Consider the following 56,456-nt stretch of genomic DNA (forward strand, 5'->3'; position numbering starts at 1 on the left):
TACCGCCGAAACTGAAATCCGCGGCACCGCAATTCACACTGGACACCACGGTGTTCCCGGTGACCGTCACCGACCGGGCATCGGGATTGAACTGGCTTATCCCCCAACGCAACAGCGGGGCCGGGGTGGCGGCGAACGCGCGCTCAGAGGCCCGCATTGCGGGGTGAGCGGCCCGCTCCCGCCGTGCCGCCAGCTCGGCGCCGATAGCGTCGCGCCGCTGGGTCACCGGGAGCGACGGATGCAGGCCAACGCCGACCGTGCCGAAATGGTTGTACGCCTGGCGTGGACCGGATTTCGCCATGGTCACTTCCGCCCCGAGATCGGCCGGATCTGCCCCGAGCGCACGGAGCTGACCGGCCAGCGCTTCGGAGATCCCGGCCAGGGCACTCACCGTCACGGTGGCACCCGAGAGCTGCGCCCGATCGCGGACAATCGTGCGCATGCTGCGTACACCCGTCGGACGGTCGTTGGTCCTGAGGGGAGGGCGCGGCATCGCGGCCGGCGGCACCCGCCCGGCCTCGGTGTCGGCCACCAGCTGCCGGTGCGCGCGGGCAGCCTCAAACCCTCGCCACGGCAACATCGCGGGATGCCCATACACCGGCGTCACGGGCGCCACCGCTCCCTGGCGGCCGAACATCACTGCCGCCGGGCCACAGGTGCGCCCGCCACCGCCGAGGGCGTGGGTGATCTGCAATACCGCGACTGTGCCCACGCCGGCGACGCCGGTCGCCCCCTCGACTCCGGGGAAGACATGCAGCCGCCACGGTGCCAGCTGCGCATCGAGTTGAGCATCCACCAGCTCACTCACCGCGGCCAGACAACCCAGCCAGGTCGGCTGATCGAGATCGTGCACCACGAAACGGGATTCGTCGACCCTCGACGGTACCCAGGCCGGGTAGTGCAGCCGTTCGCTGTCGTCAATCCGTTGCGAGAGGTCCGGGCTGGTGCCGGCGTTGGCAGCGAGCTCGCCGAGTGCTCCCTTCAGATCGGTGGGCACCCCGTCGAATCCGTACAGCAGGAAGGTGTCGTTGGGCATCCTGGACGACATCCAGAACATCTGCGCATCGACCGCAGTGAGTCGGCTAGCCCGCACGTCCGACGAAGTCCAGGATGCGGGCGGCGGTGACGTCCGGCTGATCGAGCTGCAGGAAGTGGCCGCCGGATTCGACGCCATGGGCATCGCTGCCCGCGGGCAGCACCTCGCGTACCCACCGGATGTAATCCGGTGCGGCACAGCCGTCATCGGTGCCGTGCAGGTACAACGACGGCAACACTGGCGGGAGCAGCCAGTGCTTGTGCAGCTCGGCGTACTGTGGCGGCGGTTTGCTCATGCGGATCGTGGCCCGGTAGTAGCCCAGGGCAGCCCGCCACCGGTCGGGCGCACCGATCGCGGCGTCGACGTGGCGCAGGTCGTCGGCGGCGTCGTATCCCGGTGACCACGTCTTCCACAGCCGAGGTAACACCCAGGACGCGGAACGTTCCGGAAGCCACGGCAATTGGAAATACATCATGTACCAGCTGCGCAACGCCTGACGCGGCAACTGGGCCAAGAGCTTGCCGGCATCGGGCACCCGGCCCAACGGCTGAAACGACGCCATTGGCGGCACCGACATGATCACGGCCTTCTCGAACGGATTGTCCGGCAGCGCGGCCACACCCGACGCCGCCATGGCACCCCAGTCGTGGCCGATGATCACATCGCGTCCGGACGGTCCGACGGCCTGCAGCAGGCGCAACGCATCGTCCATCAGTGCACCGACGTGATAGCTGCCGTCGGTGGGAATCGACGAGGGCAGGTAGCCGCGCATGAACGGCGCCACTACTTTCCAGCCCGCCTCCGCCAGCACCGGGGCCACCTTGCGCCAGCCGTAGGCGGTGTCAGGAAAACCGTGTAGGCACAAAGCAACCGGGCCGTCATCGGGCCCCCACACCAGCGCCCGCAGTTGCACCGCGGGGGTGGCGACATCGATCCAGCGCGGCTCGGTCACAGCGGCACCGGTTCGTACTTGGACATCAGCCAGTGGTCACCGTCTTTGACCATCGTGGCCCGTGCCACCGACGGGGTCTTCTGCGGCATGTGGTCTCCGACCTGGACGCTCTGGTTGACGAACAGCACCACCTCGACGCTGTCCGGTTTCGCGGTGACCGTCCCTATCCGCAGCACGTCGGCGACGGCAGCGATCCGCTGAGCGTGCGCGGCCGGGATCACCTCGTTGATCATCGCGGTGTAGGTGCCCAGGAACTCCCCGGTCATCCGGTCACGGGCCGCAGTGAGCTGTTGGTCGACCGTCTCGGTCTCGTACGACAGCATCTCGACGGTGATCTCTTTGGCCGCCTGAACGGATTCGGCTCGGGCCGTGTCGCTTTCGTCCTGCGACACGGTCAGCCACCGCAGCACCCCGGAGGACACTGCCAACAGCAACGCGATGGCCGCCAGGACGATTGCCACGCTGACCCGCGAGCGGTCGCGGGACGGCTTGGGTTCGGCCGGCTCGTTCACTGCCTCGGCTTCTACGGCTTCGTCCGCTTCGCCAGCGGGCTCGTCCGCCTCGGTGGCGACGGTTTCCTCGGGCGCCGGCTCCTCGGGCGCCTCGCCCTCGACGGCGTCTGGCTCAGGGCTTACCTTCTCGAGGTTTACCTGTTCAGTGCCTACCTGTTCAATGCCTGCCGGCTCAATGCCGGCCGGCTCGGTGCTCTCTGCAGAATCCGCTGTGGCCTTACGACGCCCCGACGGCGGCATCTTGTGCCGGCCGCTCACTGGATGAACTCCACGTTGGAAACCTTCGCCTTGCCATCAATATCCTGCACCGTCAACACCATTCGCCACACCTGAGGAGCCTGCTCCGGCACACCCGCATTCGTGGACCGAACGGTCACGGACATGAGCACGTCCGCCTTGTCATCCGAGTAAGACTCCAAACCCGATGCGGTCACAGTGCCCACCGACTTCGACTTGATCTGCTTGACCACGTCGAGGAACGACTTCGAGCGTCTCTCGAAGTCGTCGTAGAACCGTCCGGTCGATGAGTCGAGGACTCGCTGAATGTCGTCTTCGGCGTGCTCCCAGTCGATGCTCGTCAGATTTGTCGCACCCTGCCGCGCAGTTTCCATGAACATGTCACGCCGCTGCTGTTCATGGTGGACGTGGTAAAAGCCGTAGCCCAGCCAACCGGTCAGCGCCGCCAGCGCGACGACGAGCGCCACTCCGACAAGCGCTACAGATGGCGTGCGCAGGGAGCCCCGCCGCTTCGTTGTCGCATCTTCAGCTTCGTCAGACTCGTCCTCAGCAGCCTCGTCGTCAGTCTCTTCGACACCCTCGGCTTCAGGGGCGGACTGACTCGACTCCTCGGTCTCGGTCGGCTCGACCGGCTCGACGTCGGCGCTGTCGTCTGCCATTCATCTGCTCCTCGGTGGCACTGCAATGGCGCGTGCGATGGCACGCGTGCGGTCCAACGTACGTGGCACCGGTCACATCGTCATCAGCGGTACCGGCAGTCCCGGATAGGCCCGCGCACGCGACTACCCCTCCGTCCCGCCGGGCTCCCTGCTCGTGATGTGCGCCCCGACCGCACGCAGCGCAAAGTCCACCGCCGCGGCACACGCGCACTCCCAATCTCCGTCGGCACTCAGCCGGGACAACTCATGGCTGACCACGGCTCGGATGGCCGCGGCGTCCCGCTCCGGCCTGGTCAGCGGAAGGGATCCGTCGTCCCGGCCGCGGCGCAGGAGGGCCGCCAGCGACCGTTCGCGGTCGAGGCGCCACTGTTCCTGCACGGACTGGTAACCCTTGGCCGAGCGGACCTCCTCCAGATCCAGGACCATCGCACGTCCGCGCGACCGCGCATCACGTATCACGTCGAACGACACCCTGATCCAGTGCGCCAGCTGATCCGCCGGTGCACCGTCGGTGTCGTCGGCGATCTGGTCGAGCCGGCAGCCCAGCGCCCTGCCCGAACTCTCCTGCATGGCCAGGAACAACGCGTCCTTGGATTCGAAGTGCCGATAGAACGCCCGGGTGGACAGCCCGGCCCGGGCCAGCACCGCAGCGATCGGCACCGCGCCGGCGTGGGGCTCGGCCAGGCAGCTGAAGGCGGCCTTGATGATCGCGCGGCGCTCATCGATCACCGCTTCACCCGATTCGACACCTGGCTCGCACTGCACGGTTGACGATTCTAGAAACGGCACGCTTGTCCGGGTGGCAGATGCGCTGAAAACCCGCCTGGGTAACGTGACTTCCGGGGCCGGCCGAGAGGAATGTCCGTGAGTACCGGGAAAACCGAGCACAGCGAATCACACATCGTCACGTTCCGGGGTGTCGATGACCTGAATCTGGTCGGCGACGAATGGAACCGGGACGCCGCGTCTGCTGCTGACCGACCAACGATTCTGCTGCTGCACGGTGGCGGACAGAACCGGTATTCCTGGAAGAACACCGGACAGATCCTGGCCGACGATGGCTCGCACGTGATCGCGCTCGACGCGCGTGGTCACGGCGACAGCGACCGCTCACCCAGCGCAAACTATTCGGTGGAGGCACTGAGCGCCGACGTACAGCACGTGCTGTACCAAGTCGGCCGCCCGGTGGTGCTGATCGGGGCCAGTATGGGTGGGCTGACCAGCATCCTGGCCGCTCATGAGGCGGGTCCGGAGTTGGTCACCAAGCTTCTGCTGGTCGATGTGGTGCCCCGGTTCGAGAAGAGCGGCAGCGCGCGTATCCGCGACTTCATGTTCAACAACGTCGACGGCTTCGACTCCCTGGAGCAGGCGGCCGAGGCCGTCGCTGCCTACCTGCCCTACCGCACCAAGCCGCGCAGCCCGGAGGGCCTGAAGAAGAACCTGCGCCTGCGCGACGGGCGCTGGTACTGGCACTGGGATCCGGCCTTCCTCACCAAACCCGAGGACGATCCGTTCGCCCGGGTCGACAAGCTGGAAACTGCCGCGATGAACCTGTCCATCCCGATCCTGCTGATCCGCGGCAAGCTCTCCGATGTGGTCAGTCCCGAGGGTGTACAGGACTTTCTGGAGAAAGTGCCCGCCGCCGAGTTCGTCGAGTTGTCCGATGCGGGGCACACCGCGGCCGGGGATGACAACGACGCGTTCTCCGAGGTTGTCGTGGAGTTCGTCGGGCGGTGACCGCCGACCGCGGTGGCCGACCGGGTCAGCCGCGCCTTGGCCGGCTTCCACCACCACAAGGCTGATGAGCGAGGCTGCCCGCCAAGCCTCGAAGTTGTCGACGTGAGGTAACCCCGAGCTTGACGAACACTTTTCGCAGGTGCCACTCGACGGTGTGGGTGCTGATGAACAGCTGCTCTCCGATCGCCACGTTGGTCAGCCCGTCTGCGGCCAGCCGCGCGATCTGTGCCTCCTGAGCCGTCAGGGCATCGCCGCCGGCAAAGGGCTGTCGGCCCGCCCTCTCCCCCTTCGCGATCAACTCTCGCCCGGCACGATCAGCGAAAGCCTGGGCACCAAAAGCACAGAACATGTTGTGGGCGATGGTGAGGTGTTCCTTGGCTGCTGACCGGCGCCTTCGACGGCGCAGCCATTCCCCGTAGCGCAGATGGGCGCGGGCCAGGTGAACCCTGATGCGAGTACGCCCCAGCCGGGCGATCGCCTCACGGTAGTGAGCCTCGGCATCTCCATCGTCGGCCACCAAAGCCTGCGCACCCGCCAAAGTTCCCAGGGCCCAGTCTGTGTCGCGGGCCGACAGACGTTCGGTGAGACGCTTGCAGGCCTTCTGTGCGGCGTCGATGTTGCCGATGCGGGTGGCCGCCTCGATCAGTTCGACCAGATACCAGCCGTAAAGTCCGAGGTCCTCATACTCGGCCGCCTGCTGGGCCGCGGCGAATGCCTCCTCGTAGCGGCCGAGTCCATTGCAGAGGACGGCGGTCGCATACCGGGCTACGCCCAACATCCGGCCTTCACCACAGGCCGATGCTGCCTCAGCACCGGTCTTGAGCGCATCGAGATCGTCGGGATCACCCTTCCACGCATCCAGCGCAAGAGAATGGTAGCGCAGCGGGGAGCAGTAGCGGGTCGACAGGGAGATCGAATTGGCCTCCGTCAGAAGAGCTTCGGCGGCTACGAGCTCGCCGGCCAACATATGCACGAGGGCCCGATAGGCGAGGGTCTCCGGAAGCAGTGCCAACGCGTCGGACGCCCGGACTCGTCGGACCGCCGCCGTGGAGAGCCGGTGCGCCAACGCGTCATCCCATAGGTCGTAGGCCGTGGACTGCTGAATGAGAGGCAGCGCGGGCAGCCGTTCGATACCGCAATGCGCGGTCTCGGCCATCCTCGCCACGGCCGGGATATCTCCAAGCCGGCCGGCGTATACCGCCACTGCGAGAGCTTCGAGATGTGCCTCAAGGCTCACCTCGCCGTCGAAGTGATCGAATTCGACTGTTGCATCCCACATTCGGGATGCGATGTCACTCAATGAGGCCGCAGCGACATCGCCGCTGCGGCGCTTGGCGAATTCCATCTGCGCGGACAGCCACGCGGCCCGCGCCCTCTGCAGTCCGGTCGTCGACGCGAGCTCTGCCATGGTGAGCAACTCGTCGGCATCGGAAAAGGCACCGGCATCGAGCTTGGCTCGGGCTGCCGCCAGCGCTCGATCACAGCGAAGCTCCGGAACCGATGTCAGGACTGCGGCCCGTTCGAGGAAAGTTGCTGCCACGGCCACGCCGATCTTCGTGTGCGCATGCCCGGCAGCGGCTTCGAGCTGCGCCGCCACCTCATCGTCGGGCCACGTCGCGGCGTTGGCGATATGCCACATCCGGCGGTCGGGATCGGTCTCGGCATCCGTGACTTCGGCCAGGACACGGTGCATTTCGCGCCGAACGGGCGGGTCGGCAGCATAGTAAGCGGCCGACCGGGCGAGGGGGTGCAGAAACCGCACATCGGAATCGATCTCGACCACCCGGGCGGCCACTGCGGGCGCCAGCATGTCGACGGCAATCCCCAGGTTGTCCGCCACGCAGGCCAACACCGCGGCATCGCCGACCGGCTCGGCCGCAGCTGCGAGGAGCAGCTGTCGAGTCGGCTCGGGCAGCGCACGGATCAGCTCGACAAAGTCCAGCTCGATCCGTCTGATCGCCGAAGGAGTGGCGCCGCGGCGCCGCGCCCCGACAAGTTCCGCGGCAGCCCGATCGTGCGGAAGTGACACCAACGCAAGTGGATTACCTCGGGTCTCGGCGATGATCCGATCGCTGACGCGTGGGTCGAGACGGCTCATCATCACTGTGCGCAACAGCTCCCGCGCGTGCTCATCCAACAACGGGCCGATCACCAGTTCGGGCAATCCGCTCAGTACGTCGGCGCCGGTGTCCCGGGTTGCGAACACCAGGCCTGCCCCAGCGGTTGCGAATCGCCGTGCCACGGACGCCAGAATCTCCAGGGTGGCGCGATCCAGCCACTGTGCGTCGTCCACGACGCAGAACAGCGGACGGTCGCGGCACGCGGCGGCCAGCAGGCTCAACACCGCCGATTCCACCAATTTTTCGGGCGGTGGCGCACCGGATCCGAGTCCCAGGATCACGACCAGTGCGTCACGTTGGGCATCCGGCAGCCCGTCGAGGTGACCGAGCAGCGGTCGGCTCAGTTGCTGGAGACCGGCGAAGTCCAGATCCATGTCGGATGGCACTCCGGTCACGTGCGTCGTTCGGTGGTGCCCGACCCGCTCGAGCAAGTGGCTCAGCAGCTCGGTCTTCCCGACACCGGCATCCCCGCGCAACACCAGCACCCGACTTCCGTTCGGCACACCCGTGACCAGATCCTCCAGAAGCCGGCATTCGGCATCGCGACCGAACAGAACACGTGTTCCCGAATCCTGAAAAGGTGTCCGCCGCATACAGATATAGACCGTTCAACAACCAAAATTGTGACGGCGGCTATCCTCCAGCTTCACCGCGATATCCCGGCGGGAACGGATACCGAACTTGCTGAACACTTTTCGTAGATGCCACTCGACGGTGTGAGTGCTGATGAACAGTTGCGCGCCGATCTCCGGGTTGGTCAGACCATCGGCGGCAAGCCGGGCGATCTGCAATTCCTGCGCGGTGAGCGACACGCCGTCGGATGCCTGCCGACGGACCGCGGGACCATTCACCGGTGCTGCGCCCGCGGCAGCGAGTTCTCGACGCGCCCGCTCGGCGAATCCGTTGGCACCCATATCGCTCAGCAATGTGTATGCACGGCCAAGGAGCTGCCGAGCCTCACCTTGCCGCTGCTCGCCTCGCAACCATTCGCCGTACACCAAATAGGCTCGTGCGGTGATTATTCGGACGTCGGTGCGCTCAAGCAGCTCGATGGCATCCCGATAGAGCTGTTCGGCGACAGCACCGTCAGCCACCAGCGCGCCGACATAGGCTGCCGTACCGCGCACCCAGTCGGTCCCGCTCACCGCAGCCATGTCTTCGATGTGCCGTACCGCCTCGGCCGCCTCTGCCGGCACTCCCAATCTTGCTGCCGCCTCTACCAACTCGACCATCGACCATGTCGACAGTCCAAGCTCCCGTGGATATACCGATCCACGCCGAGCGGCTGCGAGTGCCTCGTCATACCGGCCGAGTCCGTTGTAGAGCACCGCGGCCGCCCACTCCGTGGCCGTCAGTGCCTTGCCCTCGCCGCGCAACAACGGGTCGGAGGTGATCAGGTCGATCGCTTGCCGCGTGCGCGTCTCGTCGCCCCGCCACGGTTCGACGACCATGGCGCCGTAGTGCGCGAAGAAGCTGCTTCCGGTCACCTCGCCCAACGTTGCAGCCTGGGCGACCAGGGCGTCCGACGCTGCCAGGTCGCCTGCGTAGACCCGGTTCGACAGCCGCAGCAGCATCGCCGACGGCAGGATGGCAAGCGCACCGGTGTCCACCGCCAACTCGACCAGCTTGGCCGACAGCGTCGACCAGGCCTCGAATTCCCAGGTGTTGTGCGCCAATCGGCACGCCAGAGGAAGCCAGCCCAGTCCTTCCTGCGACGAGAGTTCTCCTGTTCGATAGGCGGCCAGTGCGCGCTGAACCAGCGGCGCTCCCGCCCCGTAGCCCGCAACCGTGATCCGGGAAACGCCCTCGAGGAGCAGATCTGAGCGCGCCGGGTCCCCCGGTCTGCGCATCGCCAGGATCGCGGCCGCCACCTGCTCCACCCCAACGCCATCGGCCAATCGGCCGGCGGTGAGGGCGGCGTAGAGGGCATCGCGGTAGGTTTCGGTTGCCAACGCCGAGTCAAGTGGCTCAAGCTGTTTGGCCGCGCCGAGGAGTGCGGGCAGGCCCGCGCTCGCGCTCCGGAATGAGAAGAGACTTCGTCCGCGCACCAGCTCGGCGAGGGCGCACTCACGCTTCGTCAGCGGCAGAGTCCGGATGGCGTCGAGCAGTTCGAGAGCCTCGCCGAACTCACCGGCCTCGCTCTTGGCCTGTGCTGCGGCCAGCGAACGGGAGCCCCGACGACGCGGATCAGGTGTCAGTTCGGCGGCCCGGTCGAGAAACGCGGCCGCCGCGGCAGCACCGCCGCGTGCGCGGGCTCGGGTGGCCGCCAGCTCGAGGCCGGCGGCCACACCCTCATCGGGCCGACTTGCGGCACTTGCCAAGTGCCACGTGCGTCGATCGGGGTCATGATCGGGGTCCGTCGCCTCCGCCAACGCCCGGTGCACCTGCCGGTGCTGCGGTGTCGTCGCCGATCGGTAGGCCGCCGAGCGCACCAGCGGATGCCGGAACCTGACCATGGTGCCGACGGTGAGCAGGTCGCGCGCCTGCGCTTCGGCACTGGCGGCGACGATGTCGATATCCAACGCCACGGCCGCGCGCCGCAACAGCGCCACATCTCCCACCGGATCAGCCGCGGCGAGCAGCACCAGCAGCTGGGCTTCGGGTGACAATGAACGCAGGCGACGCAGGAAGCCCTTCTCAATCTGGCCGGCCAGCGGCTGGTCGTCCAGCCGGCCGGGCCCCACCGCCAATTGCGCGACCGTCAACTCACGTGGAAGTTCAAGGAGCGCAAGTGGATTCCCGCGAGATTCGGCCAGAATGCGATCGAGAACCCGGTCGTCGACGCGGCCCGGACAGCCCCTGGCCAGCAAGGTCCGGGCGTCGTGATCGCCCAGGCCCTCAATCTGCAGCGCGGGTAAATCCCTCAGCACATCGCCATCGGCCGGCTCACGTACCGCGAACAGCAGGACTACCCGCTCGGCCAGCAGCCTGCGTCCGACGAACGACAATGTCTGGGCTGAAATCCGATCCAACCAATGCGCGTCGTCGACCAGACACACCACCGGCCGCTGCGCGGCCACATCCGCCAGCAGGCTGAGGACGGCGAGGCCGACGAGGAAACGATCCGGAGGAGTTCCCGCGCTGAGCCCGAACGCCGTTTCCAACGCCGACCGTTGTGGGACAGGTAGCCGGTCGAAGTGTTTCCGGAATGGCGCGCACAGTCGGTGCAACCCGCCGAACGCGAGTTCTGCCTCTGCCTCGATTCCCGCGACCCGCACCACCCGGCAACGAGTGGCGTGGATGCCCACGTGGTCGAGTAGCGCGGTCTTGCCGATCCCGGCCTCCCCCCGCAACACCAGGGCCGCGCTGCGGCCGCCCGACACGGCCGTGATGACGTCGTCGAGGATTGAGCATTCCCGTTGCCGGCCGAGGAGGCGTTGCCGCGTTCCATCGAGTCGCTCCAACTCCTCGACGCGAGGCGTCTCGACAGGCCGGGCCAACCGACCTGAGGTATCGACACTCATGCGGCCCGTGAACTGGCGTAGTCGACGGCGAGAAGGTGCTCCAAATCCCGCCGGTCACCGGTGCGGGCGGCGTGAAGGAACGCGGTGGCAAGACGGCGGTGTGCGGCAATCAGGACCGCTGAGGTGCGCTCGCCGGCGTCGAGGCGGGTCTGGGCCCGGCGAACCAGTTGCCGCGCGGTGGCGGCACGGGTCCGCAGTAGCGCGGCGATGTCTGCGTACGCGTACCCGAACCCTCTGCGCAGCACGTAGGCGGCCAGCTCCCCTGGCGTCAACCTCGCCATCAGCAGGGCCAGCATCTCCTCGACCACCGCAGTCTGTTCGGTATGCAACATGGGTTCGTCCTCGACGGTGGCGGCCAGATAATCCAATGGCGACGCGGTCGGCGCTTCGTAGCGGTGCCGGGCCGACTGGATGACGTTGATCGCGAGGTTGGTCGTGGTGGTGGTCAGAAATGCGGCCGGGTTCTCCACGATCGCGCGGTCGGTGCGCTGCCACCGCAGCCATGCCTCTTGGACCAGGTCTTCGGCGCCACAGGTCTCGCCGGTAACTCGGTAGGCGATACCGAACAGCCGCGCGCGGTGGGTGAGAAAGATGTCGAGTGCCAGGTCCAGTTCATCCGGTGTCGACATACCTCCACCCTGGAACCCACGTGGCCTCCGTCGCGCCACGCAACTACGTAGTCGAGTCCGTGGGCTGCACACCACGGACTGCGCGGGCCGGCTACGTACCGGGGATTAGCCCGATGCTGCCAGCGCACTCGGCAGCTCGCGGCGGGAGCCGATGCCGAGCTTCGTGTACACCTTGCGCAGGTGCCACTCCACGGTGTGCGGGCTGAGGAAGAGTTCCGCGCCGATTTTCGGGTTGGTCATTCCGGCGGCGGCCAACGCGGCGATCTGCGCCTCCTGCGGGGTCAGACTGGTCGTCGGCCCGGTTTCCCGGCTTCGCGCGTGCTCGCCGGTGGCCAGCAGTTCGCGCCGCGCCCGTTCGGCGAACGCCGTGGCCCCCATGCCATCGAACATCTCGTGTGCGGTCCGGAGCTGCTCCCGCGCCAGTGCCCGCCGGCGGTTCCGGCGCAGCCATTCGCCGTACAGCAGGTGGGTGCGGGCCACCTCGACGACCACGCGGTCGCGGGCAAGTTCCTCGATGGCCGCGCGGTACAGCGCGTCCGCCTCGTCACCGTCGGCGAGCAGGGCGCGACTGCGGGCGCTGACGCCACGGGCCCAGCCGGAACCGGCCGCGCGGGTCAGTTCAACCAGACGGTCCAGCGACGTCCGGGCCGCCACGAGCTCACCGCACCGCACCGCGGCCTCGACATGCTCGACCAACGACAGCCCGGTGAAGTTGTAGCCGTCGTGCTCGATGCCCGCCCGGGCCACCGCGAGTGCCTCGTCGTACCGAGCCAGGCCGTTGTACAGCACGCCCTGGATATAGCCGGCGACCCCCAGTAGCGAGACCTCGCCGTGTTGGGCAGCGCGGGCTTTGGCCTCCGCGATCGGGCCGGCAGCGGCATCTTCCTCACCACGCCACGCGGCCAGCACCAGCGAGGCGTAGGCGTGCGGGGTTTGTCCGGTGGCGGCGGAGATCGCGTCGGCCTCGTCGATCATGCGGGCCGCCGTGGCGAAGTCGCCATGGTGGATGTAGACGCCGCCCAGGTAGATCAGCGCCGGCGGCAACACGCTGAGCGCACCGACGTCACGGGCGAGACGCACCGCACGGGTGGCGAAGGTATCCCACGCGGGCAGATCCCACCCGTAGTGGATGAACGATTCCAGCGCGACGGGCACCAGCAGCAGCCATCGCATCGTCGCCTCGCGGCTGTGTAGTTGTTCCTGCGCAAAGGGTTCAAAGACCCGGCGCAACGCGGGCACACCGGTCTCATGACCGTCGGCCAACAGGGTGGCGACGCCGTCGAGCAGCAGGTCCGCGGCGCCGGAGTTCGACGGCGGAGCGCCGGAGGCCCGGGCAGCGACTGCCGCGGCCTTGGCCCCGGCCGGGCCGTGGACCCGGCCGGCGAAGACAGTCGCGCTGATCGCCTCCAGATAGGTTTCGCGGGCCAGTGGTGATCCGGCGGCCGCGAATTGTGCGGCGGCGTCGAGCAGTAACGGTGCCGCTTCGTCACTACGACTGCGGCCGAATAGGATTCGGGCTCGCAGTCGCGCCAGCCGGGCCTGGTCCAGCGGGTCGAGTGGGCACAGGCTGGCCAGGGTGGCCAACTCGGTGGCGCGATCCGGGGAGGCGGCCGAGAAATGTGCTTCGGCGGCCGCGACCGCCCGCCGTCCGCGCTGCCAGCGGTCCGGCGTCAGCTCGGTGGCGCGTTCCAGCAGGACCGCCTCGGCCGCCATCCCGCCGCGCTGGCGGGCCCGGGCCGCCGCGTGGACCAAGCCCGCCGCGACCTCCTCGTCTGGCCCGTCGGCCGCTTCTGCCGCATGCCAGGCGCAGCGGTCCGGATCGAGCACCGGGTCGGTGACGGCCGCCAGGGCCCGGTGCACCGCCCGGCGCTCCTCGGGATCTGCTTGCCGGTACACCGCCGAGCGCACCAGCGGGTGGCGGAATCGCACGGACTCGCCGAATTCGATCAGACCGGCCGCCTTGGCCGGCGCGGCATCGGGCGCGATGTCCATCGCCTCGGCCGCGCGAACCAGCAACCGGGCTTCCCCGATCGGCTCCGCGGCAGCGATCAACAGCAGTGTTCGGGTCGGCGCCGGCAGCATCCCGATCCGGCCGGCGAAGTCCTGTTCGACGCGACTCGACACCGATTCGCGGATCGCCGCCGTCCCCGCCTCCACGCCGTAGGCGAGTTCGGCGGCACTGCGGCCGCGGTAGAGCTCCAGCAGCGCGAGCGGATTGCCCGAGGTCTCGGCTACCAGCCGATTCCGTACGCGGTCCTCCAGCCGCCCCTCCACCGCGGCCTCCAGCAGCTCACCCGCCGCCGCTGGGTCGAGACCTCCGAGCCGCAGTTCTGGCAGATCCTTGAGCACCGCGTGACCCTCCGGATCGCGCACGGCGAACACCATCGCGACGGCCTCGGCCAGCAGCCGGCGCGCCACGAACTCCAGCGTCAGCACGGACACCTGGTCCAGCCATTGGGCGTCGTCGATGATGACCAGTACGGGCTTGGTCTCTGAGGCGCGGGTGAGCAGGGTCAACACCGCCAGGCCGACCAGGAACCGATCCGGCGGATCACCAGCGGCCAACCCGAAGGCAACCCGCAGCGCATCCCGCTGCGGCTCGGGTAGCGCATCGATCGTGCCGAGGAACGGTGCGCACAGTTGGTGCAGGCCGGCATAGGCGAGTTCCATGTCGGCCTCGATCCCGCGGGCGGTGGTCACCGTCATCCCCGAGGCCTGGGCCGCCACGTACTCCAACAGCACCGATTTCCCGATGCCGGCCTCGCCCCGGATCACCGAAACCGCGGACTCACCGCGGCGCAGACCGCTGAGCAGGTCGGTCAACTGGGTGCACTCGGGTTGCCTGCCAATCAGGTTGGGCAACGGACTGGCACTCATGCGGACGGCTCCTGGCAGGGCTGGGCGGCACGGATGTGCACGGCTGGCGAGAAATCTACCGGGATTGTCACAAACCGCGACGCCGCCCGGTCGGTACTTATAACCGGTCGTCTGCCCCAGGAGAGTCCATGTCACCCCGCGAACATCAGCTCGCCACGTCTGTCCTCGTGGTGGGCGTCGGTGGGGCCGGGTTGCGAGCGGCCATCGAACTCGCCGAGGCCGGGGTCGCGGTGACGGCGGTAGGCAAGCACATACCGGATGACGACCACACCGGCCTGACCCTCAGCGGGATCAACGCCGCGCTGGATACCGCCGACGGCTGGGAACAGCACGCGGCCGACACCTTGCTGGAAAGCCGCCTGCTGGCCGATCCGCGCACCGTGCAGCGGGTCGCCCAGGGAGCCGCCCACGGCATCCACGACCTGGAGCGCTTCGGCATGCGCTTCGAGCGACACGACGGCGGCCGGATCACCGGGGGTCATCCGTACCGGCGTAAAGCCGACGCCGGCGAGGTGCAACGCGTCCTGCGCGAACACGCGGTCCGGCTCGGGATCCCAGTCCTGTCGACGTTCTACGTGACCCAGATACTGGTGAACGACGGAGCGGTCTTCGGCGCCTACGGCTTCGACCTGATCGACGGCGCACGGTATCTCGTGCACGCCGACGCGGTGATCCTGGCGACGGGTGGCCACACCCGGATCTGGCGCCGGACATCGGCCCGCCGGGACGAGAACACCGGTGACTCGTTCCGGCTCGCCGCCGAAGCGGGTGCCCGGTTGCGAGACGCCGAGCTGGTGCAGTTCCGGCCATTCGGTTTACTCAGTCCCGAGCACGCGGCAGGCACGCTGATCAGCGATTCGGTGGGCGAAGCGGGCGGCATTCTGCTGAACAGCGTCGGCGAACGGTTCATGACCCGCTACCACCCCGACCAGATGGAGCGCGCCGGCCGTGACCGGCTCGCCATGGCGTCCTACGCCGAGATCAAGGCGGGACGCGGCACCCGGACCGGTGGGGTCTGGCTGGACCTGTCGCATCTGCCTGCCGAGAAGGTCGCGACACGGCTGCCGCAGGTCTACCAGACCGTGCTGGATGTTCAGGGGCGCGACGTCACCCGGGACCCGATCGAGGTCGCCCCGACCGCGCACTACTCGTTGGGCGGGGTCGCCGTCCGGCCGCATGACCACGGGACCGAGGTCGACGGGCTGTTCGTCACCGGTGAAGCCACCACCGGATTGCACGGTGCAGGTCTGCTGGACGGCAACTCGTTGATCGCGGTGATGGTTTACGGCCGACTGACCGGGCAAGCCGCAGCTGACTACTCGGCGCGGCTCACTGCGCAGCGCCGCTCCCTGGCGGCGATCCGTGCTGCCGAGGCGCAGGTCGACCGCCTGCTGTCGGCCGACGGCAGCGAGAACATCCGCGGGTTACAGCGTTCGGTGCGCAATCTGATGACCGAGCACGCCGGCGTGGTGCGGGACGAGGCCGGCCTGCTCGCCGGATTGGCGGAACTGGAAAAAATCGAATCCCGCATGGCCAACGTGGGTGTGCACATCGATATCAGCGGCTTCGCAGACCTGGCGCACGCCTTCGACCTTCGGTCCGCGGTGCTGTCCGCCCGCGCCACGCTCGGGTGCGCGCTGGAACGACGCGAGACCCGGGGCTGTCACATCCGTTCCGACTACCCCGATCTCGAACCGGCGCTGCAGGTGAACCTGATGTGGTCACCGCACGACGGCGTGCGCCGCGAGCCCATCGCACCGATCCCCACCGACATCGCGGAGCTGATGCAGTAGCAGGCTGATGCAGTAGCAGTCAGCGCGTCGGTTCGTCGTGCTCGGCCTGGGCCAACCGCTGGTGGAGCCGCTCCCGAATGTCCTGCGGCGTGTAGGCGTTACGACGGCGCTGATCACGCGCCACCATGACGCCACCCGCCACGACACCGGCGACACCGGCCAGCCCGACCCACTTCCAGATGCTCCGCATGCTCAAAGTGTGCCTAAGCTGCGGTCGTGAAAGCGAATACGGTGTCCCTGACCAAGGCACTGCAGGAGACCCGCACCGGCGATATCTGGCTGTTCCGCGGTGGGTCCGGGCCCGACCGGGCCATCCAGACCCTGACCAACAGCCCGGTCAACCACGTCGGGATGACGGTGGCCATCGACGACCTGCCACCGCTGATCTGGCACGCCGAACTCGGCGACAAGCTGCTCGACATGTGGACCGGCACCTTTCACCGCGGCGTGCAACTCAACGACGCCCGCGAAGTCGTCGAACGGTGGGAACACAGCTACGGGCAGCGCTGCTGGTTGCGTCAGCTGACCCCGTTCGCATCGCGGGAACAGGAGGACAAACTCCTCAAGGTGATCGCCCGGATGAACGGCACAGCCTTTCCCACCACGGCCCGGTTGACCGGGCGCTGGCTGCGCGGACGGGTGCCGGTCGCCAGCGACTTCACCCGAGGAATTCCCTTCGTACACAAGAAGGTTCGCGAGTCAGCCGAACGCAAGAAGGCACGCGGCCGCCAGGCCGGGCTGGAGACCGCCTACTGCGCCGAGACCGTGGCCATCACCTACGAGGAAATGGGTCTGCTGACCACCGAGAAGCACTACAACTGGTTCGATCCCGGCTCGTTCTGGAGCGGCGATCAATTCCCCCTGGCCGCGGGATACGGGCTGGGTGACGAGATCTCGGTGATCATCGACTGAGATCCGGTATCACCTGCTGGCCGGCATCATGACCGGATACTGCACCAGCCGGGCCGCTATGAACGTGAGATCGCGTACGTGGCTGAAGTCCGACCACAGCGTCCGGCCACCCCGCGTCGCGCGCATGAGGCGCACCCGTTTGTGGACCTCGTTGAGCTCATCAGGTGTCGCGGGGCGGCGGGGACCGGCGGTTCCGTACAGACGCACGCCGATGGCCTTACGGAAGCGGCCGGTCAGCAACGAGCGAAGCCAGAAGGCACGTCCGCCGTCCACGGCCATTACGCACACGTGTGGGTTGATATCGAGGTTCTCGGCGAGGCGCTCGGTGTACTGATCGAAGTAGAAGCCCGTGCAGTCCTCACGCAAGAAGATGGTGCCGATCGGGGTAATCGTCGGGCTGCCATCCGCATCGGCCGACGCGATGGCGTGGTGACCGGTCGAGCGCCGCCCCCGCTCCACGATCTCACGGATCCGATCCCATTGACTTGCAAGTTCCTCCGACATACCGAGCACACAATACGCAAACACTTGATCGTCGGCGAGACGTCAAACTTCTCATGTGCGTATGCATCCCGTCGGTGACGGAACGAAATGCGACCTAGACCCCGAACTTGGCGCGAGCCTCATCAGTGACCGGAGTGAACAGGTTGATGAGGTTGCCGTCGGGGTCTCTGAACAACAGCGCACGGTTTCCCCACGGCATCGTCGTCGGCTCGGTGGCCACCTCTGGGACCTGCTCACGAAGCCGCTCATACTCGGCGTCCACGTCATCCACGATGAACTCGAGAATCGCGGTGCGGTTGGCCGCCGGCTCAGCGGACCCCGCCCCGAACAGCGCGACGGTCTTGTCGCTGCCGATGGCCAGCGTGCCAACCGGTGTCGGAATCTCGGCGAAGAGTTCATTGCCCCAGACGGCAGTCACGCCGGTGACCATCTCGTAGAAGGCGACGAGACGCTTCACGTCGGCGGTGATGATGCGGGTCGAAACGAATTGCATACCGCGCACGCTAGACCCGGGCACCGACACCCCACCGCCGGCGGCGGTTACTCGATCGCGGCCCGGACGATCTCGGCAACACACTGCTCGGTGACATCGTCCAGGCCTTCGAAGTACCAGGCCGCGGGCATCAACAGGCCGTGCTTGCCGCCGGCCGGCTTGAATGTGGCCTTCTCGCTCACCCCAAGGCTCATTCTGTCGTCGTTCCGGAAGAAGACGAGGACCGGACTGCTCGCGGACTTGGCATAGCCCGGCATGCCATACCAAACGCGCGGCTTGAGTTCGGGCGCAGCAGCGACGATCACGTCGTGCATGCGCCGCATCACGCCCCGCGCAGGCTCATCCATTCCCGTGATCTTGTCGAGCACCTGCTTGAGGTTCTTGTCGTCCTTCGCAGCCACTGTCATGTCCTTTCGCCTACCGGTATCGGTCAACCGGCACAATGGAATTGGCGCGCCCGAAGGCGCAGCACCCCATTCGGACATGTCCTGATCAGCTCAGGCCCCTCCGCAATGATTCAGGTGATCGTTCACCTGGAAGCGCAGAATGTGGCAGTCGTGATCGCCACACCACGCACGTTAACACGGGGCCACCCGTTGACGCGGAGCCGCTTTCGGCATCGATGAACGTCACAAGAGTTTGTAACCTGTCGAGATGGGCGGGGCATTGGACGACGGGCCGTTCTTTCACGGCACCAAGGCCGAACTGTGGGTGGGCGATCTCCTCACCGCAGGCTTCCGTTCCAACTACCGGCCCGAAATCGTGATGAACCACATCTATTTCACCGCGTTGCGCGACGGCGCAGGCCTCGCTGCTGAACTCGCCGCCGGCGACGGGGCGCCGCGGGTCTATGCCGTGGAACCGACCGGGGAATTCGAGAACGATCCCAACGTCACCGACAAGAAGTTCCCCGGCAATCCCACCCGGTCCTACCGGAGCACGGAGCCGCTCCGGATCGTCGGCGAGGTGACAGATTGGACGCGACTGACACCCGAGGATCTCCAGATGTGGCGAGACCGGCTGGCCGCGATCCATACGGACCACCGCGGCGAGATCATCAACTAATTCGGATTCACGTTGAAGCGGACATCCGTCAGGGTGCCGTCGACAACGTCAGAAGTCGTCGCCGAGTTCAACATTCGACAGCGGGCTCCTACCATCGAGACGATGGCCGTCCGAAAGCCTCTACCTACGCTGATCGTCCTGTCGGGTCTTCCTGGAGTTGGCAAGACCACGGTCGCGCACCGTCTCAGCGCTGAGATTGATGCCGTACACGTGCGGCTAGACACGATCGAGGCGGCGTTGACCGCATCCGGGATAGTCGATCTGGCCGGCGGATGGTCGGCAGTTCCCGACGCGGGCTACCGAGTCGCGTACGCCCTCACACTCGACCACTTGACCGCGGGCCACAGTGTCGTCGCCGACAGTGTGAATCCTCTCGCAATCACGAGGCAGGCATGGGCGAAGTGCGCTGAGGCCGGTCGGGCCCGGCTCGTCAACGTCGAGGTGATCTGCAGCGATCCTGCACTCCACCGGAAACGAGTCGAAGCTCGGACGTCCGACCTCGAAGGACTGACAGTGCCGACATGGCTGCAGGTCGAGGAACGGACCTACGAATGCTGGGACACACCTGTACTTCGCATCGACACGGCAGCGGGTATCGATCGCGCTGTTCGGGCGATCATGTCGGATCTCGGATGACCGCGACATCGAGAGTGAAGAAGATGACGAGATTTCACGAAAAACTCGCAATCTTCTTCACTCTCGGCGCACCGCTGAGGGCTAGACGTTGAAGCGGAACTCCACCACGTCACCGTCGGCCATCACGTAGTCCTTGCCTTCCATCCGGACCTTGCCCGCAGCCTTGGCGGCGGCCATCGACCCGGCCGCGACGAGATCGTCGAACGACACCACCTCGGCCTTGATGAAGCCCTTCTCGAAGTCGGTGTGGATCACGCCGGCTGCCTTGGGAGCGGTGTCGCCCTGGTGGATGGTCCAGGCCCGCGATTCCTTCGGCCCGGCCGTCAGATAGGTCTGCAGCCGCAGGGTGTGGAAACCGGCGCGCGCCAGGGCATCCAGGCCACGTTCGGTCTGCCCGATCGACTCCAACAGCTCGTTGGCCGACTCGTCGTCGAGCTCGATCAATTCCGACTCGATCTTGGCGTCCAGGAACACCGCGTCGGCCGGGGCCACCAGGGCACGCAGCTCGGCCTGCTTCGCCTCATCAGTGAGCACCGACTCGTCGGCGTTGAACACGTACAGGAACGGCTTGGTGGTCATCAGGTTGAGCTCACGCAGCACCGACCAGTCCTGAGCCGGGGAGGACACAGAAAAAAGAGTCTTGCCTTCATCAAAAATCGCCTGGGCCGCGACGGCGGCTTCCAGCACCGGCTTGCGCTCCTTGTTGGTGCGGGCTTCCTTCTCCAGCCGTGGCACCGCCTTCTCCAGCGTCTGCATGTCGGCAAGGATCAGCTCGGTCTCGATCACCTCGATGTCCGAACGCGGATCCACCCGCCCGTCGACATGGATCACGTCGTCATCGGCGAACACACGCACCACCTGACAAATGGCGTCGCATTCACGGATGTTGGCGAGGAACTTGTTGCCGAGGCCGGCGCCTTCGGACGCGCCTTTGACGATCCCGGCGATATCGACAAACGTCACCGGGGCCGGCACGGTCTTCTCCGAGCCGAAGATCTCGGCAAGCTTGTCGAGCCGCGGATCGGGCAACGGCACCACGCCCTCATTGGGCTCGATGGTCGCAAACGGGTAGTTGGCCGCCAACACGTCGTTACGCGTCAGGGCATTGAACAGAGTCGACTTTCCGACGTTCGGCAAACCGACGATTCCCAGGTTCAGGCTCACAGAGAAGAGAGTCTAGGCCGGTGCGATCGGCACGCCAGCGCGAGCTGGCAGCACGCGACCAGACAGAGCCGGTACGGTCAACGTGTGTCAGGACAGCGCGCACAGTCGGCAGTGCCGGCTGACCATCGCTCTGTACACCCGCGATTCGCCGGTGTGCCGTGGTGGGGCGCTGTCCTTTTGGCGATCACGGCTACCGCGATCGGCTTTGCTTTCGACGCCGGTTCGGGCGATCGAGAGCTCACTTCGGTGTTCGCGGTCTGCTATTCCCTCGGTTGCGTCCTGGCTGTTCTGACCGTTCAGCAGGCCGGGCTGTTCACCGCGGTGATCCAGCCCCCGCTGATTCTGTTCGTCGCGGTACCCGGGTCCTATTTCCTGTTCCACGGGGGCGAGCTGCAGGGCGTCAAAGACCTGGCCATCAACTGCGGATATCCCCTGATCGAACGCTTCCCCCTGATGCTGTTCCTTTCGGCCACGGTGCTGCTGATCGGCCTGGGCCGGTGGTACGTCGGCCTGACATCGCGCACGGCAGAAGCGGACGACGCGTCCGGGACGGCCACGGGGGCCGCAACGGCCAAGGCGACGCCCGTCGCGGGAATTGTGTCATCTGTCACAACGAAACTTTCCGGGCTGGTGCTCCGCAAACCCGCCACGGCGTCGATGCGCCGGGACCGGACCGCTGAACATGATCCGGCCGCGGAAGCCCCGCCGCGCCGTCGTCCCTCCGAACGACCCCCACGGCGACGTCCGGCCGGCGCAGAACCCGGCACAGCCGCAGCAGCGGCGGCCGGAGCAGCCGCCGGGCGGCCCCGGGGCGAGCGCAGGCCGACCAAACGCACTGCACCGCCTCGACCCCGTCCGAGCCGTGCAGCCACCGGTGATCTCGACAGCGAATTCGACGGCGCCATTCCCGAGCGACCACGACGGCCCAGGCCCCCGCGCTCGGCCGAGCCCGGGGCCGGCGAGCCGCGCCGACGGGTGCGCGCCCAGCCGCGTGAACCACGCAAGCAACCACCGCCCGAGCGCCGTGAGGCCGGCGCGTTCGAGACCCCACGTGAGCGCCCGCAGCGACAGCGTCGCCGATTCGACGACTACCAGCCGTTCGAGGAATCGTTCGATCCGCCCACCGGTTCCGGCCGCTCGACGCACCATCCGGTGTCGCGGGTGCGGTACCGCGGTTCCGACGACGAGGATCACCGCGTGGAGCACCGGACGCGGCCACGCTCAGCGGCCCGGGGACGGCACTCCTCGGAGTACGACGACTGAAGCCCGGTCACCGCCCGGCCCGGTCAACGCGGGTCAGGCGCGCGGCGGACGGATCTCTCGCGGCAGCGCAAACACCAACGTCTCGTTGGCAGTGGTCACCGGCTGCACGGTTCCGTAGCCGTAATCGGCAAGCCGTTCGAGCACACCGCGCACCAGCACCTCGGGCACCGATGCCCCGGAGGTCACGCCGACCGTGGTGACGCCCTCCAGCCAGGTCGGATCGATGTCTTCGGCGTAGTCGACCAGGTGGGCGGCGTCAGATCCTGCGCCGAGAGCCACTTCGACCAGCCGAACCGAGTTGGATGAGTTCTTCGAGCCGACCACGATCACCAGCTCGCATTCGGGTGCCATTGCCTTGACCGCGACCTGGCGGTTCTGGGTGGCGTAGCAGATGTCGTCACTCGGCGGATCCTGCAGCGTCGGGAACTTCTCGCGCAGCCGGCGCACGGTCTCCATGGTCTCGTCGACGCTCAGCGTGGTCTGCGACAGCCAGATCACCTTGTTCTCGTCGCGCACGGTGACGTTGTCGACCGCATCCGGGTTGTCGACCACCTGGACATGGTCAGGCGCTTCGCCGGCAGTGCCGACCACCTCCTCATGCCCGGTGTGGCCGACGAGCAGGATGTCGTAGTCGTCGCGGGCGAACCGCTTGGCCTCGTTGTGCACCTTGGTGACCAGCGGGCAAGTGGCGTCGATCGTCCGCAGATTGCGTTCGGCGGCCTCGACGTGGACCGTCGGCGCGACCCCGTGCGCGGAGAACACCACGATGGCACCCTCGGGTACCTCGTTGGTCTCTTCGACGAAGACGGCGCCCGCCTTGGCCAGCGTCTCCACCACGTGCACGTTGTGCACGATCTCGTGCCGCACGTAGACCGGGGCGCCGTGCTTCTCCAGGGCGCGCTCGACGGTCTCGACGGCGCGGTCCACCCCTGCGCAGTATCCGCGCGGCTCGGCCAGCAGGACGCGCTTACCAGAGGCTTGCGTACGACCGCCTGACGTCACCGAGCTCGTGGCACCCGGGATACCCATGTTGATTGTCGGCGGCATGTCTCCAGGGTACGGGGCTGCCGCCGCGCCGAGCCAGCCGTAGGCTGTGGGCCATGGGAACTGCACCATATGGGGTCCGGCTGCTGGTGGGTGCGGCGGCGACCGCGATCGAGGAAACTCGCAAGTTGCCTCAAACCATCCTCACCTACCCCATGACCGTGGTCAGCCAGGCCGCCAACCTCGTCATGCACGTTCAGCAGAATCTCGCCGAGCTGGTGGTCAAGGGTGACGAAGCCCTGGAGCAGATTTTTCCGCCGAAGGACGAGCAGCCCGAGTGGGCCACCTTCGACGAAGATCTCGATTCCGGCATCGATGACACCGACGACACCCAGGGAGCCGGCGACGGCGAGCGGCGCACCGAGGGACGGTTCGCGCTGTACAGCACCGGGGAGCCCGAGCCGGCAGCCGCGACAAACGGCAAGGCCGCACGTGGTTCCAGCTCGGGAGCGGCGCCGGACATCGCGGGCGAGCTCGGGTACGACGCGCTGACGCTCGCGCAGGTGCGCGCCCGGTTGACGTCGTTGCGGGTGGCCGACCTCGAAGCACTGCTGGCCTACGAGGAGAACGGCCGGGCCCGTGCACCGTTCGTGACGTTGCTCGCCAACAGGATCACCCGCGCGACCGCGAAGTGACCGAACCGGGCCAGTCACCGGAGAACCCCTGGCCGGTCCGCGCCGTGGCGACCCGTGTGGCCAAATGGATCGACCGGCTCGGCACGGTATGGGTCGAAGGCCAGTTGACCGAGCTCAAGATCCGCCCGGATTCCAGAACCGTCTTCATGGTGCTGCGGGATCCGGCAGCCGACATGTCCCTGTCGCTGACCTGCCCGCGCGATCTCGTGCGCAACGCCCCGGTCAAGCTGTCCGAGGGCACCCAGGTGATTATCTGCGGCAAACCCAATTTCTACACCGGACGCGGCACATTCTCGTTGCGGGTCAGTGAGATTCGCGCGGTCGGTATCGGTGAGCTGCTGGCTCGGATCGAGCGGCTACGTCGGCTGCTGGAAGCCGAAGGACTGTTCGATCCGCGCCTCAAACGGCCGATCCCGTTCCTGCCCAACACCATCGGCCTGATCACCGGACGCGCCTCAGCAGCCGAGCGGGATGTGACGACGGTCGCCACCACTCGCTGGCCTGCGGTGCGCTTCGCGATCCGCAACACGATCGTTCAGGGGCCCAATGCCGTTCCCCAGATCGTGGAGGCGCTCGCGGCACTGGACGCCGATCCCGACGTCGACGTCATCGTCCTGGCCCGCGGCGGCGGCAGCGTCGAGGATCTGCTCCCGTTCTCCGACGAGACGCTGTGCCGGGCCATCGTCGCCTGCCGCACCCCGGTGGTCAGTGCGATCGGCCACGAACCCGACACTCCCCTGTCCGATCTCGTCGCCGACCTGCGCGCGGCCACCCCGACCGACGCGGCCAAGCGGATCGTTCCCGACGCGGCCGCCGAACAGGCTTTGATCACCGATCTGCACCGGCGCAGCGCCCGCGCGCTACGCAACTGGGTGCACCGCGAGCAGCACCACCTGGAGCAATTGCGCAGCCGCCCGGTACTCGCGCAACCCCTGGCGGCGCTCACCGCGCGCGCCGACGAGATCACGCGTGCCCGGACCACCGCCCAACGTGACATCACGCGGCTCATCGCCGCGGAGGCCGATACCGTCGGCCACCTGTCTGCGCGGCTGACCGCGCTCGGCCCGGCGGCCACCCTGGCCCGCGGGTATGCGGTGGTTCAGGCGGTCCCGGCGTCAGGGGCGCCAACAGTTCTGCGTTCAGTGGCCGACGCACCGCACGGCTCCCGACTGCGGGTGCGGGTGTCCGACGGGGTGGTCTCGGCTGTCAGCGAGGGTAGCGAGTAGAGGTGCAAGCATCGTGAGTATGAAGCCTATTAGTGAACTGGGCTACGAAGAGGCCCGCGACGAGCTGATCGCCGTAGTGCAGCAACTGGAGCAGGGCGGGCTCGACCTCGACGCTTCGCTCAATCTCTGGGAACGCGGCGAGAAGCTGGCACAACGCTGCGAAGAGCACTTAGCCGGAGCACGTCAGCGGGTCGAGCAGGCACTGGCTGCACGCGAGCCCGAAGAAGATTGATCCAGCAACCATTTTTGTCGTTCACGCTCGAAACTGGAACCTGTTTCAGTTAAGCTGCCCGTCATGGGTGACGCATCTCTGACCACTGAACTCGGCCGCGTTCTGGTTACCGGCGGCTCCGGCTTCGTCGGTGCCAATCTGGTGACCGAACTGCTCGACCGCGGATACGCGGTGCGCTCCTTCGACCGCGCGCCGTCACCACTGGGCGATCACGCGGGCCTAGAGGTCATCGAGGGCGACATCTGCGACAAGCAGACCGTGGCCACAGCCGTCAAGGACATCGACACGATCATCCACACCGCGGCCATCATCGACCTGATGGGCGGCGCCTCGGTCACCGAGGAGTACCGGCAGCGCAGCTTCGCGGTCAACGTGGAAGGCACCAAGAACCTCGTGCACGCGGCGCAGGAGGCGGGCGTCAAACGCTTCGTCTACACCGCCTCCAACAGCGTGGTGATGGGCGGGCAGGACATCGTCAACGGCGATGAGACCATGCCGTACACCGCCCGGTTCAACGACCTCTACACCGAGACCAAGGTGGTCGCCGAGAAGTTCGTACTGGCACAGAACGGCGAACACGGCATGCTCACCTGCGCGATCCGCCCCAGCGGCATCTGGGGCCGCGGCGATCAGACGATGTTCCGCAAGGTGTTCGAGAACGTGCTCGCCGGACACGTCAAGGTGCTTGTCGGCAACAAGAACATCAAGCTGGACAACTCCTACGTGCACAACCTGATCCACGGGTTCATCCTGGCCGGCCAGCATCTGGTCCCCGGTGGCACCGCACCCGGTCAGGCCTACTTCATCAACGATGGCGAGCCCATCAACATGTTCGAGTTCGCCCGACCGGTGCTCGCGGCGTGCGGGCGTCCGCTGCCCACCTTCCGGGTGTCAGGGCGTCTGGTGCACAAGGCGATGATGGCCTGGCAGTGGCTGCACTTCAAGTTCGGTCTTCCTGAGCCGTTGATCGAACCCCTTGCGGTGGAACGGCTTTACCTCAACAACTACTTCTCGATCGCCAAGGCCAAGCGCGATCTGGGCTACGAGCCGTTGTTCACCACCGAGCGGGCGATGGCCGAGTGCATGCCGTACTACGTCGATCTGTTCCATCAGATGGAGTCCGGGCCGGCCAAGTCGTCCATCTCCGCGTAATCAGCGGTACAGGTGCACCGAATGGTGCGTGGACTGCTCGATACGGGCCGACGCAGCACGGAGTAGATCGCTGCCCAATGCGATGAGCGCGCGGGCCGCCGCGATCTCCTCGCCGATCATCGGCGCGCCCGGGTCTCTCGGGTTGCGGTAGGCATCTCCGGTGGTGGACATGGTGTCGTCGCGCACCTGCGCCCGGGCCGACGCGTGGGTGTGGATCTCATCCTCGGAGAACTCGATCTCGACGAGCCATTTGTTGGTCAGATCCTTGTCATACATGTCAATCACCCTCCACCTCTAAGGGTGCGCCGGATACGTCCCTGACACCAGGCCCGAGGGTGAGGAATAAGTGGCGCAGCATGGCCACGAATACCACCGCCCACACCGCCAGTGCGATCCAGCTCTCGACGTAACCGATGCGCTCCACGATCGGCAACTGATCGGCCTGACCGAGGTAGTGGCCGCCGACGCCGTACATGCCGAGGGGGAAGACCACACTCCACAGGGTGGCGTCGTAGCGCAACGGAATGCGATGAACCCAGTGGCGCCAGATCCCGGCCGCGATCAACGGGGGAATGAGCCAGGTACCGAAGGCCCAGAAGAAGACCGAAGTTCCCGCGATCAGGCCGCGAGTCGCCGCGACCATGGGTGCGTCCGCCATCTCCACGATCCGGGCGCCGGCCACCACAGTGATGGCGGTGGCTCCCATCGCCACCCAGTACGGCGGTGTGAGATCGGTGGGCAGCAGCGGGTACACCAGCATCCGGACGGCGACGAAGATGCCCGCTGCGCCGTAGAGGAAGATCCCGACCGACCACGAGAACACCGCCAACAACGCCAATTCCGAACGCCCCACGGCTATTTCGGGCTGTAACGCCGCGGCCAGCACCGCGATGGACTGGCTGGCCACCACCCAGATGAACCAGGTGCCGTTGGCGCTCTGCAGCACCGGTCGGGCGGCCTGGCCGAGAACCGCCGTCCACGGCACCACGTAGCCGAGGACCATCCACGCGACCCAGCCAACGGCCAGAAGCCCGAACGCCAGCCCGTAGTGGCCGTCGGCGGCCAGGCGCGTGCCGACCACGCAGGTCGCGGCCACGAACGTGAACATCGCGAAACCCCGTCGGGGATCGGTCAGATCGGCCATGAACAACCGGCGAGCGGTGATGATGCGTACGACCGTCAGCATCACCAGAACCACGTAGGCAATGGCCGCGACCCACAGCAGCACCACCGAAACCGCATGGGCACGGTGGTATGTCAATGCGATGGACATGATTCCGGTGGCCATTACGAGAGCGAAGTAACCGGGATGCAGGGTGCGCACTGCCTCGCGGACTGTCGGCTCACTCATGGCTCTGGTCTTACCACCCCACTTTCGGGCGGATGCGCTGGACACAGTGAGGATTCCAATAATTTGACGGGTCAGTGGCTGACCAGGGACAGCGCATACCCGCGACGAAGCTTGCCCGACGGGGTTTTCGGGATCGCTCCCGGCGGTAGGACGACGACGGAGCGTGGCCGTGCGTCGACCTCTGTGACCACATGATGGGCGACATCATGCTGGATACGGCGGACCTCGCCATGGTCATCGAACGCGTGCGATTCCACGGCGACGGCAAACGACTCCGTCGAACGGCCGGAATGCAGTCGCACCGCAACGGCGCAACCCGGGCGCACGCCGTCGACGCGACCGGCAGCGCGCTCGATGTCGGTCGGATGGATGTTGCGTCCGGCCATGATGATGACGTCCTTGCCCCGGCCACAGACCACGATGTGGCCGTTCTCGGTCAGGTAGCCCAGGTCGCCGGTGTCGTACCAGCCCCGCTCGTCCTGCGCCGGCACAAATCCCACCGCCGTGGTGTAACCGCGGGTCAGTGATACGCCGCGGACCTGGATCACTCCGACACCGCGGGCCGGAAGCACTTTCCCGTCCTCATCGACGATGCGGGCCTCCAACCCACTGAGCAACGGGCCCAGTGCCGCCAGCCGGCGACGATTACCGTTCTTCGCCGGCACAGCACGTCGCAGCGTCGCCAGGATGTCAGCATCCACCTCATCGACCAAGCCGGAATTGCACTCCGAGAACGAAACCGCGACCGTGGTCTCGGCCATGCCGTACGCCGGCAGAATCGCTTCCGGTCGCAAGCCGAACTGCTTGCCGGCAGCGCACAGATCCTCGACGTCGGCCGGCTCGACCTGTTCGGCACCCGACAGCGCCCACCGCAACGTCGACAAGTCGAACTCGCCGGGTTGGGCCTGCCTGCGCAAGCGCTTGGCCAACAGTGCATAGGCGAAGTTCGGCGCGGCGGTCATCGTGCCCTTGTACTTGTCGATGAGGCTCGCCCACAGCAACGCGTCCTGCAGGAAATCCATCGGCGTGATCTTGACCAGCTCCGCGCCGAAGTACATCGGAACTGTCAGGAACCCGGTCATCCCCATGTCGTGGAACAGCGGCAGCCAGCTGATGATCACGTCGCTTTCCAGGTTGTACTCGGCGCCGACGAACATCGCCTCAGCGTTGGAATACAGATTGCGATGGGTGATTTGGACCGCTTTGGGAGGCCCCGTGGAGCCCGACGTCAGCTGCAAAAGCGCCAGGTCGTCCTCGTCGACCTGCACCGGGTCGATCGGCTCCTCGTCGAGCAGATTCTCGACGGTGACAACGGTCAGCCCGCGCTCCGCCAGCACAGGCGCGCACCCAGAAACGGCTCGGACAGCACAACGGTGTCGGTGTCGATGACTTCCACCACCTCGGCTGTTTCAGCAGCCCATTTCACGAGGTCCGTGCGAGGGGTGGGTTGGTGCAGCATGGTCAGGCTGGCGCCACGCATCCAAGCCGCCTGGGCGGTGGGCGCGACCTCGACCGGAAGCCCGGCCAGCATCGCGATAGCGTCGCCGCCCGCAATCCGACGCGCCCGACGGGTTCTGGATCCAGCGTCATCAGGTGACCAACGCTGACTACGCCGAATTCGTGGGCGCCACCGGCTATGTCACGGTCGCCGGGCCCCCGGTGAACCCGCAGGACTTCCCCGGGGGCCCGGCACCTCAACCAGTGGTGGGCATGGACGCCGGGCGCATGCTGGAATCACCCCCGTGGGCCGCGGTCGTCCCTGAAGGGACGCGAGCAGCATCCCGTGGTGCACATCGCCTTCGACGATGCCGCGGCGTATGCGGACTGGTACGGCGAGGACCGCGCCACCACACCGCGTTGCGCCGCGGACACCTACGACCCGAACCAGCCGCAATTCCAGATCGGGCGCAGGGGGATCAAGGGCGGCTCGTTCCTGTGCGCCGAGGGCTACTGCATGCGGTACCGACCGGCCGCGCGGCGACCCCAGATGGTGGATACGGGCATGAGCCACATCGGCTTTCGGTGTGTGCGCCGCGCCGATTAGGGTTGGGCCTCACCGAACGCCGGGGCAACGAAGCGCCGTAACACCTCCTGCTCGGCGGCCTCATCGTCACCCGGCCAGACCAGCAGTGACAGCACCAGGCGCACGATCCATGCCGCGGCCGCGGGGTCGTCCTCGCCCAGACCGGTGAGTTCGGTGGCGAACGCGGCAGGCACCGGCGATTGCGTCAGGTCCGCCATCCCGCCGCCGCTGCGCAGTGATCCGAGGAGCAGATCGAACATCGGATCGGCCCGGATGCGTTGCAGCGCAACGGTAACGGCGGTCAACACCCGCTGCGCTCCGGCCAGACCGTCGACCGCGCGACGCACCTCCCCCACGATCGAGGCGGCCAGCCTGGCCAATACGGCGTCGCGAATCTGCGCCTTGCCACCGGCGTGCCGGTAAACCGTCGCGCGCGAGCAGTGCACCCGGGCCGCCAGCGCGTCGATGTCCAGTGCGTCAAACCCGTCGCGGGCCGCCATCTCGGCCGCCGCGGTGTAGATGCGCTCGGCGGCCTCGACACGTCGGTCGCTCCCGACCAACCAGTCCGTGCGCCCGGGAGACATAGCAGCTAATTTATCGCATCGTGAGACGGGTTGCTGAATAGTTCTCAGCCGGTCTGCAGGTCACCGCGCTGGACTGAGACGCCCCGCAACACGAACCCCTTCGGCGAATATCAACATGTCCGCGCATCGTTGACGGGCCTCGAACAGCCGGCCAACCTGGGCAAATGCTCCTGGCACACGAACTGTTCGAGCCCGCCTGCCTGCAGGATCCGTATCCGCTCTATGAGCGGCTGCGGGCCCACGCACCGGTGGCACAGGTCGGCGACTCGCCGTTCTTCGTGGTGAGCTCGTTCGACGCCGTCATCGACGCCACAGTGCGCATGCACGAGTTCTCGTCGAACCTCACCGCGACCATGTGGTCCCAGCCCGACGGCACTGTCACCGCGTTCAGCATGGGTGAGCCGGGCGCCCCCATCCACGTCCTGGCCACCGCTGACGATCCGGCTCACGCCGCCCACCGCAAACTGGTGCTGCCACGGATGGCGGCCAAGCGGATCTCTGAGCTCGAGCCCTTCATCGCCGCCACTGCCGCGGACCTGCTCTCCGGGGCCGCCGCGGAGTTCGAGTGGATGTCCGCAGTGGCCGACCGGCTGCCTATGTTGGTGGTCGCGCGGCTGCTGGGCTTGCCGGCTGAGGACGTGGACCGGCTGGTGACGTGGGCCTATGCCAGCACTCAACTCCTGGACGGCCTGGTCGACGCCGAACAGCTGACGACATCGGGGATCGCGGCTGTCAAACTCGGCGGTTACCTGACCGACCGGTTCGTCGAAGCGTCGGCAAATCCTGGCGAGAATCTGCTGGGCGACCTGGCGACCTACTGTGCGGCCGAGCGCGTACCCCAAGACACGGCGGTGTTCATGCTGATCCAGCTGGTGGGTGCAGGAGGCGAATCGACCGCGTCGTTGATCGGCAGCGCCGTCGGGATCCTGAGCCGACGCCCCGAGGTCGCCGAACGGCTGCGCCGGGATCCCGCAATGATCACGCCGTTCCTGGAAGAGGTGTTGCGGTTCGAGTCCCCGTTCCGGGGCCACTATCGGCATGTACTGGCCGATGCCGAACTGGCAGGCGTCACGCTGCCCGCAGACAGCCACCTACTGCTGCTGTGGGGCGCGGCCAACCGGGATGAGGCAGTCTTCGAGGATCCGAACGTGTTCCGGCTGGATCGGCCGAATATCAAGAATCACTTGGCATTCGGGAAGGGCGGGCACTTCTGCCTCGGGGCCGCACTGGCCCGGCTCGAAGCCCGGATCGTGCTCTCGTCACTACTGACCATCGCCGACACCATCAGCCCAGCAGGCGATGCCGAGTGGCAGCCCAGCCTCTTGGTGCGGCGGTTACGTCAGCTTCCGCTGAGCCTGCGGTGAACTACCCGAAACTCAGGCAGCCTGCGCGGCGAGCGCAATGCTGTCGTCGTCGACGAACACCAGACCGCCGTCGTCGAGGTTGACTGCCCACCGGCGCGCTGCTTCGACAATTCGCTCCCCAGCGACCTCGACCGCAGTCCCGGCCAAGTCGGCGAAATCTTCGACGACGGTGCCGTGCAATTCGTCGTCAGTTCCCGGATAAACGACCACCGAGGAACCCACAGCAACCTCTTCGGCAATTTCGCCGGAGTCGCTGTCGTTAACCCCCGTCACGACATCTTCGGACATCTCACACCTCCCCAATTACTGACGCGTGCAACCGAGTACATCACAAACGCCTGCGATTGGCTCACATTCGTCGATACCTACAGCCACACCTTGCATAGGTCTCGGGCAAATTTCCAAATCCGGTCACGAATGCCGTTCCGGCAAATGCATCACACCGGGGCATGTGACGTGTCCCCGGTCACACATAACGCGTCACAGTGCCACTGGCCAATGCTTTTGAGGCAACGCCAGCAACATTCGCCGACCCCGGGACCTGCCCAGCACGATGGACAGGCACCGGTTGCTGAGCAAACCCGGGCGAACAGTCCTTCGCGGATGCTCGAACCCGCTCGGGATCGCGGTGACGCACACCACAGTCGTGTTCGCTAGTGTTGCAACACGTTCTAGCGAGGAGGCCTATGTCCGACGCTGTTTTGGTTACCGGCGCGTTCGGTTTGGTGGGCTCGGCCGTGGTGAAGACGCTGGCCGCCGGCGGACGCACGGTGGTCGCGACCGATCTCGATGTGCCCGCCAACCGCAAGGCCGCGGCCGCACTCTCCACTTCTGTTGAGGTGCGCTGGGCCGATCTGACCGATTCCGCCGCGGTCGATGCCCTGGTGGAGGCGGTCGCGCCCGCCGCGATCATCCACCTCGCCGCGATCATCCCGCCGTTCTGCTACATGCGCCGCGGCCTGGCCCGCAAGGTGAACGTCGAGGCCACGGGGTCGCTGCTGCGAGCCGCCGAGGCCCAGCCCACGCCACCCCGGTTCGTCCAGGCCTCCAGCATCGCGGTGTACGGCGCCCGCAATCCGCACCACATCGAGGATGTGCTGACCCCCGACACCCCGACCAACGCATCCGACATCTACGGCGCGCACAAGGTCGAGGCCGAAGCCCTGGTCCGGGCCTCGAAGCTGGACTGGCTGATCCTGCGCCTCGGCGGGGTGATGAGCTCACAGTTCAGCCTCGACATGGACGTCGACCTCATCTCGTTCGAGAGCGTGCTGCCCACCGACGGCCGGCTCCAGACCGTCGATGTACGCGATGTCGCGGCCGCCTTCGTCGCGGCCACCACGGTCCCGACCGACACCGCCAATCACGAGGTGCTGCTGATCGGCGGCGATGCCGAAACGCACCGGCACATCCAGTCCGCTGTCGGTTCGCAAGCGGCCGCCGCGATGGGCATCAAAGGTGGCCTGCCCATCGGCCGGCCCGGCAACCCCGACAATGACGCCGCCTGGTTCGCCACCGACTGGATGGACACCACGCGGGCACAGGAGGTGCTCGGGTTCCAACATCATTCGTGGCCGCAGCTCCTGGCAGACACCAGGGCGAACGCGGGACTGAAGCGTTTTCCGATCGGCCTCGCGGCGCCGCTGATTCGCGCGTTCCTGCGGTCGAAGTCCGCCTACAAGGACTATCCCGGAGAGTTGGCCGACCCGTGGAACGCCATCGACAAGAAGTGGGGCGACCACCGCCCGGATGGGAGTCGGGCATGACCACGGCACGCGTCGCCATCGTCATCGGCGGAGCTTCGGGGATCGGCTGGGCCAGCGCCCAGGCCCTGGCGGATGACGGCTGCCGCCTCGTGGTGGCCGACCGTGACGCTGACGGAGCGGCGGCCCGGGCCGCTCAGCTCGGTGCGCCGCACACGAGCCACTACGCCGACGTCACCGACGAGAGCTCGGTGGAGAAGCTGTTCGAGGACGTCGCGGCGGTCGGCCCAATCGATGTAGTGCTCAACTGCGCGGGGTTCAGCAATGTCGGCCTGATCACCGACCTGGCGGTCGAGGACTTCCGCTCTGTCGTCGACGTCTGCCTCAACGGTGGATTCATCGTCGCCAAGCACGCCGGCCGAGTCCTGCCCGAAGGCGGTGTCCTGGTGTCGATTTCGTCGCTGAACGGCCGCCAGCCCGCGGCCGGGATGAGTGCCTACTGCGCGGCCAAGGCCGGGTTGTCGATGCTGACGCAGGTGGCGGCACTGGAACTCGGGGCGCGTGGCATCCGGGTCAACGCCATCGCCCCGGGCTTCGTGAAGACTCCGCTGACCGACCCCGCCGCGATGATCCCCGGTGTGGTCGAGGAGTACATCGAGAACACCGCCCTGGGCCGCACCGGAACGCCCGAGGACATCGCCGCCGCGGTCGTGTTCGTGTGTTCCCCGCAGGCGTCGTGGCTGACCGGCGAGGTGCTCGACCTCAATGGCGGCGCACATCTCAAGCGCTACCCCGACGTGCTCGGCCACGTGATGAAGCTGGCCCAGGGATGAAATCAGGCCTGGCCGGCAAGCAGGCGATCGTCACCGGTGCCGGATCCGGCATCGGTGCGGCGCTGTGCCGCGCGCTGGCGGCCGACGGCGCGGAGGTGCTGTGCACCGACATCGACGGCAAGGCTGCCTCTGGAACCGCGACCCCACTCGGAGCGCGGTCGGCACAGCTCGACGTCACCGATGCGGCCGCCGTGCAGGCCGCGGTCGACGGCGTCGTCGAGCGGGCCGGACGGCTCGATCTGATGTTCAACAACGCGGGAATCGTCTGGGGCGGGGACACCGAACTGCTGACGCTGGACCAGTGGAACGCGATCATCGACGTCAACGTGCGCGGTGTCGTACACGGTGTCGCGGCGGCCTACCCGCAGATGATCCGGCAGGGGCACGGCCACATCGTCAACACCGCCTCGATGGCCGGTCTGGCTGCGGCGGGCCAGCTCACCAGTTATGTGATGACCAAGCACGCCGTCGTGGGGCTGTCCCTGGCCCTGCGATCCGAGGCTGCCGCCCACGGAGTGGGGGTGCTGGCCGTCTGCCCGGCCGCGGTGGAAACTCCCATCCTGGACAAAGGTGCGGTCGGCGGATTCGTCGGGCGCGACTACTTCTTGCAGGGCCAGGGCGTCAAGACCGCCTACGACGCCGACCGGTTGGCCGCCGACACACTGCGCGCCGTCGCGGGTAACAAGGCCATCCTCGTCAAACCCCGTCGCGCGCACGCCTCGTGGATCTTCGCCCGGCTGGCTCCGGGACTGATGCAGCGGCTCTCGATGAAGTTCGTTGCCTCACAGCGGGCCGGTCAGGCCGCCCGCCGCTCCGATCTGGGCCCCAGCGTCACGCTGGAGTGACGCTCAATGCCGACCGTCACTCCAGCGTGACGATAAGGTCAGGCCAACGACGGGAAGAGGCCTGATGAAAGACGAGTTCACCCTCACCCAGAGGCGGGCGCTGGCGGTCATCACAGTGCTGGCCGTCCTGCTCGGGGCCTACTTTTTGCGCGGCTTTTTCGTTCTGATCGTGATGGCCGCGGTCGGCGCCTACCTGTTCACCCCGCTCTACCAACGGTTTCAGCGCCGATTGGGTACCGGCTTCTCGGCCACGCTGACGGTGTTGGTCGCCATCCTGATGGTGATCATCCCGGTGTCGCTGGTGGTGTTCATGGGCATCGTGCAGGTCACCCAGCTCGTGAACACGGTCAGCACCTGGCTCGGCGACACCGATGTCAGCACGCTCGGGGACCGCGCGCTGAAACTGGCCAACTCACTGCTCGACAAGGTGCCCTTCCTCGACATCCACCTCACCGCAGATTCGTTGCGCGACAGCGTGGTCAAGGTGTCCCAGCACGTCGGCCAAGGTCTGCTGGGCATCCTGCAGGGCGCGGTCGGCAGCTTGGTCGGTGCGATCACCGGCTCGATCATCTTCCTGTACGTGTTCATCTCGCTGCTGGTACACAACGACGAGGTGGCCACCCTGATCCGGCGGCTCAACCCGCTCGGCGAGGAGATCACCGACCTGTACCTCGCCAAGACCGGCGCCATGGTGAAGGGAACCGTCAAGGGCCAGTTCGTGATCGCGCTCTGCCAGGGCGTGGCCGGAGCCATCTCGATCTACATCGCCGGCTTCCACGAAGGCTTCTTCGTCTTCGCGATCCTGCTGACCGCGCTGTCGGTGATCCCACTCGGCGGCGGCATCGTGACGATCCCGTTCGGCATCGGAATGATGTTCTTCGGCAACATCATCGGCGGCATCTTCGTGGTGGCGTTCCACCTGGTGGTGGTCACCAACATTGATAACGTGCTGCGCCCGTGGCTGGTGCCCAAGGCGGCCCGGCTGGACCCGGCGCTGATGCTCCTGGCGGTGTTCGCCGGCATCTCCATGTTCGGCTTCTTCGGTATCGTGATCGGGCCGGTCCTGATGATCATCATCGTCACCACCGTCAGCGTGTACCTGGCGGTCTACAAGGGCGTCGAGCTCGATACCGCCGAAAACGACGCACCGGGTCCGAGCCCGTGGCGACGGCTGTGGGCCTGGATTCAGAAGCGGCTCGGACACAAAAAGGATGCGCCCGGAGCCGAATCCGAGGCTGAGGCTGAGGCCGAAACCGATGCCAAGCCGTCGGACGCCTCTGCCTAACCGCGCTAATCCGCGCTCAGCCGCTCGGTGAGGAAAGCCACCACCCGCTTGCGCGCCTCATACGCGGGATGCCCGTCGACCTCGCGCACCTGATCGGTCAGCACCGAGTGCGCCGACGCCGACAGCCCGTCGGGGTTGCCCTTCTTCGAGTTGATCTCGATGACCTCGAACGCGTCACCGAGCCGGGCCTTGAGGGTGGCGAACCGCTCGCCCGGCGCCATCCGGTCCTGGCTGAACCGCAGGGCCAGCGCGCACAGCCCGTCATTGGCAACACGCTGTTCGATGACCTTGAGCTCGGACTCCGACATGCCCGGATCCCGTTTCTGCGCCGCGGTCAGGGCGATCGGCACCGACGGCTGGCTGAGCACCGGGGCCAGCACACTGTCGTCGACCGCGGCGGCGAGCGCGAACCCGCCCGTGAAGCACTGTCCGATGACGCCGACGCCCTTACCGGGGGTGCCGGCGTTGAGATCGCGCGCCAGGGCCCGCAGGTAATGCGCGACGGGCCGGTCGGCGTTCGTCGCAAACGCCGCGAATTCCTTTGTGACGCAAGCTTTTAACATGACCGGGATCGCGCCAGGGCGTACGGCGGCCGCGCCCGGGGTGCCGAACAGTGACGGTGCGGCCACCGTGAAGCCGTTGTCCACCAGATGATTGCCCAGCGCGAGCACGCCGGGATGCAGGCCCGGGATCTCGGGAATCAAGACCACACCGGGGCCGTCACCCTTGCGGTACACGTCATAGGTCTGATCGGCGGCGGTGAAGGGGGTGGCGGTCCAACCGGTGAGATCCGCAACTGGCGACGACAACACGGGCTCCATCCGTTAGTGCGTCACGGCCTCTTGAGCGGCAGCGGCGACTGCTTCTGCGTCGCACTCGCCAGCGTACGGTACTCATCGGTACCAGCTGCGCCGGTAATGGCGACCTGCGCCGGCCCGCTCAGCTTCGTCGTCCACACCGGTTCCGGGTCGCTGCTCTCGTAGACCACCCAGGTCACCCCGTCGACGTCCTGGGTGCCCGACGCATACGAATCCGGCTTGATCGACGCCACCAGGGCGGACTCCTCGGCATTGCTCTGGGTCAGGCTCAGGTACTTGCCGTCAGGCGCCAGGTAACCGATACGCGAGGATACCGCGCGGCCATGCTGGCCGTCGGGCAGCGTCAGCCCGCCGTCGATGCCGTGGCGGCTGCCCGAGTTCGGCTGCCAGCCCTCGGGTAGCTGGGGCATCCGGATCGGGATCTTCAACGTGTCGGCGTCGGCCTGCAGGGCAGCCGGCGCATCAAATTCGGGGGCGGGGCCGGGCCCAGGCCCACCCGCCTGAAACGAGCACATTCCGAGCATCCCGGCCAACACGATGCAGGCCACCACCAGCGGTGCCATGGACCAGAACATGTCCCGGCCGTCCTGCAGTAACCGCGACTTCGCCGGTTTCGGGACCGGGGTCGGCTGGGAGGTCGGCTCAGAGGACATGCTCGCCAGTATCCCAGCTCCCAAACCCTGACCACGTTCTGGGACAATCTGGGCCATGAGTCCCACGCGGGGAGAAGCCCCGGATCGCAACCTTGCCCTCGAACTCGTCCGGGTGACCGAGGCCGGCGCCATGGCAGCAGGCCGCTGGGTCGGCCGCGGCGACAAGGAAGGCGGCGACGGGGCCGCTGTCGACGCCATGCGTGAGCTGGTCAACTCGGTGTCGATGCGTGGCGTCGTGGTGATCGGTGAGGGCGAGAAAGACGAAGCTCCGATGCTCTTCAACGGTGAAGAGGTCGGCAACGGCGACGGGCCGGAGTGCGATTTCGCCGTCGACCCGGTGGACGGCACCACGCTGATGAGCAAGGGCATGCCCAATGCCATCTCGGTGCTCGCCGTCGCCGAGCGCGGCGCGATGTTCGATCCGTCCGCGGTGTTCTACATGAACAAGATCGCCGTCGGCCCCGAGTGCGCCGACGCCATCGACATCACCGCCCCGATCGGCGAGAACATCCGGCGGGTGGCCAAGGTGCGCGGTGCCTCGGTGAGCGACCTGACCGTGTGCATCCTCGACCGTCCGCGCCACGCCCAACTGATCGAGGATGCCCGCGCCGCGGGCGCCCGCATCCGGCTGATCACCGACGGCGACGTCGCCGGCGCCATCTCGGCCTGCCGCCCCAACTCCGGCACCGACATCCTGGCCGGTATCGGCGGCACCCCCGAGGGCATCATCGCCGCAGCGGCCATTCGTTGTATGGGTGGCGCGATCCAGGCCCAGCTGGCCCCGACCGACGACGCCGAACGTCAGAAGGCCCTGGACGCCGGCTACGACCTGGACCAGGTCCTGTCGACCGACGATCTGGTCTCAGGTGACAATGTCTTCTTCTGTGCCACCGGCGTCACCGACGGTGACCTGCTCAAGGGCGTGCAGTACTACCCGGGCGGATGCACCACTCAATCCATCGTGATGCGGTCCAAGTCCGGCACCGTCCGGATGATCGAGGCCTACCACCGGCTCACGAAACTCAACGAGTACTCCGCCATCGACTTCACCGGCGACAAGACCGCCGCCTACCCGCTCCCGTAATTCCTAGAAAGGGCAACATGAGCACCGATACCGACGGAGCTGTCGAGTACCGCATCGAGCACGACACCATGGGCGAGGTCCGGGTGCCGGTCAACGCCCTGTGGCGGGCGCAGACCCAACGGGCCGTGGAGAACTTCCCGATCTCGTTCCGCGGGCTGGAGCGCACCCAGATCCGGGCGCTGGGCCTGCTGAAGGCCGCCTGCGCTCAGGTCAACAAGGACCTGGGCCTGCTGGCCGCCGAGAAGGCCGACGCCATCATCGCCGCGGCCGGCGAGATCGCCGACGGGCTACACGACGACCAGTTCCCGATCGACGTGTTCCAGACCGGCTCGGGCACCAGCTCCAATATGAACGCCAACGAGGTGATCGCCTCGATCGCCGCCCGCAATGGCATTGAAGTCCACCCCAATGACCACGTCAACATGTCGCAGAGCTCCAACGACACCTTCCCCACCGCCACTCACATCGCGGCCACCGAAGCCGCTGTGCGCCACCTGATTCCGGCCCTCGAAGTGCTCCACGAGTCGCTGGCCGCCAAGGCCAAGCAGTGGAAGACCGTGGTCAAGTCGGGCCGCACCCACCTGATGGACGCGGTGCCGGTGACGCTGGGCCAGGAGTTCGGCGGCTACGCCCGTCAGGTCGAGGCCGGGATCGAACGAGTGAAGGCCACGCTGCCCCGCCTCGGTGAGCTCGCCATCGGCGGGACCGCCGTGGGCACCGGCCTCAACGCCCCCGACGGCTTCGGCCCCAAGGTGGTCGAGGTGCTGGTCAACCAGACCGGGTTGGCCGAATTGCGTACCGCCGCAGACTCGTTCGAGGCCCAGGCGGCCCGTGACGGGTTGGTCGAAGCATCGGGCGCGCTCAAGACGATCGCCGCCTCGCTGACCAAGATCGCCAACGACGTGCGCTGGATGGGTTCGGGCCCGCTGACCGGCCTGGGCGAGATCCAGCTTCCGGACCTGCAGCCGGGCAGCTCGATCATGCCGGGCAAGGTCAATCCGGTTCTGCCCGAGGCGGTTACCCAGGTGGCCGCGCAGGTCATCGGCAACGACGCCGCCGTCACCGTCGGCGGACTTTCGGGAGCCTTCGAGCTCAACGTGTACATCCCCATGATGGCGCGAAACGTGCTGGAGTCGTTCACCCTGCTGGCCAACGTGTCGAAGCTGTTCGCCACCAAGTGCATTGACGGCCTGGTGGCCAACGAAGATCACCTGCGCACGCTGGCCGAGTCGTCGCCGTCGATCGTGACACCGCTGAACTCGGCGATCGGCTACGAGGAGGCCGCCAAGGTCGCCAAGCAGGCGCTCAAGGAGAAGAAGACCATCCGCCAGACCGTGATCGACCGCGGCCTGATCGGCGACAAACTGTCGGAGGCCGAGCTGGACAAGCGCCTCGACGTGCTCGCCATGGCGAAGGTGAAAGACGGCGAGTAGCCCTCACCTTCTCTGCGCGAGCAGACGCAAATGTCCCCGCACGCCCGGCGTGTCGGGGACATTTGCTGGGGGCCCCTCCCGCTCGCGGGGGACTGGTCGGCGGAAGCAGCTAGTCCGGAAGCGGTGCGGCCCAACGCAACACGGTCCCGCCGTCGGGCCGGTCGGTGATGGTGAACTCACCGCCCGCGCGCAACGCCCGGGCCCGCAGATTACTCAGCCCGCTCTCGGTGACCTCGGCGGCGATCCCGCAGCCGTTGTCGGACACCTCGATGGACAGGTCGTCGGCCACCTCCACGAGCACGGCGAGTTCGCTTGCCCCCGAATGACGTACCGCATTGCTGATCGCCTCACGCAGCACCGCCTCGGCATGGTCGGCCAGGGTCGCATCGACCACCGACAGCGGGCCGACGAACCGGGTGCTGATGTGTATCGGCGCGTCGCCGAACTGCGCGATCACCTCATCGAGGCGCTGCCGCAGCCGCGTCGTGCCGGCCTGGGCACCGTGCAGATCGAAGATCGCGGTGCGTATCTCCTGGATCACCGCCTGTAGATCGTCCACGGTGTCGGTGAGCCGCTGCTGCACCTCGGGGGAATGTGCCCGCGGAATCGTGCCCTGCAGCGACAGTCCGACCGCGAACAGGCGTTGGATCACGTGGTCGTGCAGGTCCCGGGCGATGCGGTCGCGATCGGCCAGGATCTCCAGTTCGCGCACGCTGCGCTGGGAGCTGGCCAGTTGCCAGGCCACCGCGGCCTGGTCGGCGAACGCCGCGGCCATGTCGAGTTGCTCGGCGGTGAAGTTCTGGGCGCCGTCGGCGCGCACGGCCACCATGACGCCGGCGACGGTATCGGTCGCACGCAGGGGCAGCACCAGAGCCGGGCCACCTGCGCCGCCCAGCTCGAGGCGGTCGAGCCGGTGCGGTGTGCCGTCATGGAACGCCGCGCCCACTGCGCCCTCTGCTGAATGCGGACCCACCGGAAGCGACTCGATCATGGTCGAACGGCCTGCTGTGGCGGCCACGACGAGGGTGTCGGCCTCACCGGCGGGAACGTCGCTGCTGGGCACAGCTACCACGATGCGGTCGGCCCCGGTCAGTTTGAGCGCCTCATCGGCCACCATCCGGAACACCCTGGCCGGATCGGTGCCGCCGAGCAGCTCGGTGCCGATGTCGCGGGTGGCGGCGATCCAAGCTTGCCGGTCGCGGGACAGTTGATAGAGCCGGGCGTTCTCCACCGCCACTCCCGCGGCCGCCGCCAGGGCCTCCACGAGTACCTCGTCGTCCTCGCTGAACGGCTGCCCGTTGGTCTTGTCGGTCAGGTAGAGGTTGCCGAACACCTCGTCGCGGATGCGCACCGGGACGCCGAGAAAGGTCCGCATCGGCGGATGGTTCGGCGGGAACCCGACCGACGCCGGGTGCAGACGGATGTCGTTGAGCCGGATCGGTTTCGGATCGTCGATGAGCACGCCGAGCACACCACGCCCCTCGGGCAGATGCCCGATCACGGCCCGGGTGGCATCGTCGATGCCCTGATAGACGAACTCGGTCAGCTCATGGCCCTCGCCGCGCACACCCAGGGCGCCATAGCGGGCGTCGACCAACTCGATCGCGGTCCGCACGATGGTGCTCAGCGTGACCTCGAGGTCCAGGCCCGAGGTCACTGCGAGCATGGCCTCCACCAGGCCGTCGATCCGGTCGCGGCCGGTGATGATCTGCTCGACACGGTCCTGGACCTCGGTGAGCAGTTCGCGCAGCCGCAGCTGCGAGAGAGTGTCCCGCAACGGCGGAGTTCGTTGTCCATCGTCGGGCTGTGCACCGTGACCAGTCACGTCCACCATGCTGGCACTACCGGCTGCAGCGCACCAAGTTCGTCCAGGGTGTCACCGCGCGGTGGGTTCGGGTCCGAACCGGAACCGGCGAAAGCCCTGTCAGTTGAGGACCAAAGACTCTGGTTCTACTGACGGTGACGGTCCAGCGTGGAGGCGAAGACCGCGGCCTGCGTGCGACGTTCCATGCCCAGCTTGGCCAACAACCGCGACACGTAGTTCTTGACGGTCTTCTCGGCGAGGAACATCCGGGCCGCGATCTGCCGGTTGGTCAGCCCCTCCCCCAACAGATCGAGCAGCACCCGCTCCTGCTGGGTCAGCCCGGCCAACGGGTCGGACCGCTCGGCATCGCCGCGCAGTTTCGCCATCAACGCCGTGGCGGCGCGATTGTCCAGTAACGACTTCCCGGCCCCGACATCCTTGATCGCCTGGGCCAGTTCCATCCCCTTGATGTCCTTGACCACGTAGCCGCTCGCGCCGGCCAGGATGGCATCGAGCATCGCCTCGTCGGAGGTGAACGACGTCAGCATCAGGCAGCGCAGATCGGGCATGCGCGACAACAGTTCCCGGCACAGTTCGATGCCGTTGCCGTCGGGCAGCCGGACATCGAGCACCGCGACGTCCGGCTTCAGGGCCGGCACCCGGGCCAGCGCCTGGGCCACCGAATCGGCCTCGCCGATCACGTCCAGCTCCGGGTCGGCGCTGAGCAGGTCGATCAGCCCACGGCGAACCACCTCGTGGTCATCGACCAGAAAGACCCTGATCATCCCCCGAGTCTCACAACCGGTGGCGCCGATCGCAAGTGAGCACGGCGCAACCCGAGGAAGCCAACGCGGTTTGCAATTCGGGCGAATCGGTGTGGTCGGCACCGAGCACGAGCATCTGGGCCGCCCCCGGGTGTGCCGTCAGGTATTCCGCAGCGCTGCCGTAGCCGTCGATGCTCTGCACATGGAGGTCCGGAGAGCGTTTCAGTGCACGGGCCAGCCGGCGCTCCAGCTGCGCGGTCGACAACCGGTCACGCTCGGCGACAGCAGTCGCGTCGTACATCTCGCGATGCCGCGCTCCCCAGGTGGTCACCACCCGCAGCGGCGCGCCACGTCTCACGGCCTCCTCGATCGCGGTGTGCAGCGCGTCGTCGCTGGCGGCGCGGCCGTCGGCTTCGACCACGACGGCCGCACCAGCGGCGGTAGCTGTGGCGGCGGGGGCTGGGGCGAGCAGGGTGTCGGTCATGGTCATCTCCTAGTCGAGATCAGGCGTCGAAGGTCAAGAAGGTCTCAACAGCGCGACGCGGTGTCGGCGGTGGTGTGTCGGTGAGCGTCGGGGCGATGCCAATCCGGACCAGCAACTGCGGGCAGGCATCACGGCCGATCAGGGAACCGATGAGGTCGCGGCTGGCGTGCAACTCGGTCACGTGGCTCACCGGGCAGGTACTCAGACCCGACAGCGTGCATTCCAGCAGCAGCACCGAGAGTGCCTCGCCCGCATCGAGAGCGTCGGCCCGGCTGTACCCGTCCGTGGACAGCACCACCAGCGTGGCCGAATCGTCACCGACGGTGGACCGCCGATCGCCGTGCGCGGTGACCGGGAAGGTGCGCGCCACCGCGACGCGCTCACTTTCCGCGGCCGATACCAGAGAGCTCTGGGGAATACCGTCTTCTGTCGCGAACGGCGTTGTCCACCAAGAGAGTTCAGCGTGATAACCGGAATCGTAGAGCCGCAGCGACTCCGTCAGCGCAGCGGCCTCGGCCACGTCGGCGCGCATCTCCTCGGCCAACACGTCGAGGTGTACCGGACCTTCGCCCAGCCGCGCCCGCAGCAGCACCTCGAAGGCGTCCCAGTCCGCATAAGCGGACATGGGCAGCCGGTCGGTGCGCCGGGCCAGGATCGCGTCGGCCCGCCGGCGGTGGGCATCGGTCACGTAGTCCATCGGCGAGAACTGCAACGTCGCCAGATGATCGAGGTCGTTCGGATTCGGGAAGCGGTCGACGCTGGTCGCCCACCCGGCTGCGGCCATCGCGACCCGCAGATGGTCCAGCAGCACCCCGCAGCTGACGACCGCCTCCCGCGACGATCGATCGGTCACGGTCACCACGCGATTCGGGTCCAGGTGCAGGTGAACTCCGCTGCCGTCGGCCACCAGCCGCCACGGTTGGGTGTTGTGCAGCGAAGGTGCACGCGATGCCAGCTGCACCGCACGGGTGAGAGTCGCAGAATCGAACATCGTCTCGGGCATGCTTCAAGCCTCGTCGTGCCCGGGCCCGCCGGTTAGAGTCTTTGGTCCTCAACCCGACGCGATGTGGGTCTCAGTTTTCAGGCCCCGTTGTTGGGGCCACCCGAATTCGCTCCGGGGATGTCGGTGATCGGGAAGTTCGGCATCGGCGGGGGCGACGGTGTCGCGGGCAGCGAGGGAATCTCCTCCGGCGGGATGTCCTTGAGCGCCTCGGCCGGCGGCACGGGCGGGCCGTTGTCCCGGCTGCCGTAACTGGTCCCCGGCTCACGCTCACCGAGCATGTGGCTGACGGTCACCAAGTGGTAGCCATTGGCCTTGAGGACGGGGATGAACTGCTGCACCAGGTCCACGGTGGAGGAGTAGGCGTCATGAAAAAGTACGACATTGTTGGGCCTGATCTGCGTCATCAGCATGTAGCGGGTCGCAGCGGTGTTGGAGTCATTTGCCCAGTCGAACGGGATGACGTCCCAGTTGATGTCGGCCAACCCCTGCTTGCGGGCCTCGGCGAGCACCTGGTCGTTGATCAAACCGCCCGCTGTGCGTACCAGCTTCGGCCGTTGGCCCGTCGCGGCTTCGATGGCGTCACTGGCCCGGCTGAACTGCGCCGGGATCTGCTCGGGCGGGATGGCCGTCATGTTGGGGTGTTCCCAGGTGTGGCTGCCGAGCTCCATCCCGGCGTCGACCACCCGCTTGGCGCCCTCAGGATTGGCGGCGACCTTGTTGCCGATCTCGAAGAACGTCGCCTTGGCGTCGTTGTCCTTGAGGATCTGCAGCAGCCGGTCGGTGTATGGGCTCGGCCCGTCGTCGAAGGTCAGTGCGATGCACCTCTCCGTCGCGCAGTCCACCTCGTCGGGATCGTCACGACGGATGTGCCCGGTGAGCGTCCCCACCACCAGGACCACGACGGCGGCGGTCACGCCGACTACGGTCCACCGCCATGCCTGACTGTTGGGGAGCCTCGCCACCCCGGCAGCCTACCGGGCCTTCGATTTGGGTGCGTTTGGCGGCGGTGAGCGCCGCCAAACGCACCCAAATCACTCCGACTCAGGGCAGGGCGCCGGGGCTGAATTCCTCCAGCATCTCGGTGACGAGCGCGGCGATCGGCGAGCGTTCGCTGCGCTGCAACGTGATGTGGGCGAACAGTGGATGCCCCTTGAGCTTCTCGATCACCGCCGCGACGCCGTCGTGGCGGCCCACCCGCAGGTTGTCCCGTTGGGCCACATCATGAGTGAGCACCACCCGCGAGCCCGCGCCCAGCCGCGACAGCACAGTCAGCAGCACATTGCGCTCCAGCGACTGCGCCTCGTCGACGATGACGAACGAGTCGTGCAGAGAACGGCCCCGAATGTGGGTCAGCGGAAGCACTTCCAGCATTCCGCGGGACAGCACCTCTTCCAGCACCGCCGGGCTCGCCAACCCTTCGAGGGTGTCGAAGACGGCCTGGGCCCAGGGGCCCATCTTCTCGCTCTCGCTGCCCGGCAGGTAGCCGAGCTCCTGGCCGCCGACGGCATACAACGGGCGGAACACCACGACCTTGCGCTGGGTTCGGCGTTCGAGCACGGCTTCCAGGCCCGCACACAGAGCGAGCGCGGATTTGCCGGTGCCGGCCTTGCCGCCGAGCGAGACGATGCCGACAGACTCGTCGAGCAGCAGATCTAGGGCGACGCGCTGTTCGGCTGACCTTCCCCGGAGGCCGAACACTTCGCGATCACCACGCACCAACTGCACCCGCTTCTCGGCGTTGACCCGGCCGAGCGCCGAAGAGCTGCCGCCGAGCAACCGAATCCCGGTGTGGCAGGGCAGATCCCGAGCGCCTTCGACATCGATCTCGCCGTCGGCGAACAGGGTGTCGATTTCCTCGGCTGCCACGTCCAACTCGGCCATGCCGGTCCAGCCGGACACCACGACATCCTGTGCGTGGTATTCATCGGCAGCGAGGCCGACCGCACCGGCTTTGACCCGCAGCGGAATGTCCTTGCTCACCAACGTAACTCGCTTACCCTCTGCGGCGAGGTTGGCCGCGCACGCCAGGATCCTGGTGTCGTTGGTTTCGGTCCGGAAACCTGTGGGCAGTACCGAGGGGTCGATGTGATTCAACTCGACCTGTAGCGTTCCGCCTTCTGCCCCAACAGGAATCGGCTGATCCAGCCGTCCATGCTCAAGTCGCAGATCATCGAACATCCGCAACGCCTGCCGAGCGAACCAGCCCAGCTCGTGGTGATGCCGTTTGGCCTCGAGCTCGCTGATCACGACCAGCGGGACCACCACTTCATGCTCGGCGAACCGGCTGCATGCCCAAGGATCGGACAGCAACACGGAGGTGTCGAGCACATAGGTACGGACAGCCTTATCAGTCACGTGGCGCTCCTAGAACCCGCGCGGCCCCACACGAGTTGCTCGGTGGACACTGCGGCACCAGGACCGGAGCCGGTCCTCTCGTCAACCAACCGATCGGTACCGTCCGGACAGCAGAGCATGTCGCTAGCCATCGGATTCGACGCTACTCCCGCCTCGGCGGGGTTGCTGGCTGGCGCGCCGCGTGTAGGGCGCCCGGCGCGTTACGTGTTGATGAACTCCTGGAGCGCGGCTTCATCGGCCAGCCCCCAGGCGGTGATCCGGTCGGAGATGACCTTCGCCAGGGCGGCCTTGTCGAAGATCCCGGCCTCGGCCACCACGGCGACCTTGTCCTGGTAGGCGTCGATGTCCGCGCCGATCACATCGAACTCACGGGCTCGGGCGGCAATAGCCGCCACGGTCTCGTCGCGATGGGTGCTCAGCACGTGCGACACCAGGTTGGCGAAGAACAGCTCGTGGCGCTCCTCATCGAGGACGATGCGGTCGACCATCGAGCCCAGCACCGGCTCGGCGATCTGCGCCCGCAGGTTGCGGGTGAACACCGCGTGCGCGCGCTCGAAGAACGCCATGAATACCAGCGTCTCGATCTGGCTGTAGCTGTCGGCGCGGTAACCCTTCATCACGTGCTCGACGCGGACGTCCTCGTTTGCCGTCGGGTCGATCTCACGCGTGACGACGAGGTAGTTGCGCAGCGCGACGGCGTGCAGGTGCTCTTCGGCGGTCCAGCGGCCCAGAAACCGGCCCCACTTTTCCTCGAGGATGAAATGCTCGACGAGCTCGCGGTGATATCCGGACAGGTTGTCCTTGGTGATCAGCAAGATCTCCAGGGCATCGGTGACGGTCTTGGGCAACGTCACCTGCGAGGGATCCCAGTCCTGGCCACCGAGGAAGGCGAAGTTTTCGCCCTGGTCGAACGGCACGTAATCGTGCGCGTACCAGAGATCCTCGGTATCCAGGTGGCGACGCAGCTCGGCCTCGACAACGGGCTCAAGCTCCAAGGTCAGCGCATTAGCGACAGGTTTCTGTGCCATGAGGTAACTGTAACCCGGGTTTACAGGTTTCTGAAACTCAGGTCACTGTGATGTCGGCGGCCCGGCTCAGCCCGGATCAGAGGGTCAGGCCCGGGTACAGCGGGTTGGCGTCGAGCAGCTCGGCCGAGGCCGCGTGGACGCGCTCGGCGGTGCCGTCGGCCAGCTTGTACTTGGCTTTAGAAGTCCCCTCGGGCTGCGTGTTGGACAGCACGTCGACGATCAGCTCGGCGACACGGTCGAAGTCGTCGGCGCCGAATCCGCGGCTCGTGAGCGCCGGCGTCCCCAACCGGATGCCACTGGTGTACCAGGCCCCGTTCGGGTCGGCCGGGATCGCGTTGCGGTTGGTGACGACGCCGGCGTCCAGCAGCGCGGACTCGGCCTGGCGGCCGGTCAGCCCGAACGAACGCACGTCGAGCAGCACCAGGTGGTTGTCGGTACCACCGGTGATCAGGCCCGCGTCCCGCTTGACGAACCCGTCGGCCAGGGCCTGGGCGTTGTCGGCGACCGCCTGGGCGTAGGTCTGGAACGCCGGCTGGCGCGCCTCGGCCAGCGCGACGGCCTTGGCTGCCATGACATGGCTCAGCGGCCCGCCCAGCACCATCGGGCAGCCCTTGTCCACGGCCGGGGCGAATTCCTCGGTGGCCAGCACCATGCCGCCGCGCGGGCCGCGCAGGGACTTGTGCGTGGTGGTCGTGGTGACGTGGGCGTGCGGCACCGGGTTCTCGTCACCGGTGAACACCTTGCCCGCCACCAGGCCGGCGAAGTGCGCCATGTCGACCATCAGGGTCGCGCCCACCTCGTCGGCGATCTCGCGCATCTTGGCGAAGTTCACGCGGCGCGGGTAGGCCGAGTAACCGGCGACCAGCACCAACGGTTTGAACTCGCGGGCCGCGGCGGCCACGGCGTCGTAGTCCAGGAAACCCGTCTCCGGGTTGGTCCCGTAGCTGTGCTGGTGGAACATCTTGCCCGAGATGTTGGGCCGGAAGCCGTGCGTCAGGTGCCCACCGGCGTCCAGGGACATGCCGAGCAGACGCTGGTTGCCCAACTTGTGGCGCAGGGTCTCCCAGTCCGCCTCGGACAGGTCGTTGACGTGTTTGGCGCCGAGTTCGGCCAGGCCGGGTGCCTCCACCTTGGTCGCCAGGATGGCCCAGTAGGCAACGAGATTGGCGTCGATGCCGGAGTGCGGCTGCACGTAGGCGTAGGGGGCGCCGAACAGTTCGCGGGCATGCTCGGCGGCCAGCGCCTCGACGGTGTCGACGTTCTGGCAGCCCGCGTAGAAGCGGTGCCCGACGGTGCCCTCGGCGTACTTGTCGGAGAACCAGGTGCCCATGGTGAGCAGCACAGCCGGGGAGGCGTAATTCTCGCTGGCGATCAGCTTGAGCGAATCACGTTGATCGGCAAGCTCTTTGCGGGTGGCTGCCGCGATCCGGGGCTCGACGGATTCGATGACCTGCAACGCAGCCTGGTATGCGGCACTTGAGGTGTCGGCGTAATCAGCGCCGGAAGCCGCGGGCAAGGTGGAGGACGGGTCTGCTGCCATGGCTTTTAGCCTAGTCGGAGCGGGTCAGGTCGACGGTCCCGGGCCGGGTTGGCCCGGCGGGTATCCGGGGTACGGATAGGTCGGCGGGTATCCGGGGTGCAGATATTGCTGCTGAACTGGCGGCGGGACGGCACGGGCCCGGGTGAGCTTGGTGAGCAACACGAACCACGCGGCGACCCCGACGATCACCGATCCGGCCCACAGCAGGTTGCTGAAGGTTTCCATGCGCGGCCCGTCGCCGATCACCTTCATCAGGATCGACGGGAATGCGCCGGGGCTGTCTCCGCCGTCGACACAGGCGAGCCCGAACACGAACATCGCCGACCACAAGATGACCTGCGCCCAGGCCTGCCCGGAGGTGAGCTCTCCGCCCGGCAACTTGCGCATCATCCTGCTCGTCGCCACCAGGCAAAGCGCCAGCCACGGCGCGGCGAGGACGCCGAACACCACCATCCAGCCGAGCTGGACGAACAGTCCCCGACCGATCACCATCCAGACCAACAAGATCAAGTTGAGCGGCATGGCCAGCGCGGGGATATACGGCCGGAGTTCGGACACCCTCCGAGCCTAAGCCCGCAATGCCGACGGGATCAGCGGTAGATCACTTGGTGTGGTTCCACGCGCCGCCGGCCTTGCCGTTGGCAAAACCGCCGCCCGGCCAGCCCTTGCTCCAGTCATGACCGGCCCAGGCACCGCCCGGCCAGCCCTTGCTCCAGTCATGGCCGGCCCACGCGCCGCCGGGCCACGGACTCACGAGGGGAGGAGGCGTTGGCGGGTCCACCGTTTCGCCGTTCAAGACGACGACGGGATCGGCATTGGCGACAGCCGTGGGTCCGACGAATCCAGCCAGCCCCAGCGAGCCCGCTGCCACGACCACGCCGGCCATCAGCTTGATCCGGTTCGATTTCGCACTTGTTGCAGCCATGTCGACTCCCTTGCTGCCGCCCGGTTTCGTCGCACGATGCTCAGCAAATATTTTACCCTTCGGCAACGAGGCCGAACAAGCCGTCGGGCGATGGGAGACCATCGCCCGCAGCCGCACCGATCAAGGTCAGTATTTGCACTTTCAACAGTACTTTTCAGGAATTGATCGACGGCCCGCGTCAACACTCAGCACGCGCGAGCACTGAACGCCAGGAGATCTCTTCAGCAAAACCCTGATTTCGCGGTTGTCAGCGGTGATTCCAGGCGCCGCCGGCCTTGCCGTGGATGGCAGCGCCGCCACCCTTGCCGCTGGCGAAACCGCCACCCTTGCCGTTGGCGAAACCGCCGCCGGGGTATCCCTTGCTCCAATCGTGGCCGGCCCACGCACCGCCGGGCCACGGGCTGACGAGGGGCGGGATCTCGACACCAGAGCCACCAGAGGCGGCGGCGTCGGCAATGCCCGAGATGACGGATGTCACGGGATCGCTACCAACCTTGGTGAAAGGGCCTTTGTTGCCCCCAGGACGGACCGGCGCCACCGGATCGCTACCGACCTTCGTGACGGGTCCTGCATTGGCCACCGCGCCAGAGCCGAGGATTCCGGCGAGCGCCATCGCACCGGTCGCCACGATCACGCCGGCCAGGCGCTTGATCTTGTTCGGTCTTTCCGTTGTTGGAGCCATGCTCATTCCCTTTGCCCGACCCGGTACGGTCACCGGGCCTACGGCAACTATGTTACCGATCGGTAACTAATTGATTCAAGCACTTGAGGCAGAGGTCATACCGGCGAGAAAACACAACATAGAACACCAGCGGGCTACTAAAGGCACGTCATGGTAGCGGCGTCGAAAACGGGTTGAGAAATTTGCTACCAGGCTCGGAGGGGCCGGTCGTCCGGCCGGTTCAGATACTCCGCAGGGTCGACGGGATCAGCGGCTCATCGAGCAGCCGACCGAAACGCTGGGTCAGCGTCACTCCGTCGGGCCGGTCGTCCAGCCACCCCCGCAGCAACCGGTACCCCTCGATGTAGGTGCTCGTGTAGGCCCGCCACAGCGGCGACGACAGGAACCGCAGCATCTGCCGGGCCCGTACGTCGTCGACCAGAAGCCACCGTTTGAGGAACTCCACCACCTCATCGACGTCGCGATGCTCGTCGTGCAGCATCAGCGCGGCGTCCTGGCGCACGTCGGCCAGCCCGGCCACCGCCGCCGAGATCACCTCGGCACGCTCCCCGTCGAACCGAAGTCCCACGTCGGCGTAGATGTCGGCAGCCCACGTGCCCCAACCGGGCCCGACGATGGCGTACAACGCCAGGTCGGCGAGGCCCTCGGCCATCAGGCATTGCGGGGTGTTGACGAGGAAGATCGTCTGTTCCAGCTGGTTGTCGCGGGCAACCAGGCCGGCCTCCTTGCGGCAGTGCTCGGTGTGATGACCGGGATAGGACTCGTGGGCCACCAGCCGGGGCAGATTGGCCATCTGCTGTTTGAGGTCGGCGTTGATCGCGACGGTGGACTTGTAGTCACCCAGGTAGTAGTTGAATCCCGACCACGGTTTGTCGGTGACCACCTCGTACGTGATGGTCTCGGTCTCCGGCAGCGGGTACGCGGCGCGGACCTTGTCGCGTAGGGCCGAGGAGAAGGCGTGCATGCACTCCTCCAGCCGGGCCGGTGGGATCTCGTCCCCGGTGCGGTGCGCCTGAATCCGCTCGGCCAGTGACCCGGCTCCTCCCAGTGCCTCATCGAGTTTGGCGTGGGCCTGCCGGTATTTCTCCGGATCGCCCTTGCTGATCCGAACATCGAAATAGGCCTGTACCTCGTCGACGAATCCGACCTGCTCACCGGCGAACTTGCGGCCCGCGCAGTTGAGTGCCCTCAGGTGTGCGGCAAGGTATTCCGCGCGGTCGCGGTCGAGGTCGTCTGGGATCTGGGCCAGCAGCCGATCCGCTTGCCGAGCAAGGTCGGCCGGGTCGGGCGCGGACTCGTTCTGCACCGCACGGCGTAGCTTCGGGTCACCGGTGAAGGAGTCGACGTAACCGTCCTCGACGCGGTCGAAGCGCAGGCCGAGGAGCAGGTATTCACGAATGAGAGTGGCCGCGTCCGTCACTGTGCCGGTTCCGGAGCCCGTCTGTTTCTCGATCCCGTTAGCCATGCCCCCAACCGTAGATGTAAGACTGATCGGATGCCGCGGCCGAGCGAGCCGAGCCCCTATGTGGAGTTCGACCGAAGTCAATGGCGTGCACTGCGCATGTCGACCCCGCTGAAACTCACCGAGGACGAGCTGCTGCGCCTGCGGGGTATGGGCGAGAAACTCGACATCCTCGAGGTCGAAGAGGTTTATCTGCCCCTGGCCCGGTTGATCCACCTTCAGGTGGCCGCCCGCCAGCGTTTGTTCGCCGTGACTTCGGAGTTCCTCGGTGAGCCGCAGCAGAATCCGGACCGGCCGGTGCCGTTCGTCATCGGCGTCGCGGGCAGCGTGGCGGTCGGGAAATCGACCACCGCCCGTGTGCTGCAGGCCCTGCTGGCCCGCTGGGGTCACCATCCCCGGGTGGATCTGGTGACCACCGACGGGTTCCTCTACCCCAACAAGGAGCTCAACCGCCGGAACCTCATGCACCGCAAGGGGTTCCCGGAGAGCTACGACCGGCGCGGGTTGATGCGGTTCGTCACCGCGGTGAAATCGGGTGCCGACGAGGTCTGCGCGCCGGTCTATTCACACCTGCTCTACGACATCGTCCCGGGCGAGAAACAGATTGTGCGCCATCCGGACATCCTGATCCTGGAAGGGCTCAACGTCCTGCAGACCGGACCGGCGCTGATGGTCTCGGACCTGTTCGACTTCTCGGTGTACGTCGACGCCCGCATCGAAGACATCGAGGGGTGGTACATCTCGCGGTTCCTGACGATGCGCTCGACGGCTTTCGCCGATCCGGCGTCGCACTTCCACCACTACTCGACCCTGACCGATGAGCAGGCTGTGTTCGCGGCACGTGACATCTGGCATTCGATCAACCGGCCCAACCTGATCGAGAACATCCTGCCGACCCGCCCACGCGCCACCCTGGTGCTGCGTAAAGACGCCGACCACGCCATCAACCGGCTGCGGTTGCGCAAGCTCTGACTAGACGAAAGGCCAGTTATCACACGCTTTTCCGCAATTCGCGTGCGACAACTGGCCACTCAGCGAAGCCTCGTCAGGCCGGGATGCGCTTGACCCCGACGTACTGCCACTCGGCCATCGCCAGCGTGTAGATGCCGGTGGCGATGACGACCACGACGCCCGCGGTGGTGAGTGCCATGGTGAAGACAGCTACCAGGGCGATCACCGTGCACGCCGCGTTGGCGATCACGGTGCCGATGCCGGCGGGACGCACCCGCTCGATGCCGGCGAGAGCGAACACCGCGATGCCGTAGACGACCGAGAAGACGCCGACGCCGTATTCGACGGATTTCGGTAGCCCGGTGAGATCGGCGAACCACCCGGCCGCGGCCAGCAGTGCGATCCCGCTGATGCCGACGAGGACTGCGTCCAGCCGCATGGCCAGGCGCAGCAGCGAATCGATTCCCTTCGTGGTGCCTGCGGATCCGGTGGCGGTGATGGCGGTCATGATTCTCCTTCTTCTTCGGATGGTGTTCTCGTGTCGTGCATTCACTTTTCAGCGGTGGAGCACGGTGCGGGGATACGCGCCGTAACCTCTTCCGGCGGCACCCCGCACCGGCTCTCCGACGGAGTCACGCCAGACGGCGCACCCCGCGGTATTGCAGCCAGGCCAGTACTGCGGTGGCACTGACGAATCCGAGCACCAACTCGGTCCCGGTCCCGGTCAACGCCAACCAGCCGGTCCCGATCGCGACGACCGTGGTGATCGCGAAGGCCAGGTTGCCGGCGAGGACGCCGATGCCCACGCGCCGGACCCGCGTCACCGCGGCCAGGCCGTACAGCAACGCGCCGTAGCCGACGAGCGCGGCACCCACGACCCACCCGGCTGTGGCCGACAAGCCCGCGATGCGGGACAGCTGATCGGCGACCATGGACACCAGCAGGCCGACGGCGGCGCACACCGTGGCATCGGCGCGCAAAGCGAATCGCAGCAGGGAATCTTCAGACGCCGCGCCGGTGGTGGAGTCGGCCAATGGTTGGTGCAGGGTTGCGGTCATGTCGGGCTCCTCGGGACGAGGGTGTCGATTGGTGGAACACCTCCGACCCTGCCCAGCGGGCGCTGCCAGATCGACGCCAAACACTGCCAAGCACTGCCAAGCCCTGGTCAGGGGCATTTTTCGGCGGCGCGAACCTATCGGCCGGCGGTGCCGACTGCCGGCGCCAGATCGCCGCGCAGGTCCGCGGCGATCACCCGCGCCGCTGCGTTCTGCCAGTTGTGCAGTGACCGCTGCGGCACCTCGGTGACGAACCACTGCCAGGCTTGGCGTGCCACCGGGTCCAGCCCGGCCGCGGTGGCGTTCTGCGCGTAGGCGCGGACCCCGACGACGTACGGGAAGTACAGCGAGTTGTAGTGGCGCCACTGCTCGGTGGTACCGAAGTCGCCGCTGTCGCGGGGCTTGAGCGCGGCAATGCGGTCGGCCAGCAACGCCTTGAGTTCGTTGGCCCGTTCCAGCGGCTGATCGGGCGCCCCGCGCTGGGTGAGCCGGGCGTCGATGGCGGGCAACGAGGTCAGCGGGCTGGCGACCAGCTTGGACAGATCGCCGTAGTGGCCGAGGGCGCGGCGGGTGAGTCGGGTGAAGGCGTCGTCGTCGATGCCACCCAGGGGGTGATCCGATCGCAGCGGCAGTGCGGCCTCGGTCTGGCGCAGCGCTTCACGATCGGCGCGCAGGTCCGGGGATCGGGCGAAGGCCAGCCGATCGAACAACCCGGCCAGCGGATCGGCCAGCACTTCCACCGCGACGGCGACCGCCAGGCTGGTGAACAACAGGATCGTCATGACGGTGCGGCCGGTCCCGGCGTCGAGCACATACATGCCGATCAGGGCCTGGGCAGCGAACGGAACCGCGATCACCAGCGTGCCGATGACCGAGCGGCGCATGTCCGCGCGCAACGCCTGGCCTTCGTCGAACGCATCCCAGATCGCGACCGCTACGCCGAGCAGCGCGACGTCGAATCCGGTGGAGGCCAGGGCCAGCCAACTGGGCACCAACCCGAGCGGGATCACCAGGATCGCATTGCCCAGTGCGAAGAACAGCGTCGCGACGATGATGAAGCCCACCACGGAGCCGGGTTTGGCGCCGCCGAGCACCGCCTTGACCATGGCGCCCAGCGAGGAGAGCGAGATCACCGCGAACATCACCCAGTGACCCGTCCGCAACGGCCCGTCGACGCTGCCCGCGAGCCCCGCCCCGGCGAAGGCCAGGATCGCGACGGCGAAGATCGCCGCGATCTCACCCGCGCGGGACCGGAAGGTGTCGGCCGGGCGGGCAAGTTCGACCATCACCGCGAACCAGGCGATACCCGGCACCGCGACGAGATAGATCTCGATGCGGCTGAGCACTTCGGAGCCGGTCACCAGCCGGACCGCGTCGAGCGCGACCACGAGCGCGAAACTGGTCAGCCCGATCGCCGCAAGGGCGAGTACGGGCTTACGCGGGTCGCGGGCGAGAAGGTAGAGCCCCAGCCACCAGCTGAGGGTGAAAACCACCGCCGACAGCGCAGCCATAGCTTCAGTTTGGCACGCGCCTACTTCCCGTAGCGACGATGCCGGGCCGTGTAATCGCGCAGTGCGCGCAGGAAGTCGACGCGACGGAATGCCGGCCAGTACGCCTCGGTGAACCACATCTCCGAATATGCGCTCTGCCACAACAGGAATCCGCTGAGCCGTTGCTCACCCGAGGTACGGATGACAAGGTCCGGATCGGGTTGGCCTGAGGTGTAGAGGTTCTCCGAGATCCCGTCGACGGTGACCGCCTCGACGAGTTGTTCGGCGGTGGCTCCGTTGGCCAGTTCCTTCGACAACAGCGAGCGCACGGCGTCGACGATCTCCTGACGTCCGCCGTAGGCGACGGCGACGTTCACGTGGAACGAGCCGGGCGGGGTCGATGCCGTACTCGCTACAGCCTCGCGCAGCCGGCGGGCCGGCTCCTCCCCCAACAACTCCAGGTCACCGACGGTGCGCACGGTCCAGGTGTTCGACGGGGCGCAGATCTCCTCGACCACGTCGGTGATGATCTCGAGCAGGGCGGACAGCTCTTCGGGATCGCGCTGCAGGTTCTCGGTCGAGAGCAGGTAGACCG

55 protein-coding genes and 2 pseudogenes (2 of these 57 only partly in view) are annotated in these 56,456 nt (G+C 67.0%); 19 read left to right on the forward strand and 38 right to left on the reverse strand.

What is annotated here, in order from left to right; all coding sequences use genetic code 11:
- The 5 genes from HBE63_RS18355 to HBE63_RS18375 form a co-directional block, all read right to left on the reverse strand.
- A protein-coding gene (locus tag HBE63_RS18355) for a WS/DGAT domain-containing protein (protein ID WP_371815042.1) crosses the window boundary here: on the reverse strand, positions 1–1,057 show its 5' portion. The gene continues 164 nt to the left of window position 1, outside the view; 1,057 of the gene's 1,221 nt are visible here — the first part of the coding sequence; its start codon is at positions 1,055–1,057; its stop codon lies beyond the left edge, outside the window.
- Positions 1,058–1,082: 25 nt separating this feature from the next.
- Positions 1,083–1,988 (reverse strand): alpha/beta fold hydrolase, encoded by a 906-nt coding sequence (locus HBE63_RS18360; RefSeq protein ID WP_166906015.1) that lies wholly within the window; start codon positions 1,986–1,988, stop codon positions 1,083–1,085.
- Entirely contained in the window at positions 1,985–2,758 is a 774-nt protein-coding gene (locus HBE63_RS18365) for a hypothetical protein (RefSeq protein WP_166906016.1), read from the reverse strand. The genes HBE63_RS18360 and HBE63_RS18365 overlap by 4 nt, the downstream gene beginning before the upstream one ends.
- Complete coding sequence (locus HBE63_RS18370) at positions 2,755–3,396, reverse strand: Mce protein (protein ID WP_166906017.1); 642 nt, start codon at positions 3,394–3,396, stop codon at positions 2,755–2,757. Before HBE63_RS18370 ends, HBE63_RS18365 begins: the two co-directional genes overlap by 4 nt.
- Positions 3,397–3,519: 123 nt before the next feature.
- Entirely contained in the window at positions 3,520–4,161 is a 642-nt protein-coding gene (locus tag HBE63_RS18375) for a TetR/AcrR family transcriptional regulator (RefSeq protein ID WP_243858139.1), read from the reverse strand.
- Between the two features lie 99 nt (positions 4,162–4,260).
- Here HBE63_RS18375 and HBE63_RS18380 point away from each other — a divergent pair, with 99 nt between their 5' ends.
- A complete protein-coding gene (locus HBE63_RS18380; protein WP_166906018.1) occupies positions 4,261–5,133 on the forward strand; it encodes an alpha/beta fold hydrolase in 873 nt (290 codons plus the stop codon).
- A 25-nt stretch (positions 5,134–5,158) separates the two neighbouring features.
- On the opposite strand, the gene HBE63_RS18385 is transcribed toward HBE63_RS18380, so the two are convergent.
- From HBE63_RS18385 to HBE63_RS18400, 4 genes are all read right to left on the reverse strand, one after another.
- Positions 5,159–7,846 (reverse strand): AAA family ATPase, encoded by a 2,688-nt coding sequence (locus HBE63_RS18385; RefSeq protein ID WP_166906019.1) that lies wholly within the window; start codon positions 7,844–7,846, stop codon positions 5,159–5,161.
- 15 nt (positions 7,847–7,861) lie between these two features.
- Complete coding sequence (locus HBE63_RS18390) at positions 7,862–10,717, reverse strand: LuxR family transcriptional regulator (protein WP_166906020.1); 2,856 nt, start codon at positions 10,715–10,717, stop codon at positions 7,862–7,864.
- Positions 10,714–11,346 carry a sigma factor gene (locus tag HBE63_RS18395; RefSeq protein ID WP_166906021.1) on the reverse strand — a complete coding sequence of 211 codons (633 nt, stop codon included), beginning with the start codon at positions 11,344–11,346 and terminating at the stop codon, positions 10,714–10,716. The genes HBE63_RS18390 and HBE63_RS18395 overlap by 4 nt, the downstream gene beginning before the upstream one ends.
- A 105-nt stretch (positions 11,347–11,451) precedes the next feature.
- On the reverse strand, positions 11,452–14,223 hold the full coding sequence (locus tag HBE63_RS18400) for a LuxR family transcriptional regulator (protein WP_166906022.1): 2,772 nt from the start codon (positions 14,221–14,223) through the stop codon (positions 11,452–11,454).
- Between the two features lie 128 nt (positions 14,224–14,351).
- Here HBE63_RS18400 and HBE63_RS18405 point away from each other — a divergent pair, with 128 nt between their 5' ends.
- A complete protein-coding gene (locus tag HBE63_RS18405) occupies positions 14,352–16,016 on the forward strand; it encodes an FAD-binding protein (protein WP_166906023.1) in 1,665 nt (554 codons plus the stop codon).
- Between the two features lie 19 nt (positions 16,017–16,035).
- On the opposite strand, the gene HBE63_RS18410 is transcribed toward HBE63_RS18405, so the two are convergent.
- Entirely contained in the window at positions 16,036–16,206 is a 171-nt protein-coding gene (locus HBE63_RS18410; protein ID WP_166906024.1) for a hypothetical protein, read from the reverse strand.
- Positions 16,207–16,247: 41 nt separating this feature from the next.
- Between HBE63_RS18410 and HBE63_RS18415 the strand changes: the two genes are divergently transcribed.
- The gene (locus tag HBE63_RS18415; RefSeq protein ID WP_371815043.1) at positions 16,248–16,928 is read left to right on the forward strand and encodes a guanylate cyclase; all 681 of its coding nucleotides are present in this window, start codon (positions 16,248–16,250) and stop codon (positions 16,926–16,928) included.
- 9 nt (positions 16,929–16,937) lie between these two features.
- Here HBE63_RS18415 and HBE63_RS18420 read toward each other — a convergent pair whose 3' ends face one another.
- The 3 genes from HBE63_RS18420 to HBE63_RS18430 all read right to left on the reverse strand — a co-directional run bounded on the left by HBE63_RS18420 (position 16,938) and on the right by HBE63_RS18430 (position 18,332).
- Positions 16,938–17,432 carry a pyridoxamine 5'-phosphate oxidase family protein gene (locus HBE63_RS18420; RefSeq protein WP_166906026.1) on the reverse strand — a complete coding sequence of 165 codons (495 nt, stop codon included), beginning with the start codon at positions 17,430–17,432 and terminating at the stop codon, positions 16,938–16,940.
- 94 nt (positions 17,433–17,526) lie between these two features.
- Complete coding sequence (locus HBE63_RS18425) at positions 17,527–17,925, reverse strand: VOC family protein (protein ID WP_166906027.1); 399 nt, start codon at positions 17,923–17,925, stop codon at positions 17,527–17,529.
- 47 nt (positions 17,926–17,972) lie between these two features.
- Positions 17,973–18,332: a DUF1801 domain-containing protein gene (locus HBE63_RS18430; RefSeq protein WP_166906028.1), complete on the reverse strand. Its 360-nt coding sequence runs from the start codon at positions 18,330–18,332 to the stop codon at positions 17,973–17,975.
- A gap of 247 nt (positions 18,333–18,579) precedes the next feature.
- Here HBE63_RS18430 and arr point away from each other — a divergent pair, with 247 nt between their 5' ends.
- Both arr and HBE63_RS18440 read left to right on the forward strand, forming a co-directional pair.
- The gene (gene arr / locus HBE63_RS18435; protein ID WP_166906029.1) at positions 18,580–18,990 is read left to right on the forward strand and encodes an NAD(+)--rifampin ADP-ribosyltransferase; all 411 of its coding nucleotides are present in this window, start codon (positions 18,580–18,582) and stop codon (positions 18,988–18,990) included.
- A 102-nt stretch (positions 18,991–19,092) separates the two neighbouring features.
- On the forward strand, positions 19,093–19,626 hold the full coding sequence (locus HBE63_RS18440) for an AAA family ATPase (protein ID WP_166906030.1): 534 nt from the start codon (positions 19,093–19,095) through the stop codon (positions 19,624–19,626).
- 81 nt (positions 19,627–19,707) lie between these two features.
- Here the strand turns inward: HBE63_RS18440 and ychF are convergent, their stop codons facing one another.
- Positions 19,708–20,790: a redox-regulated ATPase YchF gene (gene ychF / locus HBE63_RS18445; RefSeq protein WP_166906031.1), complete on the reverse strand. Its 1,083-nt coding sequence runs from the start codon at positions 20,788–20,790 to the stop codon at positions 19,708–19,710.
- Between the two features lie 84 nt (positions 20,791–20,874).
- Between ychF and HBE63_RS18450 the strand changes: the two genes are divergently transcribed.
- Complete coding sequence (locus HBE63_RS18450) at positions 20,875–22,053, forward strand: DUF6542 domain-containing protein (protein ID WP_166906032.1); 1,179 nt, start codon at positions 20,875–20,877, stop codon at positions 22,051–22,053.
- Between the two features lie 33 nt (positions 22,054–22,086).
- On the opposite strand, the gene HBE63_RS18455 is transcribed toward HBE63_RS18450, so the two are convergent.
- Positions 22,087–23,100: a 4-hydroxy-3-methylbut-2-enyl diphosphate reductase gene (locus HBE63_RS18455; protein WP_166906033.1), complete on the reverse strand. Its 1,014-nt coding sequence runs from the start codon at positions 23,098–23,100 to the stop codon at positions 22,087–22,089.
- 53 nt (positions 23,101–23,153) lie between these two features.
- Between HBE63_RS18455 and HBE63_RS18460 the strand changes: the two genes are divergently transcribed.
- The 4 genes from HBE63_RS18460 to HBE63_RS18475 all read left to right on the forward strand — a co-directional run bounded on the left by HBE63_RS18460 (position 23,154) and on the right by HBE63_RS18475 (position 26,342).
- Positions 23,154–23,732 (forward strand): lipid droplet-associated protein, encoded by a 579-nt coding sequence (locus HBE63_RS18460; protein WP_166906034.1) that lies wholly within the window; start codon positions 23,154–23,156, stop codon positions 23,730–23,732.
- Positions 23,729–24,958: an exodeoxyribonuclease VII large subunit gene (xseA, locus tag HBE63_RS18465; protein WP_166906035.1), complete on the forward strand. Its 1,230-nt coding sequence runs from the start codon at positions 23,729–23,731 to the stop codon at positions 24,956–24,958. The genes HBE63_RS18460 and xseA overlap by 4 nt, the downstream gene beginning before the upstream one ends.
- 19 nt (positions 24,959–24,977) lie before the next feature.
- Positions 24,978–25,190, forward strand: coding sequence for an exodeoxyribonuclease VII small subunit (locus HBE63_RS18470; RefSeq protein ID WP_166906036.1), 213 nt, complete (start codon positions 24,978–24,980; stop codon positions 25,188–25,190).
- Between the two features lie 63 nt (positions 25,191–25,253).
- A complete protein-coding gene (locus HBE63_RS18475) occupies positions 25,254–26,342 on the forward strand; it encodes an NAD-dependent epimerase/dehydratase family protein (protein WP_166906037.1) in 1,089 nt (362 codons plus the stop codon).
- Here the strand turns inward: HBE63_RS18475 and HBE63_RS18480 are convergent, their stop codons facing one another.
- The 3 genes and pseudogenes from HBE63_RS18480 to HBE63_RS18490 form a co-directional block, all read right to left on the reverse strand.
- Positions 26,343–26,618, reverse strand: coding sequence for a dsRBD fold-containing protein (locus tag HBE63_RS18480; protein ID WP_166906038.1), 276 nt, complete (start codon positions 26,616–26,618; stop codon positions 26,343–26,345). It lies immediately after the preceding gene.
- 1 nt (position 26,619) lies between these two features.
- The gene (locus HBE63_RS18485) at positions 26,620–27,693 is read right to left on the reverse strand and encodes a tellurite resistance/C4-dicarboxylate transporter family protein (RefSeq protein ID WP_166906039.1); all 1,074 of its coding nucleotides are present in this window, start codon (positions 27,691–27,693) and stop codon (positions 26,620–26,622) included.
- 71 nt (positions 27,694–27,764) lie between these two features.
- Positions 27,765–29,311: pseudogene (locus HBE63_RS18490) on the reverse strand (fatty acyl-AMP ligase).
- Between HBE63_RS18490 and HBE63_RS18495 the strand changes: the two are divergent.
- Positions 29,260–29,737 (forward strand): annotated as a pseudogene (locus tag HBE63_RS18495) (SUMF1/EgtB/PvdO family nonheme iron enzyme); the annotation flags it as partial. The pseudogenes HBE63_RS18490 and HBE63_RS18495 sit on opposite strands and share 52 nt — an antisense overlap.
- Here HBE63_RS18495 and HBE63_RS18500 read toward each other — a convergent pair.
- On the reverse strand, positions 29,734–30,300 hold the full coding sequence (locus HBE63_RS18500) for a TetR/AcrR family transcriptional regulator (protein ID WP_166906040.1): 567 nt from the start codon (positions 30,298–30,300) through the stop codon (positions 29,734–29,736). The pseudogene HBE63_RS18495 and the gene HBE63_RS18500 overlap by 4 nt on opposite strands.
- A gap of 164 nt (positions 30,301–30,464) precedes the next feature.
- Here HBE63_RS18500 and HBE63_RS18505 point away from each other — a divergent pair, with 164 nt between their 5' ends.
- Positions 30,465–31,664: a cytochrome P450 gene (locus tag HBE63_RS18505; protein WP_166906041.1), complete on the forward strand. Its 1,200-nt coding sequence runs from the start codon at positions 30,465–30,467 to the stop codon at positions 31,662–31,664.
- A 12-nt stretch (positions 31,665–31,676) separates the two neighbouring features.
- Here the strand turns inward: HBE63_RS18505 and HBE63_RS18510 are convergent, their stop codons facing one another.
- Positions 31,677–31,952: a hypothetical protein gene (locus tag HBE63_RS18510; protein WP_243858141.1), complete on the reverse strand. Its 276-nt coding sequence runs from the start codon at positions 31,950–31,952 to the stop codon at positions 31,677–31,679.
- A gap of 398 nt (positions 31,953–32,350) precedes the next feature.
- Between HBE63_RS18510 and HBE63_RS18515 the strand changes: the two genes are divergently transcribed.
- The 4 genes from HBE63_RS18515 to HBE63_RS18530 all read left to right on the forward strand — a co-directional run bounded on the left by HBE63_RS18515 (position 32,351) and on the right by HBE63_RS18530 (position 36,330).
- Complete coding sequence (locus HBE63_RS18515; RefSeq protein WP_166906042.1) at positions 32,351–33,430, forward strand: NAD(P)-dependent oxidoreductase; 1,080 nt, start codon at positions 32,351–32,353, stop codon at positions 33,428–33,430.
- Positions 33,427–34,200: an SDR family NAD(P)-dependent oxidoreductase gene (locus HBE63_RS18520; protein ID WP_166906043.1), complete on the forward strand. Its 774-nt coding sequence runs from the start codon at positions 33,427–33,429 to the stop codon at positions 34,198–34,200. The genes HBE63_RS18515 and HBE63_RS18520 overlap by 4 nt, the downstream gene beginning before the upstream one ends.
- A complete protein-coding gene (locus tag HBE63_RS18525; protein WP_166906044.1) occupies positions 34,197–35,045 on the forward strand; it encodes an SDR family oxidoreductase in 849 nt (282 codons plus the stop codon). The genes HBE63_RS18520 and HBE63_RS18525 overlap by 4 nt, the downstream gene beginning before the upstream one ends.
- Positions 35,046–35,109: 64 nt before the next feature.
- Entirely contained in the window at positions 35,110–36,330 is a 1,221-nt protein-coding gene (locus HBE63_RS18530; protein WP_166906045.1) for an AI-2E family transporter, read from the forward strand.
- Between the two features lie 5 nt (positions 36,331–36,335).
- Here HBE63_RS18530 and HBE63_RS18535 read toward each other — a convergent pair whose 3' ends face one another.
- Together HBE63_RS18535 and HBE63_RS18540 are read right to left on the reverse strand one after the other, a co-directional pair.
- Entirely contained in the window at positions 36,336–37,139 is an 804-nt protein-coding gene (locus HBE63_RS18535; RefSeq protein WP_166906046.1) for a dienelactone hydrolase family protein, read from the reverse strand.
- Positions 37,140–37,162: 23 nt separating this feature from the next.
- Entirely contained in the window at positions 37,163–37,801 is a 639-nt protein-coding gene (locus HBE63_RS18540; protein ID WP_166906047.1) for a DUF4245 domain-containing protein, read from the reverse strand.
- Positions 37,802–37,856: 55 nt separating this feature from the next.
- Between HBE63_RS18540 and glpX the strand changes: the two genes are divergently transcribed.
- Both glpX and HBE63_RS18550 read left to right on the forward strand, forming a co-directional pair.
- Positions 37,857–38,885 (forward strand): class II fructose-bisphosphatase, encoded by a 1,029-nt coding sequence (glpX, locus tag HBE63_RS18545; protein ID WP_166906048.1) that lies wholly within the window; start codon positions 37,857–37,859, stop codon positions 38,883–38,885.
- Between the two features lie 17 nt (positions 38,886–38,902).
- Positions 38,903–40,318, forward strand: coding sequence for a class II fumarate hydratase (locus HBE63_RS18550; protein ID WP_166906049.1), 1,416 nt, complete (start codon positions 38,903–38,905; stop codon positions 40,316–40,318).
- Between the two features lie 109 nt (positions 40,319–40,427).
- Here the strand turns inward: HBE63_RS18550 and HBE63_RS18555 are convergent, their stop codons facing one another.
- The 12 genes from HBE63_RS18555 to HBE63_RS18610 form a co-directional block, all read right to left on the reverse strand.
- Positions 40,428–42,152: a GAF domain-containing sensor histidine kinase gene (locus tag HBE63_RS18555; protein WP_166906050.1), complete on the reverse strand. Its 1,725-nt coding sequence runs from the start codon at positions 42,150–42,152 to the stop codon at positions 40,428–40,430.
- Positions 42,153–42,268: 116 nt separating this feature from the next.
- Complete coding sequence (gene devR, locus HBE63_RS18560) at positions 42,269–42,907, reverse strand: two-component system response regulator DevR (RefSeq protein ID WP_166906051.1); 639 nt, start codon at positions 42,905–42,907, stop codon at positions 42,269–42,271.
- A gap of 10 nt (positions 42,908–42,917) precedes the next feature.
- On the reverse strand, positions 42,918–43,370 hold the full coding sequence (locus tag HBE63_RS18565; RefSeq protein ID WP_166906052.1) for a universal stress protein: 453 nt from the start codon (positions 43,368–43,370) through the stop codon (positions 42,918–42,920).
- Between the two features lie 19 nt (positions 43,371–43,389).
- Complete coding sequence (locus tag HBE63_RS18570) at positions 43,390–44,373, reverse strand: NAD(P)H nitroreductase (protein ID WP_166906053.1); 984 nt, start codon at positions 44,371–44,373, stop codon at positions 43,390–43,392.
- A gap of 77 nt (positions 44,374–44,450) precedes the next feature.
- Entirely contained in the window at positions 44,451–45,335 is an 885-nt protein-coding gene (locus HBE63_RS18575) for a polysaccharide deacetylase family protein (RefSeq protein ID WP_166906054.1), read from the reverse strand.
- Positions 45,336–45,414: 79 nt separating this feature from the next.
- Positions 45,415–46,728 (reverse strand): PhoH family protein, encoded by a 1,314-nt coding sequence (locus tag HBE63_RS18580; protein WP_166906055.1) that lies wholly within the window; start codon positions 46,726–46,728, stop codon positions 45,415–45,417.
- Between the two features lie 200 nt (positions 46,729–46,928).
- Positions 46,929–47,756 (reverse strand): acyl-ACP desaturase, encoded by an 828-nt coding sequence (locus tag HBE63_RS18585; protein WP_166906056.1) that lies wholly within the window; start codon positions 47,754–47,756, stop codon positions 46,929–46,931.
- A 76-nt stretch (positions 47,757–47,832) separates the two neighbouring features.
- Entirely contained in the window at positions 47,833–49,296 is a 1,464-nt protein-coding gene (locus HBE63_RS18590; protein ID WP_166906057.1) for a glycine hydroxymethyltransferase, read from the reverse strand.
- Positions 49,297–49,320: 24 nt separating this feature from the next.
- Entirely contained in the window at positions 49,321–49,854 is a 534-nt protein-coding gene (locus tag HBE63_RS18595) for a hypothetical protein (RefSeq protein WP_166906058.1), read from the reverse strand.
- A gap of 43 nt (positions 49,855–49,897) precedes the next feature.
- Entirely contained in the window at positions 49,898–50,221 is a 324-nt protein-coding gene (locus HBE63_RS18600; RefSeq protein ID WP_166906059.1) for a hypothetical protein, read from the reverse strand.
- A 247-nt stretch (positions 50,222–50,468) separates the two neighbouring features.
- Entirely contained in the window at positions 50,469–50,903 is a 435-nt protein-coding gene (locus tag HBE63_RS18605; RefSeq protein ID WP_166906060.1) for a hypothetical protein, read from the reverse strand.
- A 220-nt stretch (positions 50,904–51,123) separates the two neighbouring features.
- The gene (locus HBE63_RS18610; RefSeq protein WP_166906061.1) at positions 51,124–52,368 is read right to left on the reverse strand and encodes a DUF885 domain-containing protein; all 1,245 of its coding nucleotides are present in this window, start codon (positions 52,366–52,368) and stop codon (positions 51,124–51,126) included.
- A gap of 30 nt (positions 52,369–52,398) precedes the next feature.
- Between HBE63_RS18610 and coaA the strand changes: the two genes are divergently transcribed.
- Entirely contained in the window at positions 52,399–53,337 is a 939-nt protein-coding gene (coaA, locus tag HBE63_RS18615) for a type I pantothenate kinase (protein ID WP_166906062.1), read from the forward strand.
- A gap of 73 nt (positions 53,338–53,410) precedes the next feature.
- On the opposite strand, the gene HBE63_RS18620 is transcribed toward coaA, so the two are convergent.
- From HBE63_RS18620 to HBE63_RS18635, 4 genes are all read right to left on the reverse strand, one after another.
- Positions 53,411–53,824, reverse strand: a complete 414-nt coding sequence (locus HBE63_RS18620) for a hypothetical protein (RefSeq protein ID WP_166906063.1) — start codon at positions 53,822–53,824, stop codon at positions 53,411–53,413.
- A gap of 124 nt (positions 53,825–53,948) precedes the next feature.
- Positions 53,949–54,374: a hypothetical protein gene (locus tag HBE63_RS18625; RefSeq protein ID WP_166906064.1), complete on the reverse strand. Its 426-nt coding sequence runs from the start codon at positions 54,372–54,374 to the stop codon at positions 53,949–53,951.
- 134 nt (positions 54,375–54,508) lie between these two features.
- Entirely contained in the window at positions 54,509–55,882 is a 1,374-nt protein-coding gene (locus tag HBE63_RS18630; RefSeq protein ID WP_166906065.1) for a hypothetical protein, read from the reverse strand.
- 20 nt (positions 55,883–55,902) lie between these two features.
- Positions 55,903–56,456 carry the 3' portion of a (2Z,6E)-farnesyl diphosphate synthase gene (locus tag HBE63_RS18635; protein WP_166906066.1) on the reverse strand. The gene runs 241 nt beyond the window's last position, so 554 of the gene's 795 nt are visible here — the last part of the coding sequence; its start codon lies beyond the right edge, outside the window; its stop codon occupies positions 55,903–55,905.

The organism is Mycobacterium sp. DL440 (assembly GCF_011745145.1).
Lineage (GTDB): Bacteria > Actinomycetota > Actinomycetes > Mycobacteriales > Mycobacteriaceae > Mycobacterium.

Coding starts and splice junctions, on each gene's coding strand:
- devR (WP_166906051.1), bottom strand. CDS start 42,907: ATGATCAGGGTCTTTCTGGTCGATGACCACGAGGTGGTTCGCCGTGGG.
- HBE63_RS18570 (WP_166906053.1), bottom strand. CDS start 44,373: ATGCCCGAGACGATGTTCGATTCTGCGACTCTCACCCGTGCGGTGCAG.
- HBE63_RS18440 (WP_166906030.1), top strand. CDS start 19,093: ATGGCCGTCCGAAAGCCTCTACCTACGCTGATCGTCCTGTCGGGTCTT.
- HBE63_RS18370 (WP_166906017.1), bottom strand. CDS start 3,396: ATGGCAGACGACAGCGCCGACGTCGAGCCGGTCGAGCCGACCGAGACC.
- HBE63_RS18585 (WP_166906056.1), bottom strand. CDS start 47,756: ATGGCACAGAAACCTGTCGCTAATGCGCTGACCTTGGAGCTTGAGCCC.
- HBE63_RS18510 (WP_243858141.1), bottom strand. CDS start 31,952: ATGTCCGAAGATGTCGTGACGGGGGTTAACGACAGCGACTCCGGCGAA.
- arr (WP_166906029.1), top strand. CDS start 18,580: ATGGGCGGGGCATTGGACGACGGGCCGTTCTTTCACGGCACCAAGGCC.
- HBE63_RS18475 (WP_166906037.1), top strand. CDS start 25,254: ATGGGTGACGCATCTCTGACCACTGAACTCGGCCGCGTTCTGGTTACC.
- HBE63_RS18620 (WP_166906063.1), bottom strand. CDS start 53,824: ATGACCGCCATCACCGCCACCGGATCCGCAGGCACCACGAAGGGAATC.
- HBE63_RS18430 (WP_166906028.1), bottom strand. CDS start 18,332: ATGACAGTGGCTGCGAAGGACGACAAGAACCTCAAGCAGGTGCTCGAC.
- HBE63_RS18540 (WP_166906047.1), bottom strand. CDS start 37,801: ATGTCCTCTGAGCCGACCTCCCAGCCGACCCCGGTCCCGAAACCGGCG.
- HBE63_RS18625 (WP_166906064.1), bottom strand. CDS start 54,374: ATGACCGCAACCCTGCACCAACCATTGGCCGACTCCACCACCGGCGCG.
- HBE63_RS18500 (WP_166906040.1), bottom strand. CDS start 30,300: ATGTCTCCCGGGCGCACGGACTGGTTGGTCGGGAGCGACCGACGTGTC.
- HBE63_RS18520 (WP_166906043.1), top strand. CDS start 33,427: ATGACCACGGCACGCGTCGCCATCGTCATCGGCGGAGCTTCGGGGATC.
- HBE63_RS18525 (WP_166906044.1), top strand. CDS start 34,197: ATGAAATCAGGCCTGGCCGGCAAGCAGGCGATCGTCACCGGTGCCGGA.
- HBE63_RS18565 (WP_166906052.1), bottom strand. CDS start 43,370: ATGACCGACACCCTGCTCGCCCCAGCCCCCGCCGCCACAGCTACCGCC.
- HBE63_RS18390 (WP_166906020.1), bottom strand. CDS start 10,717: ATGAGTGTCGATACCTCAGGTCGGTTGGCCCGGCCTGTCGAGACGCCT.
- HBE63_RS18630 (WP_166906065.1), bottom strand. CDS start 55,882: ATGGCTGCGCTGTCGGCGGTGGTTTTCACCCTCAGCTGGTGGCTGGGG.
- HBE63_RS18530 (WP_166906045.1), top strand. CDS start 35,110: ATGAAAGACGAGTTCACCCTCACCCAGAGGCGGGCGCTGGCGGTCATC.
- HBE63_RS18420 (WP_166906026.1), bottom strand. CDS start 17,432: ATGTCGGAGGAACTTGCAAGTCAATGGGATCGGATCCGTGAGATCGTG.
- HBE63_RS18425 (WP_166906027.1), bottom strand. CDS start 17,925: ATGCAATTCGTTTCGACCCGCATCATCACCGCCGACGTGAAGCGTCTC.
- HBE63_RS18470 (WP_166906036.1), top strand. CDS start 24,978: ATGAAGCCTATTAGTGAACTGGGCTACGAAGAGGCCCGCGACGAGCTG.
- HBE63_RS18410 (WP_166906024.1), bottom strand. CDS start 16,206: ATGCGGAGCATCTGGAAGTGGGTCGGGCTGGCCGGTGTCGCCGGTGTC.
- HBE63_RS18550 (WP_166906049.1), top strand. CDS start 38,903: ATGAGCACCGATACCGACGGAGCTGTCGAGTACCGCATCGAGCACGAC.
- HBE63_RS18455 (WP_166906033.1), bottom strand. CDS start 23,100: ATGCCGCCGACAATCAACATGGGTATCCCGGGTGCCACGAGCTCGGTG.
- HBE63_RS18400 (WP_166906022.1), bottom strand. CDS start 14,223: ATGAGTGCCAGTCCGTTGCCCAACCTGATTGGCAGGCAACCCGAGTGC.
- HBE63_RS18555 (WP_166906050.1), bottom strand. CDS start 42,152: ATGGTGGACGTGACTGGTCACGGTGCACAGCCCGACGATGGACAACGA.
- HBE63_RS18405 (WP_166906023.1), top strand. CDS start 14,352: ATGTCACCCCGCGAACATCAGCTCGCCACGTCTGTCCTCGTGGTGGGC.
- HBE63_RS18605 (WP_166906060.1), bottom strand. CDS start 50,903: ATGGCTCCAACAACGGAAAGACCGAACAAGATCAAGCGCCTGGCCGGC.
- HBE63_RS18480 (WP_166906038.1), bottom strand. CDS start 26,618: ATGTATGACAAGGATCTGACCAACAAATGGCTCGTCGAGATCGAGTTC.
- HBE63_RS18385 (WP_166906019.1), bottom strand. CDS start 7,846: ATGCGGCGGACACCTTTTCAGGATTCGGGAACACGTGTTCTGTTCGGT.
- HBE63_RS18395 (WP_166906021.1), bottom strand. CDS start 11,346: ATGTCGACACCGGATGAACTGGACCTGGCACTCGACATCTTTCTCACC.
- HBE63_RS18610 (WP_166906061.1), bottom strand. CDS start 52,368: ATGGCTAACGGGATCGAGAAACAGACGGGCTCCGGAACCGGCACAGTG.
- HBE63_RS18600 (WP_166906059.1), bottom strand. CDS start 50,221: ATGGCTGCAACAAGTGCGAAATCGAACCGGATCAAGCTGATGGCCGGC.
- HBE63_RS18460 (WP_166906034.1), top strand. CDS start 23,154: ATGGGAACTGCACCATATGGGGTCCGGCTGCTGGTGGGTGCGGCGGCG.
- coaA (WP_166906062.1), top strand. CDS start 52,399: ATGCCGCGGCCGAGCGAGCCGAGCCCCTATGTGGAGTTCGACCGAAGT.
- HBE63_RS18515 (WP_166906042.1), top strand. CDS start 32,351: ATGTCCGACGCTGTTTTGGTTACCGGCGCGTTCGGTTTGGTGGGCTCG.
- glpX (WP_166906048.1), top strand. CDS start 37,857: ATGAGTCCCACGCGGGGAGAAGCCCCGGATCGCAACCTTGCCCTCGAA.
- HBE63_RS18485 (WP_166906039.1), bottom strand. CDS start 27,693: ATGAGTGAGCCGACAGTCCGCGAGGCAGTGCGCACCCTGCATCCCGGT.
- HBE63_RS18590 (WP_166906057.1), bottom strand. CDS start 49,296: ATGGCAGCAGACCCGTCCTCCACCTTGCCCGCGGCTTCCGGCGCTGAT.
- HBE63_RS18505 (WP_166906041.1), top strand. CDS start 30,465: ATGCTCCTGGCACACGAACTGTTCGAGCCCGCCTGCCTGCAGGATCCG.